We start from the raw sequence: 43,542 nt of genomic DNA, 5'->3' as shown, positions 1-43,542 counted from the left end.
GCCTTCACGCGCGAGGATCTGTGGCAGACCATGCACCAGCTGCGCGCCAACGAGCCCTTCACGGCGCTGCTGATCACCCATGACCTGCGCGAAAGCGTTTATCTGGGGGATCAGGTGGTCGTGCTGTCCGGCCGTCCCGCCACCACGCAATACGTGATGAACGTCGATATTCCCGGGCCGCGCCCGTTGGAGATGCTCTACGAGCCCGACACGGTCGAGAGGCTCGCGGTGCTGCGCCGGGAAATCCAGATCGCGCAGGGGAGGGCCGTGGCATGATCGACTGGAAAAAGATCCTCGTCCCCGTCGCCGCGGTGGTGATCCTGCTGCTCTTGTGGGAATTGCTGGTCTGGGTGATGGGCTGGCCGGATTACAAGATGGCCTCGCCCTCGGACCTCTGGCCCGCCTTCGTACGCTATCAGAACCTGTTCTGGCTCTATGGCTGGCAGACGCTCTGGCGCACGGTGGTGGGTCTGGGCGTGGCGGTGGTGTTCGGGACACTGCTGGGCATGGTCATGGGCCTGTCCAAGACCATGAACGACGCGCTTTACCCGCTGCTGGTCGGCTTCAACGCCATCCCCAAGGCGACCGTGGTGCCGGTCATCGCCCTGATGTTCGTGGGCCAGCACGATTTCAACACGATCCTGATGGCCTTCATGATCTCGTTCTTCCCGATCGCGGTCTCGGTCGCCATCGGGCTGTCGACGCTGGAGCCCGAATATCGCGACATCCTGCGCTCGTTGGGGGCCAGCCGGATGACGGTGTTCTGGAAGATCGCCCTGCCGAAAACGCTGCCCGAGTTCTTCGGCGCGCTGAAGGTGGCGGTGACGCTGGCCTTCATCGGCACCAACCTCGTGGAGATCATCACCCCGCATGGCCGCGGTCTGGGGCATCTGTTCCAGAGCGCTCAGACCAACAGCGACTTCCCGCTGATGTTCGCGGTGCTGATCGCCTTGGCCGCCTTGGGGATCATGCTCTATTACGCCATCGTCGCGCTGGAGCGGATCTTTGCCGGCTGGGCGGTGCGGCCCGGGCACTGAGAGGTTGGTCCCCGCCTTTCGGGGCGGGGACCTGTCGTTCAGCGGGCAGCGTAGAGGTCCCGCAGCCGCGTGTAGTGGCGCCAGATCGAGGGCGGCTCGACCCCCTCGGCCAGCGCCCGCAGGATATCGAGATGGCTGTGCCAGCCGGCCGAAACGCTGAGGCGCATGGCGTCGGTGATGCCGGTATGGGTCAGGGTCAGCAACACGCGGTCGTTGCGTTCCGCCAGTTCGATCCGCACCTCGCCCGCGCCCCAGCTGAAAGCGAGGAGGCGCATCGGCTCCACCGCGGTGACCTGCGATTGCATCGAATGCTCCTCGCCGAAATCGGCCGGGCGGGGGTCGTCCTTGGCGCTGAGGTCGTCGTTGCGCCAGGTCAGGGTCAGGGGCGCGCCGGGGCGCAGCTCCATCTCGCCCGCCGCCAGCCAGCGGGCGCGTTTGTCGCTGTCGGTGAGGAAGGCCCAGAGCCGGGGCAGGGGGCCGGGCAGCCAGCGCTGGATGACCAGCGTATCGCCCGCGGGATTGAGGGCGGCGAAGTCTTCGGTCGGGGTCTGGTCGTTCATGTCTTGTCTCCGGGTTTGGGCTGCGCGTCATCCTCGCGCAGGAGGCGTTCCAGCGTGTCGAGGCGGTCGGTCCAGAAGCGTTCGTAGAAGGCGAGTTCCTGCTGGGCCGCGGCCAATGGCGCGGCGTTCAGGCGGCAGGTATGGGTGCGCCATTGCACCTGCCGGTCGATGAGGCCCGCCTTTTCCAGCACCTTGATGTGCTTGGAGGCGGCGGCGAGGGTCATGGCATGGGGTGCTGCCAATTCGCCGATGGTGCGTTCACCCCCGGCAAGATCGCGCAGCATGGCGCGGCGGGTGGTGTCGCTGAGGGCGTGGAAGATCTGGTCCATGGGGGGTGATTCTCGTTCAACCATGTGGTAAAGTTACGCTCGGCCTGCATGTCAGTCAACCGATTGGTTGAGCGATGGCCGCGCCCCCGTCCCGCCCCTTGCCAGCAAGGCTTGACCGCTGATCCGGCAGCCCCTATACCGCGCCCGTCCGGGGGCGGAATCGCCCGCCGGGCCGTTTTCGTTTGGGCCCCGCCTGCGCCGGTGGAGCCAGGCCCGCACGGAAGGCACAGAACGACGCGCGCATCTCTGGCGGACGGCCCTGTCGGGCGGGATCCGGTGGACGACCAGAGCAATGAGCCGGCACAGACCTTCACGGAGCAACCGTGAGCATCATAGGAGAGATCAGATGAACCTGATCGCGGAACTCGAAGCCGAGCAGATCGCTGCGCTCGGCAAGGAAATCCCGGATTTCAAGGCCGGCGACACCGTTCGCATCGGCTATAAAGTGACCGAAGGCACCCGGTCGCGCGTGCAGGCCTTCGAAGGCGTCTGCATCGGCCGCTCGGGCGGCAAGGGCATCGGCGCCTCGTTCACCGTGCGCAAGATCTCGTTCGGCGAAGGCGTCGAGCGGATGTTCCCGCTCTATTCGACCAACATCGATTCGATCACCGTGGTCCGCCGCGGCAAGGTCCGTCGCGCCAAGCTGTACTACCTGCGCGATCGCCGCGGCAAGTCGGCCCGTATCGCCGAGAAAACCAACTACCGCCCGATGGGCAGCGACGCGTAAGGAACCGGACGATGAAAGCCTCGATCCACCCCGATTACCACCTGATCAACGTCAAGCTCGTCGACGGCACCATCGTGCAGATGATGTCGACCTGGGGCAAGGAAGGCGACACCATGGCGCTGGACATCGACCCCTCGGTGCACCCGGCCTGGACCGGCGGCACCTCGCGCCTGATGGACACCGGCGGCCGCGTGTCGAAGTTCAAGAACAAATACGCGGGCCTCGGCTTCTGAGCCGACCCTCGCCAAGACCCCGGAACGCCGCTACATCCGTAGCGGCGTTTCGCATTTCGGGGGGCCGATGATCCTGAACCTTGCCATTCTGGCCACGATTGCCGTCGCGCTGACCCTGCTGTGGCTGCCGCGCCTGCGCCGGGCCGAGGTCTGGCGGGCCATGGTGACGCCCTTGGCCTCGATCATCGGCTCGGGCTTCCTGGTGCTGGGGCCGCTCTTGAACCACGCCTATGGCGGCTGGGCGCCCGTGGCGATGGGGCTGTTGTGCCTGGTGGCCTGGGGCTTCGGCATGGCGATCCGCGACAACATCCGCGCCATCGAGACGCTGGGCGCCGCCGGTCCCGCCTGGGCCGAGGGCACGGCCTCGGCGCTGCTCGGCTTCGCCTATATGATCTCGGTCGCCTATTACCTGAACCTCTTGGGCAGTTTCGCCGTCTCGCTCACGCCCTTCGAGTCGCAGCTGGCGGCGCGGGCGGTGACGACAGCGGTCTATGCGGTGATCCTGAGTGTCGGCTGGACCCGGGGCTTCGCCGTGCTGGAGCGGATGGAATACGCGAGCGTTGCGCTCAAGCTCGCCATCATCGCCGGGCTGGTCCTGGCGCTGGCCGTCTTCACCGGCGGCAAGGCGGCCGAGGGCAGCCTGATCTTCGCCCAGGCCAGCGAGACGGGGCTGGCGGCGCTGACCCTGGGCTTCGGCATGATCGTCACCGTGCAGGGGTTCGAGACCTCGCGCTATCTGGGCCGCGAATACGGGGCCGAGGTGCGCATCCGCTCGATGCGCTGGGCGCAGATCGCCTCGACCCTGATCTATCTGATCTATATCGCGCTGGTCACCTATGCCTTCGACCCCGCCAACATCGCGCTGAGCGAAACCGCCATCGTCGACATGATGGGCGTGGTCGCGCCGGTCCTGCCCTTCGTGCTGGTCGCGGCGGCGCTGGCGGCGCAATTCTCGGCCGCGGTGGCGGATACCGGCGGCTCGGGCGGGTTGATCGAGGAGCTCAGCCGCAAGCGCATCAGCACGCGGCAGGCCTATGCGCTGACCGTGGCGGTGGGGCTGGGCCTGACCTGGGCCGCGGATGTGTTCCAGATCATCGCCTATGCCTCGCGCGCCTTCGCCGCCTATTACGCGGCGCAATCGGCCATCGCCTGCGTGCGATTCTGGCCGGAAAACAAGGCCAAGGCGGGGCTTTACGGGGGGCTGGCGCTGCTGGGCGCCGCCATCGCCCTCTTCGGTCAGTCCATCGAATAGGCGGGTTTCCGCTTTCCCCGCGCGGAGGCTCGGCATATGGTCCGCCGACGCCGCGAAGGGCGGGAAAAAGGCAGGAAGACACCGTGGCGCATATCATCGTCACCGGCAACGAGAAGGGCGGGTCGGGCAAGTCCACGACCGCCATGCATATTGCAACGGCTCTGGCGCGGATGGGCCACCGGGTGGGGGCGCTGGACCTCGATGTCCGGCAGCGGACCTTCGGCCGCTATGTCGAGAACCGCAATGCCTTCTGCGCGCGCGAGGGGATCACCCTGCCGAGCCCGGTCTATCGTGAGCTGCCCGCCATCGACCCGGCCAGCCTGCCCGCGGGCGAGAACATCAACGACCACCGCCTGTCCGAAGCGATGGCGGGCCTCGACGAGGCCAGCGATTTCATCGTCATCGACTGCCCCGGCAGCCATACCCGGCTGAGCCAGGTGGCGCATTCGCTGGCCGATACGCTGATCACGCCGATGAACGACAGTTTCGTCGATTTCGACCTGCTGGCCCGGATCGACCCGAACACCAACGCGGTGCTGGGCCCGTCGATCTATGCCGAGATGGTCTGGCAGGCGCGGCAGCTGCGCGCCAAGGCCGGGCTGAAGCCGATCGACTGGATCGTGCTCAGAAACCGTCTGGGCGCCCAGCAGATGCACAACAAGCGCAAGGTCGGCGAGGCGCTGGACGCCTTGTCCAAGCGCATCGGCTTTCGCGTGGCGCCCGGGTTTTCCGAGCGCGTGATCTTCCGCGAGCTGTTCCCGCGCGGGCTGACGCTGCTGGACCTGAAGGACACAGGCGTCGAGCAGATGAACATCTCGAACGTCGCCGCGCGGCAGGAGTTGCGCGATCTGTTGACCGCGCTGCGCCTGCCAGGCCTTCAGGTCAGCGTCTGACCCTCAGTGCTTGAAGAACCGCTTTTCCGGCAGCGTGTCCGGCAGGTGGCGGTGCAGGTCGTCCAGCCGGTCGAAGACCTTCTGTTCATCCTCGGCAAAGAGGTTCAGCGGCAGTTTCACGGCCTGGCCGAGCAGGTCGAGGGCGGCTTGCGAGAAGGTCATGGGCGGGGTCTCCGTGGGGTTTCGCTTCGTGGTTAATTGAGCCGGTGTTTCGGGCGGGATTGCGGCGACCGGAAGGTGGTTTGCGGTTTCTTCCGGGGCGGGGATGCGGCGGGGTTGCGCAGCGGGGCGCGCAAGGGGTAAAACATGAACATCTGCTTCGCTGTTCGGTCCCCGCATGCTGTCTCTCGTCTGGTTCCGGCGCGACCTGAGGGTCGATGACCACCCCGCGTTGACCCGGGCCGCGGCCGAGGGGCCGGTGCTGCCGGTCTATGTGGCCGAGCCCGATCTCTGGGCTGGGGCGGATGCGTCGGGGCGACATTGGGCGTTCCTTGAGGAATCGCTGCGGTCGCTGCGTGAGGATCTGGCGCGGGCCGGTCAGCCGCTGATCCTGCGCGCGGGCGAGGCGGTCGAGGTTCTGGCGCGCCTGCAGGCCAAGCATCGCTTCACCCGCATCGTGACTCATCCCGAGACCGGTAACGCGCTTGCGCGGGCGCGATTCGCCCGGGTGCGGGACTGGGCGCGGGGGCGGGGGCTCGACTGGCTTGAGGTGGCCGAGGATCAGGGCGCCGTCCTGCCCGCGCCGGTCCTGCCGCCGGTGGCGGAGGGGACGGGCGCGCTTCCGGGCATGCGGGCGCTGGGGTTGGCCGAGGATCCCTGCCGCTTCCGCCAGCCGGGCGGCCGGGCCGCGGCTCTGGCGCTGTTGCAGGGCTGGCTGGAGGCGCGGGGCGAGGGCTATGCGCCCACGCAGGCCACCGCACTGGGGGCCGAAAGGTCGGGGTCGCGGCTATCTCCCTATCTGGCCTTCGGGCTTCTGTCCGCGCGGGAAGTGCGGGCTGCGGTGGCGGGATCGCCCCGGGGCCGGGCGCTGGGCGTGCAATTGGGCAAGCGGGCGGCGGCGCTGGCGGCGGTGCAAGAGGAACCCGAGGGGGTCGCCGATACCGGCGCCTGGGCGAAGGGCGAGACGGGTCTGCCCTATGTCGACGCGGCGATGCGGGCGCTGGCGGCGGGCGGCTGGCTGGACGGCGCCTCGCGGGGGCTGCTGGCCTCGGTCGGGCTGCATCATCTGGGGCTCGATCCGGCCTCGGTCGGCCTGCATCTGGCGCGGCTCTCCACCGATCATGACCCGGCGATCCTGTGGCGCGAGATTGCCCGGGCGGGGGAGGGGCGGGTGCCCGATCCGGTGGCCCTGGGCCGCAGGCTGGACCCGGAGGGCGCGTTCCTCCGCCGCTGGTTGCCGGAGCTCCAGCGGGTCCCCGCCGCGCATCTGCACGCACCCTGGCTCTGGCCACCCGCGCGCCGCCTGCTGGCCGGGCGCTACCCCGAGCCGGTGGTGGACCCGGCCAACGCCACGCGCGAGGCGCGGCTGATGCGGGCGCGTCTGGCGCCGCCCCGGTCGCGGCCGGGCCTCGACCCGCTGATCGAGGGGCCGCTGCGCCCCGCACGGCGGCGGGGCGACGGCATGCAGATGGCGCTGGACCTGTAGGTCAGACGCCCAGATGCCGGGCCAGCTTGTCCAGCGTCTGCAACCCCAGCTCATAGGCGCCGAAGCCCTTGGCCTGATCGTGTTCGTCCTGCGACGAGAAGGTCATGCAGAGCGACACCTTGGTCTTGCCGCCCAGATCCTGAAACAGCGCCGAGGCATCGGCGTGTTTCGGTCCGTTCTCGCCCCAGTGCAGCGTGTAGTCGATGCGTTCCAGCGCATCGTGGCGGCTGATCTTGTGGTGGTTGGGGAAGACGGTCCCGTCCGGCCCGATCATGTCGAAGACCCATTCGCCGCCCGCCCGCAGGTCGATGCGCTGCGTCCGGCAGGAGAACCCCTCGGGGCCCCACCAAAGGGGCAGCGCCTTGGGGTCGGTCCAGGCCTCCCAGACCAGCGCGGCGGGGGCGGCGATGACCCGCTCCAGCACCATGGTGCGGTGCGCGACGGCGACGAGGTTGTCGAGCCCCGCGCCGAAGCCCTGCTGGTAGCCCTGCTCCATATCCTCGGCCAGCGAACTCAGCTGCACGGTCAGTTTCAGCGCCGAGCCCTCGCCCTGCGACAGCAGGTCGGCGGTCACCAGCGCCGCGGACAGCATCACCCCCTCGCAGCCGATCACTTCGGTATTCACGCTGCGGCGGTTGGGTTCCAGCGCCAGCCAGCGGATCGCGCAGGCGATGTCCTTCTGCCCCTCGACCTTGCAGAGCGACAATTCCTCGCCGCCGATATGGGGGTCGGCCGACAGGTATTCGACCGTCACCGCCTCGTTCGGGGCGGACCATAGGGCGCGGGCGGCGGGGCTGATCCAGGCATGCCACAGCGCCGAGGCGGGCGCCGCGACATGGCGTTCGAAGACCAGCGTGGCGAAGCGGCTGGTCATTTCGCGGCCAGCCCCTGCGCGTATTCCTCAAGCTGCGTCGCGACCGTGCCCCAGCCGTCGTAGAAGCCCATGTCGGCGTGCTGCTTGGCGCTCTCGGGGTTTCGGTGGCGGGCGATGGCGGTGTAGGTGGTCTTGCCCTCGCCCGCATCCTCGAAGGTGACGATGGCGGTCATGAAGGGCTCGGGGCTGGGTTTCCAGCCCTCGGTATAGGTGTCGGTGAAGACCAGCTTCTCGCCCGGGATCACCTCCAGATAGACGCCATTGTTGGGCATCAGATTGCCGTCGACCTCGAAGGTGGTGTTGCATTTGCCGCCGGGCCGGACATCCAGCTCGCAGGCGACGACCTTGTGCGGGCGCGGCACGAACCAATGCATCAGGTGCTCGGGCTTGGTCCAGCAGTCCCAGAGCACCGCCCGGGGCGCGTTCAGGGTGCGGGTGAGTTTGAGGTCGGTGTCAGGATTCAGCATCATCGGATCTCTCCTTCATCAGGTGCATGACGTACTCTTCCAGCCGGTCCAGACGCCCCTCCCAGAGCGCCCGCTGTTCGTCCAGCCAGCCGCGAACCGGGGCGAAGGCCTCGGGAACGATGGCACAGGTGCGCACGCGGCCGTCTTTTTTCGTGTCGATCAGCCCCGCGTCTTCCAGTTTGCGCAGATGGCCCATCAGCGAGGGCAGGGCCATGTCGAAAGGCTGCGCCAGATCGCTGACGCTGGCCGGGCCGCGCGCCAGTTGCGACAGGATGGCCCGCCGGGTGGGATCGGCAAGGGCCTGGAACAGGGCGTCGAGGCGGGGTTCGGCGCTCATCCGCGCGCGAGCGTCAGGTGGGTGGCGTGCTCGGTGGGCAGGCTTTCGGCGATCCGGTAGCCCAGTGCGGGGAGGTCGAGGTCTTGCCACAGCGATTCCCCCCCGCCCAGCAGCACCGGCGACACGGCGATATGGGCGCGGTCGATCAGGCCCCGGGTGAAGCCTTCGCGCAGCGTGGCAACCCCGCCGCCGAGGCGCACGTCCTTGCCCTGCGCCGCCGCTTTCGCCCGGGTCAGAGCGGTTTCCAGCCCCTCGGTGACGAAATGGAAGGTGGTGTCGGCGACCTGCAGATCGGGCCGGGCATGGTGGGTCAGCACGAAGACCGGGCAATGGTAGGGTGGGGTTTCACCCCACCATCCACGCCAGTCCGGGTCCGACCATTCCCCCCGCTCATGGGTGAACATATGCCGCCCCATGACCCAGGCGCCGATATTCTCGAACCCCCGGCGGGCGATGCGGTCATCCGGGCCGTCCGAGCCCCCCTCCTGCCCGAACATCGCGCGGAAGGTGCGGGTGGCGAAGGCCCAGCCGTGCAGGCCTTGCGCATTCACGCCCATCGGCGCCTCAAGCGACTGGTCGCGCCCGGCGCCATAGCCGTCGGCCGAGACGGTGAAACTTTCCACGCGGATCAGGGACATGTCAGGCGGCCGGGAAATAGGTCAGTTCCCAGACATGGCCGTCGGGGTCGGTGAAGGGGCGGTAGTACATGAAGCCGTGGTCCATCGCCTCGCCATGCGCGCCGCCACCGTTGGCCATGGCGGCCTCGACGATGCGGTCCACATCCTCGCGGCTTTCCAGCGACAGGGCGATCAGCGCCTCGCGATGAGTGGCGGTATCGGCCGGGTCGCGCTGGGCGAAGCCGCGGAACTTGTCATGGGTCAGCAGCATGGCGAAGATCGTGTCCGAGAGCACCAGGCAGGCCGCCGTCTCGTCCGTGTAGTCGAGGTTGAAATCGAAGCCGAGCGCCCGCCAGAATCCCATGGATTTCGGCAGGTCGGCCACGGGCAGGTTGACGAAGATCATGCGGGGCATCGGGCTCTCCCATGTTGGTTAGCTTATTGGCTAACTATCTGCCCTGAGTCGCGCAAGTAAAAAGTTAGGAAAGAAACTAACTAATTTTCCCGAAAACTCCTGTGGGGATTTCGCTGCTGCGGGGCAGCAATCGCGTGTTGCCTATCGGAAACCTTTGTTCGTATTGTCTACAACAGCATACAATCAGGGCCGAAGGGCCCCAGCGGACGGGAGTGCGGGCCATGGTGCGGCGCATCGACAAGGCGGGTCTTCAGGTGGATGCCCGCGTGGTGGCCTTCATCGAGGGAGAGGCCCTACCGGGCACCGGCATCGGGGCCGATGCCTTCTGGGCGGGGCTGGCGGGGCTGGTGAACGGGCTGGGCCCGAAGAACCGCGCGCTCTTGGCCAAGCGTGAAGCGATGCAGGCGCAGATCGACGCCTGGCATGTCGCGCGCAAGGGGCAGGCGTTCGACGCCGCCGCCTATCGCGATTTCCTGACCGAGATCGGTTATCTGGTGCCGGAAGGCCCGGATTTCCGCATCGAGACCTCGGGCATCGACCCCGAGATCGCCACCACCCCCGGTCCCCAGCTGGTCGTCCCGGTGATGAACGCCCGCTACGCGCTGAACGCGGCGAATGCGCGCTACGGCTCGCTGTACGATGCGCTCTACGGCACCGATGCGATGGGCGACCTGCCCGCAGGCAAGGGCTATGACCCGGCGCGCGGCGCGCGGGTCGTGGCCTGGGCCAAGGCGCATCTGGACAAGGCGGTGCCCTTGAAGGGCGCTGGCTGGGCCGAGGTGACGGGGCTTGCCGTCAGGGAGGGCGAGCTGGTCCTGACCACGGCCGGGGGCGAGACGGGTCTGGCCGATCCGGCGCAATTCCTCGGCTGGGCGGAGAACGGCGAGTGGCGCCAGATCCTGCTGACCAAGAACGGCTTGAAGCTGGAACTGCTGATCAACCCCGCGCATCAGATCGGCAAGGACGATCCCTTTGGCCTCGCCGATGTGGCGCTGGAAGCGGCGGTCAGCGCGATCATGGATTGCGAGGATTCGGTCGCGGCGGTCGATGGCGAGGACAAGGTGCTGGCCTGGGGCAACTGGCTGGGCCTGATGAAGGGCGACCTGACCGAGGAAGTCACCAAGGGTGGCAAGACCACGACCCGCAAGCTCTATGGCGATTTCACCTATCAGACGCCCTCGGGCCAGCCGCTGACGGTGAAATGCCGGGCGCTGATGCTGGTTCGCAACGTCGGCCATCTGATGACCAACCCCGCCGTGCTGGACGCCGAAGGGCGCGAGGCGGGCGAGGGGCTGCTGGATGCGATGGTCACGGTGCTCTGCGCCATGCATGACCTGAAGAAGACCGAAGGCCCGCGCAATTCGCTGCATGGTTCGGTCTATGTGGTGAAGCCGAAGATGCACGGGCCCGAGGAAGTGGCCTTCGCCGACGAGATCTTTACCGAGGTCGAGAAGGCGCTGGGCCTGCCGCGCTACACCGTCAAGCTGGGGATCATGGACGAGGAGCGCCGCACTTCGGCCAACCTCAAGGAATGCATCCGGGCGGCGAAGCATCGGGTGGCCTTCATCAACACCGGCTTCCTCGACCGGACGGGGGACGAGATCCACACCTCGATGGAAGCGGGGCCGATGGTGAAGAAGGGCGACATGAAGTCCCAGCCCTGGATCGCCAGCTATGAGGATCGCAACGTCGATATCGGCCTGGCCTGCGGGCTGAAGGGTCATGCGCAGATCGGCAAGGGGATGTGGGCGGCGCCCGATCTGATGGCCGAGATGCTGAAGCAGAAGATCGGCCATCCGAAAGCGGGCGCGACCTGTGCCTGGGTTCCCAGCCCCACCGCGGCAACGCTGCACGCCACGCATTACCATCAGGTCGATGTGATGGCCCGGCAGGACGAGATCGCCAAGGGCGGCGCCCGGGGCACGCTGGCGGACCTGCTGACCATTCCGGTCGCTCAGGGCGTCAACTGGTCCGAGGCCGAGATCACCGCCGAGATCGAGAACAACGCGCAGGGGATCCTGGGCTATGTCGTGCGCTGGGTCGATCAGGGCGTCGGTTGTTCGAAGGTGCCGGATATCCACGATGTCGGGCTGATGGAGGATCGGGCGACTTGCCGGATTTCCTCGCAGGCTTTGGCCAACTGGCTGCATCACGGGGTGATTTCCGAGGCGCAAGTCATGGCCGGGATGAAGAAGATGGCCGCCGTGGTCGACCGCCAGAACGCGGACGACCCGCTCTATGTGCCGATGGCGCCGGGGTTCGACGGGATCGCCTTCAAGGCGGCTTGTGATCTGGTGTTCAAGGGGCGTGAGCAGCCCTCCGGCTATACCGAGCCGGTGCTGCACGCCCGCAGGCTGGAGCTGAAGGCAGCCCGGGCGTGAGCCATCTGCGGGGCTTCCCCGATCTGCCGCCCGTCTGGGCCTTCGGGGTCTTCCTGCTGCAAGGATTGCTCGCCCGGCTGCTGCCGCTGGCAGGGATGGGCGGCTGGGCCTGGCCCCTGGGCTGGGTCCTGCTGGCGGCGGGGCTGGGGCTGGCCGGTTGGGCCGCGCTCTGGTTTTGGCGCAAGCGCACGGCGATCGAACCGCGGCGGGTGCCGAGGGCCCTGATCGTCGAGGGGCCCTACCGGCTGAACCGCAACCCGATCTATACCGGGATGGCGCTGGCGTTACTGGGCACCGGCTTCCTCTGGGGCACGCTCAGCGCGCTGCTGGTCGTCGCCCTCTTCCCGCCCCTGATCACGCATCGTTTTATCCGGGCCGAGGAACAGGCCCTTCTCGACACTTTCGGCGCCGAGGCAGAACGCTATAGTGCCGCCACAAGACGCTGGTAGGAGACCCCCATGCTGACCCTCGATCAAGCCCGCACCATCATCGCCACCGCCCGCGCCAAGGGGCGCGAGAAGGGGATGAAACCGCTCTCGGTCGTGGTGCTGGACGCCGGCGGGCATGTGCTGGCCTTCGAACGCGAGGATGGCGCGCCGGTCGGCCGCTTCGGCATCGCCCAGGGCAAGGCCTACGGCGCGGTGATGATCGGCGTGTCCAGCCGCAAGCTGGGCGAAATGTACGCCGATCGGCCGCATTTCATCGGCGCGCTGGGCGGGGTCTATGACGGCAAGGTGGTGCCGGTGGCGGGCGGCGTCCTGCTGCGCGACAAGGCCACGGGCGCCATTGTCGGCGCGGTGGGCATCACCGGCGACACCTCGGACAACGACGCGCTGGCGGGCATCGCCGGGGCCGAGGCCGCGGGGCTGGTGGGCGAGGGCTGAGGCGACCGCCATGTTTCCGACCATGGACCAGATCCTGCCGTCCATCGAGGCGATGGGCGCGCTGGGCTATTGGGTCGTCGGTCTGGCGGCGATGCTCGAGGCCTGGTTCGTCACCGGCGTCGTGGTGCCCGGGGCGCTGGTCGTCGACGCGGGCGGGATGCTGATCCAGCAAGGGGTTCTGGATCCGATCGACCTGGCCTGGTTCGTGGCCATCGGCTCGGTCCTTGGGACCGAGCTGGGCTACTGGACCGGGCGGCTGGCGCAGCGCGGGCTGAAGGGGCGGCTCGAAGGCTCGCGCACCTTCGCCCGCGCGGTAACGCTCTTCGAGCGTTACGGCGGGCTGGCGCTGGTCATCGGGCGGTTCCTGGGCCCGGTCTCGGGCCTCGTGCCCATCGCCGCGGCGCTGTCGGGGATGGCGCACCGGCGTTTCCTTTTGTGGTCCATCGTCGCCTCGGTGCCCTATACGCTGTTCCACCTGTCGCTGGGCTATCTGCTGGGCGGGGCGCTCAGCCAGTTCGGACCTCTGGTCACCCGGGTCGGCCTGCCGGTGCTGGCGGTGCTGCTGCTCATCCTCTTGCTGATCTGGCTGGTGGCGCGGGCGCTGAGGCTCTGGCCCTTCGTGCAGCGCGTGACCGGCATGGCCGCCGGGGCGCTGGTCGCGCTGCCCTGGGTGCAACGGCTGGCGGCGCGCTATCCGCGGCTGGCGGCCTTCATCGTCCGGCGGGTGGAGCAGGGGCGCTTCGGTGGCCTGCCTGCCACCATGCTGGCGCTGGTCTTCGTCTATCTGCTGGGCGTCTGGGTGGCCTCGGTCCTCGACTGGCTGACGGCGGCACCGATCATCGCCATTGACGAGCGCGTGGCCAATCTGATGCACGCCTTCCGCAACCCGGCGGCGCTGAGGGTTACGACCCATGTCACGGCGCTGGGCGACACGCGGGTCGTCGCCGCCATCTCGATCGCGCTGGCCCTGTGGCTGCTGGCGCGCGGTCGGCGCGATCTGGCGCTGGGGCTGGCGGTGGCGGTGATCGGCAACGCGCTGAGCGTGACGGTGCTGAAACTGATCTTCCAGCGCGACCGGCCGCCTTTCGCCTTCTTCGTCGAGACGACGAACAGCTTCCCCTCGGGCCATGCAGCGATCTCGGCCGCGTTCTGGGGCAGCGTGTTCTATGTCGCCTGGCGGATGCGCTGGCTGCGGCTGCCGGTGGTGCTGGTGCTGGCGCCGCTGATGGCGCTGCTGGTGGGGGGCAGCCGGATCTATCTGGCGCAGCATTACCTCAGCGACGTGCTGAACGGCTGGCTGGTCGGCACGCTGTGGCTGGTCGTGGGCATCGCCATGGCCGAATGGTGGGACGACACCCGGCCCCGGCCCGCGCCGATGCCACGGGGGCGCTGGATGGCGCTGCCGGTGGCGCTGCTGCTGGCGGGGGCGGCCTGGGTCACGGTCTTTTACGACAAGGCGCAGACCCTGCCCTGGACCGGCCCCGCCGATGTGACGCTGGCCGCCGCCCCTGCGGTGGTCGAGGCGCGGGGCTTTCCGGCGCAGGCGGAATCGGTGCTGGGCACGCCGCTGGAGCCGATCAACCTGATCCTCGTCGCCCGGGACGAGCAAGCGGTCAGCGCGGCGATGCAGGGCCTCGGCTGGGTTCTGGCCGAATCCCCGGGCCTGCAGGCCGTGACCCGCGCCGCCTGGAGCGCCTGGCGCAATCTGGAGGATCCGACCGCGCCGGTGGTGCCCTATTTCTGGGAGGGCGCGCCCAATGACAGCGCCTGGGAAGAGGCCACGCCCGACCATAGCGAACGCCGCCGCCATCACCTGCGGCTCTGGCGCTCGCGCTATGTCACGGAAGCGGGGCTCCGCCTCTGGGTCGGGGCGGCCAGTTTCGACGACGGGATCGACCGCACGCTTCTGCACCACATCGCCCCCGATCCGGATGCCGAGCGGGACCGGCTGGCCGCGGCGCTGGTGGCGGCGGGCGCGGTCGAGCTGGGGCGCGTCGCCACCGGATCGGCGCTGTCCGGCACGTCGATTGCGGGCGATCCGTGGTCAAGCGATGGGCAGGCCGTGATCCTGCGCCTGCCCTGACCGCCCGCCCCCTTTTCTTCGCCCGCCGCCGGGACTAGGTTTGGCGAGGGAAGCGATCCGCAGGAACAGATGATGTCGCGCAAGCGTCCGGTTGTCGGTGTTATCGGTAATGCCGCTCTACTGAACGAAACCTATCATGTGCATGCCGGGGCCTCGATGATCTCGGCGGCGGTGGCCGACGTCTCGGGCGCCATGCCGCTGCTGATCCCGGCCGATCCGCGCTTTGTCTCGGTCGAGGAATTGATGGCGGTCTGCGACGGCTTCCTGCTGACCGGCGGGCGGCCCAACGTGCACGCCGAGGAATACGGCGAGGAGCATACCGAAGCCCACGGCGCCCATGACCGCAACCGCGACGCCATCACCCTGCCGCTGGTGCGCGCCTGTGTGGAGCGCGGGCAGCCGTTCCTGGGCGTCTGTCGCGGATTCCAGGAGGTCAACGTGGCCATGGGCGGTTCGCTGTATCCGGAGATCCGCGACCTGCCGGGGCGGATGAACCACCGCATGCCCCCCGATGGCACGCTGGAGGAGAAATTCGCCCTGCGCCACATGGTGACCTTCACCGAGGGCGGGCCGTTCCACCGGTTGATGGGCGCGCAGCAGGTGATGACCAACACGCTGCACGGGCAGGGCATCAAGACCCCGGGCAAGCGCATCGTCATCGACGGCCACGCGCCCGACGGCACGCCCGAGGCGATCTATGTCCAGGATGCGCCGGGCTTCACGCTGGCCGTGCAATGGCACCCCGAATACAACGCCGCCAACGATCCCGTCTCGCGCCCGCTGTTCGCAGCCTTTGGCGAGGCGGTGCGCGACTGGGCGTCGGTGAACGCCTGATTGAACCCTTTGCGGCGCGTGTCCGACTGACCTCTGAAAGGCCCGCTGGGGGCCGTAGCGGAGGCTGACATGGACAAGCTGCTCGTTCTTCTCGCTGGCATCATCGGCGCCTTCATCGCCATCGTTCCCGCCACCTCGCCCGCGCTGGGTCTCTGATCCGATGCTGCGCTCGTTCTGCCGCGCGCTGGCGCTTGTCCTTTGCCTGACCGCGCCCGCATGGGCCGAGGTCGTCACCCTGCAATCCCTGGCCACCGGCCAGCCGGTCGGCCGCGACAGCGCCGGCCTGCTGCGGCTCGGCGCCGGAGCCGCGGTGCCGATGGAGATGATCCGCCTTGACGGGCGGCGCGTGGCGTTCCGCGATCCGGCGAGCGGGCTGTTCCTGCGCGCGGGGATCGGGGCTGCCACCGAAATGGGCCTCGTCTCGCCGCATATCCGCGGCTGGGAGACGTTCGAACTGGTCGAGCAGGGCGGCAGCGTGAGCCTGCGCTCGGTCCAGAGCGGGCAGTTCGTCGGCGCCGATGGCCGCGGTCAGCGCCTGAACGCCACCTGGGGCAGCGCCGGGCGGGCCCAGCAATTCCAGCTGATCCCGACGAGCGCGGCGCCGCGTCCCCTGCCGCCGCGCCCCCCGGCGGCAATCTTCGTCGGCCAGTGGCGGGTGCAGGACCTCTTTGTCAACGGTCAGTCGCTGCCGCTGTCAATGTCCACCCGGGCCGCGGTCCAGATCGGCATCGACCGGCAGGGCGGGGCCGAGGGCAACACCGGCTGCAACGCTTTCACCGGCCGGGTCACGGCCGAGGGTGGCGGGCATCGGATCGGCGGGATCATGATGACGCGGCGCGGCTGCGGCGGCGAGGCTGGGCAGGTCGAGCGTCTGTTGCTGGAGGCTTTCAACGCCACCCGCCAGATGGAGATCCTGGGCGGCAGGCTGATCCTGCGCGGCGAGGGTGGCCGGTTGCTGGCCCGTTTCGCGCCGCATTGAGGCAAAGGGGCCCGCTCCGCGCGGGTCCTCTTCCGGTCAGATGGCCGAGGAATGCCCGGTCTTGGCCATGGCATAGGCGTCGAATTGCGCGGCGATCATCCGGGTAAGCGGCCGCCCGTCGGCCGGGATCGACAGCCCCCGCGCATCGTGGCGGACGAAGGCGCCGAATTTCTCGGCCACCGGCGCGAAGAGCGCGTTCATCGCCGCCCGCGTCACGCCGAAATCCCGCACCAGCTCATCGGTCTGCACGGCGAAATCGCACATCAGCGCCTCGATGATCCGGGCGCGCAGCCGGTCCTCGCCCTGGAATTCGTGCCCCCGCGCGGTGGCGAAGGCCCCCTCGCGCACCGCCTTGGTCCAGCCCGAGGTTGCCGCGTTCATCTGCGCATAGCCCTGCGGGAACATCGAGATGGAGGAGGCCCCCAGCCCGATCAGCGCGCTCGCCGTGTCGTCGGTATAGCCCTGGAAGTTGCGCCTCAGCCTGCCATTGCGCGCCGCCACCGCCAGCCCATCCTCGGGCCGGGCGAAATGGTCGATGCCGATGTCGACATAGCCGTCCCAGTTGAAGAGCTTCTGCGCGGTCTCGAAGAGGGCGAGCCGCTCCTCGGGGCGGGGCAGGGTGTCGGACGGGATCATCTGCTGGCGCCGGGCCATCCACGGCACATGGGCATAGCCGTAAAGCGCCACCCGGTCGGGCGACAGCGACAGCAGTTTCTGCACCGAATCGCTGAGCCGGGCGCTGGTCTGATGCGGCAGGCCATAGAGGATGTCGGCGTTGAGGCTGGTCACGCCCCGGGCGCGGATCATCTCGACCGCGCGGCGGGTGACCTCATAGCTCTGGTCGCGGCCGATGACTTTCTGGATCTCGGGATCGAAATCCTGCACCCCGATGGAGGCGCGGTTCATCCCCGCCGCGGCCAAAGCATCGAGGCGGGCCTCGTCAATCTCGTTCGGGTCGATCTCGACCGAGAATTCGGCACCGTCGCCCAGCGGCACGACGTTCTGGATCACCCGCGCCAGTTCGGTCATCTGCGGCGCCGGGATCATCGTCGGCGTGCCGCCGCCCCAATGCAGCCGCGACAGCGTGACGCCCTCGGGCAGGATGCGCTGCAAAAGAACCAGTTCGGTTTTCAGCGTCTCGACATAGGCGATCACCGGATCGTCGTGCGAGGTGCCCTGCGTCCGGCAGGCGCAGAACCAGCACAGGCGCCGACAGAAAGGCACGTGCAGATAGAGCGAGACCGGGCTGCCCGGCGGGATCGCCTTGACCCAGCGGGCGAAATGATCGCCACCGATCGCGGCCGAGAATTGCGGCGCAGTCGGATAGCTCGTATAGCGCGGCACGCGCGCGTCAAAGAGACCCAGTCGGGCGAGTTGCGATTCCGTATCCATTCGCCTAGTTTGGCGATACTCAGCCCGCGAGCCTTGACCTAAATCAACCCGATGCAGAAAACCTCAACCGCCCCCGTGAAGTTCACCCATGTGCAATGTGGGGATTGTCCGATCCGGCATCGGGCGGTTTGTGCACGCTGCGAAACCGATGAATTGGTCCGGCTGGAAGAAACCAAGTATTACCGCAGTTTCGAGGCCGGGCAGACCATCGTCTGGTCGGGCGACCGGATGGATTTCGTGGGCTCGGTAGTGACCGGGATCGCCACGCTGACCCAGACCATGGAAGATGGCCGCCGTCAGATGGTGGGCCTGCTGCTGCCCTCGGATTTCGTCGGCCGTCCGGGGCGCGAGACTGCCGCCTATGACGTGGTGGCGACCACCGATCTGGTGATGTGCTGCTTCCGCAAGAAGCCCTTCGAGGAGCTGATGGTCCAGACGCCGCATGTCGGCCAGCGCCTTCTGGAGATGACGCTGGACGAACTGGACGCGGCGCGGGAATGGATGCTGCTGCTGGGCCGCAAGACGGCGCGGGAAAAGATCGCGAGCCTCATTGCCATCATCGCCCGGCGCGATGCCTCCCTGAAGATGCAGAAGAGCGAGGGGCGGGTGATCGTTGACCTGCCGCTGACGCGCGAGGCGATGTCGGAGTATTTGGGGCTTACTTTGGAAACAGTGAGCCGCCAGATCAGCGCCCTGCGCAAGGACGGCATCATCGAGATCGAAGGCAAGCGCCACATCACCATTCCCGACTTCGACCGTCTGATCGAAGAGGCAGGTGACGACAGCGACGGTGGTTTCCTGGTCTGATCCCGTCCGGTCGCCGCAAGAATGCCCCGGGGCGGCCCCAATCTTGCCCCGGTTCGCGCGGAGATTGTTTCCTGAACGGAGACACGATCGGGACGCGGCAGATGTTCGATTGGGACAAGCATTACGACGATGTTGTGGCCTCGGCTCCCATTGCGGTGGCGCCGGTAGCGCGGCAGCCCGAGCCGGGCTCCCGGTTGACGCGCTGGGCGGGTGGGGTGAAGGCCCTGGCCGGGCGCTGGGCGATGGCGGGCGCGGTGGCGCTGTGCCTCGGCGCCGCGGGTTTCGGCGCGCTGATGGTCCCGCCCGAGGCACCGGGCCGCTGGTATTCGGCGGCACTGGGCTGGTCGGCGGCGCGGCTGGGCTTCGACGATCCGACGATGCCGGCCGAATTGCTGGCCTATGATCAGGCGCAATACGACAATTTCCGCCGCGGGATCACCCGGTTCAGCGATGCCGAATTGCTGGATTTCCTGCGCGTCACCCAGCGGGAGCTGAACGGGCGCAACGTGATGGCGGCCTATACCCAGGACGCGCTCTTCCTCACCCAGCGCGAGATCGACCGGCGCGGCCTGACCCGGCCGGTGTCGTCGCTGGGGGATGCGATGCGCCGCTCGTGATAGCGATAACGCGCTGATCTGCCACAATCTTTCCCCTTTGACCCCGCAGCTTTGACACGCTTGCGGGGTTTCCTGTTGGGAGGATCCGGTGTCCGGCCCCAGGCCCCACCGATCAGTAGGAGGAGAGTATCATGCGTCAGACCAGCACCCATCAGGCCGAAGCAACCCGCCAGCAGCCCGCCCATCCCTGGAGCGGCGGCTATCTTTACGGTTCGGACCGCGCGGGCAGCCACGGGCCCGGCAGCTTTTCCGGCGGGGCGGCGGGCGGCGTCGTCCGCTGATCAAGGGGGCGGCAGGCTGGCCACGACGGCCAGCGCCTGAGCCAGAAGCGACCGACGCGGCCCGGTCCCGGCCGCCGCATCGAGCGCGACGAAGCCCTTCATCACCCGCGCCCCCATGATCGCCGGTTCCACGCCCGGCAGCGCCAGCGCCGTGGCGACCCCCTCGGGGCCGACCCGGAACAGCGCCTGCCCCCGGGCCGAGACGCCTGCCAGCAGGTGCCCGTCCTTCAGCAGCATGTGCGCGCCGAACATCCGCCGCTCGGTGATCCCTGCCTCGGCAGCCAGGTCGTCCCTCAGCGCGGCCATCAGGGCCGGATCCGCAGCCCGGCTCACTTGGGCGGCAGGGCGGCGACATGGCGCCGCGCCATGGCCACCAGCGCCGCGCGGATATCGTCATCGCCCAGCTCGTCATAGCCGATCTCGACAAAGCCGGTCATCGGGCGGCCGGTGAAATCCATGGGCCGGGTGCCGGGGACTTCCAGCGCCGCCTCGACCTGCGCGGCGCCGACTCGGAACATGCCGCCGCGCCGGTGCACGCCGCAGACCATGTTGCCCGACAGCATGAAACACAGCCCGCCGAACATCTTCCTCTCGCTGTAATCCGGCGCCTCGGACAGGGATTCGCGCAGCAGTTGGGCCATGCCCTCGTCGTAAGCCATTGCCGCTCGATCCCCCTTTTTCGCTCAATCCAGGATTGTGCCGAACCTTTGCCCCAATCAGGCCATCTTCAGCGCAGATCAAGCTTAACAGATATTCGTTCATCGGAGCCTATCATGAAATTCCCCTTCCTCTCACGTTGGATGACGGAAGATACCGGCGCCGTGACGGTGGACTGGACCGTGCTGGCGGCGGCGGTGGTCGGGCTGGGCCTTGCCAGCGCGGCGGCGATCCGTTCGGGCAGCAACGCGCTGGGGGCGGAGATCAACGCCTCCTTGGTCGGTGCTTCGGTGGTGATGCTGGGCGGGGGCGGCGCGACCGAGCGCCAGCGTCTGGCGGCCACGGACGAGATCTGGGCGGCCTGGATGGAAGAGCTGGCGGGCTATGACGAAAACCAGCTGCAGCAGATCTACACCACCTGGTCCGACATGGCGACGCAGCAGCTGGACATGGGGGATACCACCGCGGTGGGGATGACCCTCGATGCCGTCTCGGCCATCGCGACCGAAATCGAATCGCGCGGCGACACGATCCCGACCGGGACGCCCAGCAGTGCCGAACTCGACGGGCGCTATGCCGCGATGATCTGACGCTTCCGGGCAGGTGGGGCCTGGTTTGGGTGGGAAAGGAAGAAGGGGCCGCGGGTTACGCGGCCCCTTCGACATTCCGGCGCAGGCTCAGAGCGCGATGCGGTAGAGCGCGAAGCCGTTCTCGCCCGGACCCGCAGCCTCCATCAGTACGCCGCGCGCGCGGACTTCGCCCAGATATTGCTCGGCCGCCGGTCCCGTCTCGAACAGGACCGTGGTGCCCGGCGAGGGCGCGAAGCCCCAATTGCCATCCGCGGCGGGCGAGATCGTGCCGTTCTGCACGATGTAGCGCACGATGATGTCGCGGTTGGTGTCCGGCGCGCGGAAGATGATGGTCGAGCCATCGGCACCCGGGAAATGCCCGCCGCCACCGGCGCGGTAATTGTTGGTGGCGACGATGAATTCCGCGGCCTCGTCGATCGGTGCGCCGTTGAACTGCAGATCGACGATGCGGTGGGCATCGGGGGCGACCACGTTGCCGTCATTGTCATAGCGCGACGGCTGGGTCAGGTCGATCTGATAGGTCACGCCGTCGATCACGTCGAAATTGTAGGACGGGAAATCGGGGTTCAGCAGCACCTGATCGGCCTGGCCGGCGGTGATCTGGTTGAACATGCCCGCCGAGCGCTCCAGCCATTCGCGGACCTGCGCGCCGGTGATCCGCACCGCCATCAGCGTGTTCGGATAGAGATAGAGGTCGGCCACGTTCTTGATCGCCACCGGACCGGCGGGGACATCGGTGTAATACTCGGCGCCGCCCCGGCCACCGGCCTTGAAGGGCGCCGCGGCCGAGAGGACCGGCAGCCCCTCGTGTTCGGTGCCGCGCAGGATGTCGGTGACGTACCATTTCTGCGCGTCGGACACGATCTGGACCGAGGGGTCATCGGCCACCAGCGCGAAATAGGAATAGAGCGGGACTTCGGTCTGACCGACCTCGGCCCGGACGTATTCGAGGGTCGAGGCATGGGCGACGGCGGTCGCCTCGACCACCGGCGCGTAATCGCCGACCAGTGCGGTGATCGAGCGGTCTTCGTTGCGTTGCGAGATCGGACGGACCGAGCTTTCGGCATTGGCCACCGTCCAGCCGTTGCCGTCGCGGGCCAGCATCAGGTCGATGATCCCCAGATGCGAACCCCAGAACCCGGCCATGACCGCGGGCTTGCCCATCAGCGTGCCGGCGGTGGCGTCGATCCCCTCGCCCTCGTGGTTCGAGCCCGGGAAGACCAGGTGCTGGTGGCCGGTGACCACCGCGTCGATGCCGTCCACGCCCGCGAGGTAGAGCGAGGCGTTCTCCATCATCGGCTCGTAGTCCGAGGCCGAGATGCCGGAATGCGACAGCGCGATGATGATGTCGGCGCCTTCTTCCTTCATCTTCGGCACCCAGGCCTCGGCCGCCTCGACGATGCCGCGGACGTTGTAGGCGCCTTCCAGATGCGCGCGGTCCCATTGCAGGATCTGCGGCGGCAGGAAGCCGATGATGCCGACCCGGATCGGCATTTCGGTGCCGTCGCCGTCGCGGACCATGCGGTCGAGGATGACATAGGGCGGCAGGTGCAGGCTGTCCTCGGTCGGCGTGGCGCCCAGCGAGGCGCCGAAATTGGCGCTGACGACGGGGAAGTTGGCGCCCGCGTTCACCCGGTCCATGAACTCGACACCGTAGTTGAATTCGTGGTTGCCCAGCGTGCCGCAATCATAGCCCAGCGTGTTCATGGCGGCGATGATTGGGTGGATATCGCCCTCGTTCATGCCATGTTCATAGGCCATCCAGTCGCCCATCGGGTTGCCCTGGAAGTAATCGCCGTTGTCGACCAGCAGGGTATTCGTCGCCTCGGCGCGGATTTCCTCGATGATCGAGGCGGTGCGCGACAGGCCCAGCGTGTCGTTGGGGCGGTCGCCGTAATAATCATAGGCCTGCGCGTGGCAATGCAGGTCGGTCGTGGTCAGGATGCGCAGATGCGCCTGACCGGACTGGGCGCGGGCAGAGAACGGGTGCAGCAGCACCAGGCCGGTGGCGGCGGTCGAGGACGCGAGGAAGGCGCGGCGCGTCAGGCGGCGGGTCATGGAAAGATCTCCCTGGGTGAGTCGCTCTGGTGGCGAATGGGTCATGGTGAACCCGGGGCGGGAAGGCGGCAAGGAATTTGACCAGGGGGTCCAATTGTGACCGGCTGCTTCCCGCCCCGGTGCCGCGCGATTCATCGTCGCCGGAGGTGACAGGCGCATGACAAGGCGCCGCGCGGGGCGGATGAGGGACAAAGACAGGAGGCAGGCATGCCGACATTGATCGCCTTGGCCGGATTGCCGGGGGTCGGAAAGACCAGCATCGCCCGGGCGCTGGCCCTCAGGACCGGCGCGGGCTTCCTGCGCATCGACGCCATCGAGGCGGCGATGCTGCGCAGCCGCCCCGGCGCCGAGATCGGCGGCGAAAGCTATGCCATCGCTTGCGCACTGGCGGTGACCAATCTGGCGGCGGGCAGCGATGTGATCTGCGATTGCGTGAACCCCTGGGCGCTGACCCGGGCGCTGTTCCGCGCCGCCGCCGACGAGGCGGGCGCGCGGTTCCTGGGGGTCGAGGTGCTCTGCGCAGACCGGGCCCTGCATCGCCAGCGGCTGGAGGCACGGCACGACGACCTGCCGGGGTTCGTGGCGGCCGATTGGGCGGCGGTCGAGGCGCGGGATTACCACCCCTGGCCGGAGGCGGATCTGAGGCTCGACACCGCCGCCCTGTCGGCCGAGGAGGCGGCGGTGCGGATCGCCGCCCGGCTCGCGCCCGGCCTCAGCGGCTGAGACGGGCGATGAGCGCGCGGGCCTCGGGCGGGGGCCTGCGCTCGACCCGCTGGTAATCGCGGCCGTCGTCGCCGCGTCTGAGCAGGTCCAGACCGACCATGTCCCGCCGGATCAGGGCGCGGTCGCCGAAGGCGTGGAGCGCGTCAAGCAGCCGGTTGATCTGTGGCTCGTCCAGCCGCGGCCCCGCAGGCAGCCGTGCCCAGAGCGCCCAGAGGCAGAGGATCTGCAACTGGCGCCGGGCGGGCCAGCGGGTCAGCACACCGTCTGCGTCAAAACAGCCCAGAGCCCGCTCGACCTGCCGGAAATCGACGGCTTCGAGGGCGGGCAGGGGGCTGTCCAGCCGGGCGCGGGCGGCCTCGGCCGCGCGCAGGTGCTGGTGATTGCGGAAGCCCGCGGCACGGGCCAGCATGTTCAGGAGTTCCAGATGCGAGGGCGGGGCCTCGCGCCCGGTCAGCTGCTTGGACAGCGAGCGGGCGAAGCCGGAAACGTCCGGCGTGGTCAGGGGGATCAGGTCGCGCGACATGGAGTCCTCGGGGCTGCGCCGCGGGCGGGGTCGGGGTCGCTGACTTACGACATGCGGCGCCGAGGGGCCTGTCGTGGAAGGGTGTGAGGCAGGTTTAGCTTCCCATGCGGGACAGCGACGCCTTGGGAACTGCCGACCGGGTCCGAGGATAGACCGGCCCTTCAGGCGCGGCAAGCGGTAGGATGGGCAATATTGCCCATCCTACGGGGCATCCTACAGGGAGCCCGGCCGTCAATGGGCGAGGAACACCGCCCGCTTGGCATTCTCCAGCACGTTGCGGGTGGCGCCGCCCAGGATCGCCTCGCGCAGCCGCGAATGGCCATAGGCGCCCATCACCAGCACCGAGGCGTCGATATCCTCCATGTGCCGCATCAGCACGTCCGAGACGCGCGGCAGGGTCTTGGCCAGGACCGAGACCTCGGCCCGCACCCCGTGACGCGCCAGCATCTGCGTCAGCATGCCGCCCGGGTCCGAGCGTTCGGGGCTGTGCACCGGCGGGTCGACCACCACCACCTGCACCGAATCGGCCGCCTGCAGCAGCGGCAGCGCCCGGCGCACGGCCGAGAGGGCCTCGTTCGACTGGTTCCAGGCGATCATCACCGAGCGGCCGAAATCCTTGACCAGCTTGCCCTGCGGCAGCACCAGCACCGGCGCCTGCCCCTCGAAGAGCGCGGCCTCGATTACCGCCTCCTGCGTGGCGCCCGCGCCCTCGGCATAGGGGCCGGTCTGCACCACCAGATCGCAGAACCGCGCCCTGAGCCCGACCAGCGAGGGCAGGCCGCCGAATTGCGCCACGGCCGAATCGACGCCCCAGCGCAGCACATTCCCGTCCAGCATCCGCCGCGCCTGGCCCTCCAGCGCCTCGGCGTCCTGCTGGGCGCGTTCCAGCGTCTCCTGCAGCATGATCGGCGAGGCGCCCATGTAGAATCCGCCCGCCGGGGTCATGTCGACGCCCATCAGCGTGGCCGTGAGATGCGCATCGTTCTTCGCGGCGATTTCCATTGCCGCCGGCAGCGTGGCCGAGAGTTCGGACTCGCTTGCGACAAAGGTAAGAATTGACTTGTAGGCCATAGAGCGATCTCCTTAGGCGTGTGTGTCACGGGACATATGCCTGACACCGCGATAGTGAGCCGAGGACGTAGTCATTACCTTGATATGCGTCAATTTACCCCGGGGGCCAGGACTTGACCTGAATCAAGGTTTCGCAGCCCTAGGCGCTGGATAAGGACGGTGGCGAAACAGGCCCCGAGTCCCCCCGGACCCTCGGGGGAAACGCCAACGAAAAAACGAAGGGACGCAAACAAATGTGGGATTACGTCAAGCTGATCTTGCTTGCCGCCGTCGCGGTTCTCGCCGCGTACGCCGCAAGTCAAGCGCGTGACCTCGCCTACCTGGTCCACATGATGATTTTCATGGGGGCCGCGGCGATCGCCTTCCTCTGGCAGATTCGCCATATGGGGGAAGCGGTTCACAATCAAAACGAATATTTCGATGGCGTGGTGCGCTACGGCGTGATCGCCACCGCTTTCTGGGGTGTCGTCGGCTTTCTGGTCGGCGTCGTCATTGCCTTTCAGCTGGCGTTTCCGACGCTGAACTTCGAGTTCCTGCAAGGCTATGGCAACTTCGGCCGTCTGCGCCCGCTGCACACCTCGGCGGTGATCTTCGCCTTCGGCGGCAACGCGCTGATCGCCTCGGCCTTCTACGTCGTGCAGCGCACGACGGCGGCGCGGCTCTTTGGCGGCGGCCTCGGCTGGTTCGTCTTCTGGGGCTATCAGGTGTTCATCCTGCTGGCCGCGACCGGCTATGTGCTGGGCTCGACCCAGAGCCAGGAATACGCCGAACCCGAATGGCTGGCCGACCTGTGGCTGACCATCGTCTGGGTCGTCTTCCTGCTGATCTACATGGGCACGCTGATCAAGCGCCGGGAGCCCCATATCTATGTGGCGAACTGGTTCTACCTGTCCTTCATCGTCACCATCGCCATGCTGCACGTCGTCAACAACCTCGCCGTGCCGGTGTCGCTGTTCGGGTCGACCTCGATCCCGGTCTGGGCGGGCGTGCAATCGGCCATGGTGCAATGGTGGTACGGCCATAACGCCGTGGGCTTCTTCCTGACCGCGGGCTTCCTGGGGATGATGTATTACTTCATCCCGAAACAGGCCGAGCGCCCGGTCTACAGCTACAAGCTGTCGATCATCCACTTCTGGGCGCTGATCTTCCTGTACATCTGGGCCGGTCCCCACCACCTGCATTACACCGCGCTGCCCGACTGGGCGCAGACGCTGGGCATGACCTTCTCGATCATGCTGTGGATGCCCAGCTGGGGCGGGATGATCAACGGTCTGATGACGCTCTCGGGCGCCTGGGACAAGCTGCGCACCGACCCGGTGATCCGGATGATGGTCGTCGCCGTGGGCTTTTACGGCATGGCCACCTTCGAGGGGCCGATGATGTCGATCCGCGCCGTCAACTCGCTCTCGCACTACACGGACTGGACCATCGGTCACGTCCACTCGGGCGCGCTGGGCTGGAACGGGATGATCACCTTCGGGATGCTCTATTACCTGGTTCCGCGGCTGTGGAAGCGTGAGCGCCTCTATTCGCTGTCGCTGGTCAGCTGGCACTTCTGGCTCGCCACGATCGGCATCGTGCTCTACGCCGCCTCGATGTGGGTGACGGGGATCATGGAAGGTCTGATGTGGCGTCAGGTCGACGCGCAGGGCTTCCTGGTGAACTCGTTCGCCGACACCGTTGCCGCCAAGTTCCCGATGTACGTGGTGCGCGGCGTGGGTGGTCTGATGTTCCTCGTCGGTGCTCTGATCATGTGCTACAACCTGTGGATGACCGTGCGGAAGGTGGGCGAAGCGAAGCCTGCCGCCTCCGCCGCGGTCGCCGCTGAATAAGCGGAGGGTGTGACGATGGGTATTCTCGATCACCACAAGAAAATCGAAACGCATGCCACCCTGCTGCTGGTCCTCAGCTTCCTGGTGGTGACCATTGGCGGCCTCGTGCAGATCGTGCCCCTGTTCTATCTGGAGAACACGATCGAGGAAGTGGAGGGCATGCGCCCCTACTCGCCGCTGGAGCTGACCGGGCGCGAGATCTACATCCGCGAGGGCTGCTACGTCTGCCACAGCCAGATGGTCCGCCCGATGCGCGACGAGATCGAACGCTACGGCCATTACTCGCTGGCGGCGGAGTCGATGTACGACCACCCGTTCCAGTGGGGCTCGAAGCGCACGGGGCCTGACCTCGCGCGTCTGGGCGGCCGCTATTCGGACGAATGGCACGTGGCCCACCTGGTGAACCCGCGTGACGTGGTGCCGGAATCGGTGATGCCGCCCTACGCCTTCCTGCTGGATCGGCCGATCACGCCCGAACACGTGCAGGATCTGATGCGGGCCTACCGTCTGGTCGGCGTGCCCTATACCGACGAGATGATCGAAACCGCGCCGGAAGACTTCCGCGCCCAGGTCGATCCTTTCGGCGATAGCGGGGCGCTGCTGGAGCGGTATCACTCGGCCCAGGTCCGCAACTTCGACGGCCAGGAACAGCTGACCGAAATGGACGCGCTGATCGCCTATATGCAGATGATCGGCACGCTCGTGGACTTCAGCACCTTCACCGCCGAAACCAGCCGCTGAGGGAGGGAAAAGCATGGAAACCTATTCCCTTCTCCGCAGCTTCGCGGACAGCTGGTATCTGTTGTTCATGACGCTCTTCTTCGTCGGTATCATCGCCTGGGCCTGGCGCCCGGGCAGCCGCCGGGCGCAGGACGAGGCAGCCACCAGCATCTTTCGCAACGACGACAGACCGGCAGCGGGCGGGGCCTATGACGACGCCCCCCGCAGCCTGAGCCAGGGGGCACGCTGATGGCCACGCCGAACAAGAAGAACCATGATCGCCCGACCACCGGGCATTCCTGGGACGGGATTGAGGAATTCGACAACCCGATGCCGCGCTGGTGGTTGTGGACCTTCTACGCCACGATCATCTGGGCGGTGGTCTACTGGATCCTGTTCCCGGCCTGGCCGCTGGTCCGGGGCGCCACCGCGGGCGTGCTGGGCTATTCCTCGCGCGCCGATGTCGCGGCCGAGATCGCCGCGGCCGATCAGGCCAACCAGGTCTGGTACGACCAGCTGATGAGCACCGATCTGAACGCCATCACCGCCAACCCGGAGCTGGAGCGCTTCGCGGTCAACGCCGGGGCCGCGGTGTTCCGCGCCCAGTGTTCGCAATGCCACGGCGCCGGTGCCAACGGCCTGCGTCCGGGGTCGGGCTTCCCGAACCTGCTGGACGACGAATGGATGTGGGGCGGCACCATGGAGGACATCGTGCAGACGGTGACCTACGGGATCCGCAACACCGATTTCCCCGATGCCCGCTATTCGGAAATGCCCTCGTTCGGGCGTGACGGGTTGCTGACCCCGGAAGAGATCGACCAGGTCGTGAACCATGTCCTCGCCATCTCGGGCCAGGCGCATGACAACGCGCTGGCCGCGGCGGGGCAGCAGGTGTTCCTCGACAATTGCGCCTCGTGCCACATGGACGACGGTTCGGGCGATACCCTGGTCGGTGCGCCTGCGCTGAACAACGCGATCTGGCTCTATGGCGGCACCGAGGCCGACATCCGGGCAACGGTCAACAACGCCCATTTCGGCATCATGCCGGGCTTCACCGACCGCCTGCCCGAAGCGCAGATCCGCGCTGTCGCGGCCTACGTCCACCAATTGGGCGGTGGCCAGTAACATCTTGATAACCCGGGCCCTTCATGGGCCCGGTGGCTGCACCGGACCGGTCCTGTTCGCGCGTTTCCCGGGGCCGGTGCAGCCTTTTCCATGGTCAAGGCGCGCCCGGTCGTCCCGCCGGTGCGCGCCTTTGCCACATTTAACCCGTCTCAAGAATTCGGGTTTTTGATGCAGGTCAAGGTTACCTCAGCGACGCCGTGCGATTGACCTTCGCAAGCAAGCAAAGGAAGCGATTCCGTGAGTTCCTCAGAAAATTTCGAGCCGCAACTCTACGCCAAGCGTGAGCCGGTGTTCCCCCGCCGCGTGAAGGGGAGCTTCCGCACCCTGAAATGGTGGCTGATGGCGCTGATGCTGGGTATCTACTACATCACCCCCTGGATCCGCTGGGACCGCGGGCCGGATCTGTCGGATCAGGCGGTTCTGGTCGATCTGGCGAACCGCCGCTTCTTCTTCTTCATGGTCGAGATCTGGCCGCACGAATTCTATTTCGTCGCGGGCCTCCTGATCATGGCCGGCATCGGCCTGTTCCTGTTCACCTCGGCGCTGGGCCGGGTCTGGTGCGGTTATGCCTGTCCGCAGACCGTCTGGACCGACCTCTACATCCTGGTCGAGCGCTGGGTCGAGGGCGACCGCAACGCCCGCCTGCGCCTCTACCGTCAGCCCTGGGGCTTCGAGAAGATCCGCAAATACGGCACCAAATGGCTGCTGTGGCTGCTGATCGGCCTCGCCACCGGCGGCGCCTGGGTCTTCTATTTCACCGATGCGCCGACGCTGCTGCGCGATCTGGTGACCTTCAACGCGCATCCCGTGGCCTATGGCACCATCGCCTTCCTGACCGCGACCACCTTCCTGTTTGGCGGCTTCTTCCGCGAGCAGGTCTGCATCTACGGCTGCCCCTGGCCGCGGATCCAGGCGGCGATGATGGACGAGGACACGATCACCATCTCCTACCGCGAATGGCGGGGCGAGCCGCGCGGCAAGCAGCGCAAGGGCGAGGCCGAGGACGCGCATGGCGATTGCATCGACTGCATGGCCTGCGTCAACGTCTGCCCGATGGGGATCGACATCCGCGATGGTCAGCAGCTGGCCTGCATCACCTGCGGCCTGTGCATCGACGCCTGCAATGACGTGATGGACCGGATCGGCAAGCCGCGCGAGCTGATCGGCTATATGGCGCTGACCGACGAGACCCGCGAACGCGCCGGGAACCCGCCGAAATCCATCTGGAAACACGTCTTCCGCCCGCGGACCATCGTCTACACGACGCTCTGGGCCGGGATCGGGCTGGGCCTGCTGGTGGCGCTGTTCCTGCGCACCGATATCGACATGTCGATCTCGCCCATCCGCAACCCGACCTATGTCACGCTGTCCAACGGCTCGATCCGCAACACCTATGACATCCGGCTGCGGAACATGAACGAGAACGCGCGGCAGTTCTATGTGACGGTTGCCGACAACCCCTCGATCACCTTGACGATGGAGGGGGTGCAGGGCCAACTGGTCACCGTGGGGCCGGACGAGCAGCTGATCCAGCGCGTCTATCTCACGGCCTCGGCCGGGACGCCTGCGGCGGCGGCCGCGACGACCCCGGTGCGCCTGTGGGTCTCGGTCAGCGGCGAGACCGACCGCATCTATGGCGAAACCGTCTTCAACGGGAGTGGACAGCGATGAGCGAAACCCAGGGACGCCCCCTTACCGGCCGCATGGTCCTGACGATCACGGTGTCGGCCTTCAGTGTCATCATCGCCGTCAATCTGGTGATGGCCTGGTTCGCGATCGACACGTTCCCGGGGCTGGAGGTGCGCAACTCCTATGTCGCCAGCCAGGGCTTCAACGACCGGCTGCGTGAACAGCGGGCGCTGGGCTGGACGACCGAGGCGGACATGACCGGCGGGCGGCTGACGGTGCGGATCCTCGACGCCGACGGCCGCCCGGCCCCGGTCGCCGATATCTCGGCGATCCTCGGCCGGCCGACCACCGAGCGCGAGGATACCGTGCCCGAGTTCCGCTTCGAGGGCGGGGCCTTCGTCGCCGATGTCGACGCCGATGACGGCAATTGGGACCTGAGGATCGACGCGCATGCCGCCGACGGGTCCGAATTCGCCTATCGCGTCGGCCTGATCCATCACCGCTGAGACTGCCGCCATGACCGACACCCTGACCAACGCCTCGTCAGAGCCCGAATACCCGTCGCTCGCGGCCTGCCCGGCCTGCATCGCCACGCCCGCGGCCGTGGATCGTGCCCGGGCGGCGGCGGTGGAAAAGGCGGCGCGGATCATGCTGTCGGTGCCGGATGCTCATTGCGCGCTCTGCATCCAGACGGTGGAGAGCGATCTTGAAAAGATGCCGGGCGTGAAAAGCGCCCGGCTGAACCTGACGCTGCGCCGCGTCTCGGTCGAGGCCGAGTCGGGCGTCAGCGCCGATACCATCGCCAAGCGGCTGGAAAAGATCGGCTATCCCGCCTACGAGCTGGACCCCGGGCAGCTGTCGATGACCGAGACCGACAAGCAGGGCCGCGACCTGCTGATGCGGCTGGGCGTCGCCGGGTTCAGCATGATGAACATCATGCTGCTGTCGGTCGCCGTCTGGTCCGGCGCCACCGATGCGACGCGCGACCTGTTCCACATGATTTCGGCGATGATCGCCGTGCCGACCGTCGCCTTCTCGGGCCAGCCCTTCTTCCGCAAGGCCTGGGCGGGGGTGCGCAACGGGCGGCTGGACATGGATTTCCCGATCTCGCTGGCCATCGTGCTGGCGACCGGCATGTCGCTTTACGAGACGTTCAACGGCGGTCATCACGCCTATTTCGACGCCGCCGTGATGCTGACCTTCTTCCTGCTGGCCGGGCGGTATCTCGATTTCCGCACCCGGGCCGTGGCGCGCTCGGCCGCGCAGGAGCTGGCGGCGCTGGAAGTGCCCCGCGCCATCCGCCTGACGGGCGAGGCCGAGGAGCAGGTGCCGGTGGCCGATCTGCGCCCGGGCGAGCTGGTGCTGGTGCGGCCGGGCGGCCGGATTCCCGTCGATGGGATCGTGGTGGCTGGCCAGTCGGAACTGGACCGCTCCCTGCTGACGGGTGAGACGCTGCCGGTCTTCGCCGGGCCCGATCTGGTGGTGACGGCGGGGGCGGTGAACCTGACCGGGCCGCTGACGATCCGCGTCACGGCGGCGGGCAAGGACAGCTCCCTGCACCGGATGGCCGATCTGGTCGCCGTGGCCGAGAATGCGCGCAACAAATACACGACGCTGGCTGAGAAGGCGGCGCGGATGTATTCGCCCTCGGTCCACCTGCTGTCCTTCGCGGCCTTCGCGGTCTGGATGTGGATCACCGGTGGCGATGTGCGCTTCGCGCTGAACATTTCGGCCGCGACGCTGATCATCACCTGCCCCTGTGCTCTGGGTCTGGCGGTTCCGGCCGTGGTCACCGCGGCCTCGGGTCGGCTGTTCCGCGCGGGGCTGCTGATCAAGGACGGCTCGGCGCTGGAACGCCTGGCCGAGGTCGATACCGTGGTCTTCGACAAGACCGGCACGCTGACCCGCGGCACGCCCGAGCCGGTGACGCTGGACGGCCTCTCGACCGAGGTGCTGGCCATCGCGGCGGCGCTGGGCGGGGCCTCGTCGCACCCGCTGGCGCAATCGCTGGCGCAGGCGGCGCGGGCCGAGGGCGCGATCCCGGCGGTGCTGACCGAGGTGGCCGAGGTTCCGGGCTATGGGGTGCAGGCGCTCTGGCAGGGACAAAGGGTCCGGCTGGGCCGCGCGCATTGGGTCGGCGCCGAGGCGCTGGACGTCACCGCCGCCTATCTGGGGATCGAAGGGCAGGCGCCGCATTCCGTGGCCTTCGCCGACCGGCTGCGCGATGGCGCCGAGGAAGCCGTCGCCGCCTTCAAGGCGCAGGGCAAGCGGGTGATCCTGATTTCCGGCGACGTGCCGGGGGCGGTCGGTGATCTGGCGGCGCGACTGGGGATCGACGACTGGCGGGCCGAGGCGCTGCCCGAGGACAAATCCGCCGCCATCAACGCCTTGCAGGCGCAGGGGCACAGGGTGCTGATGGTCGGCGATGGGCTCAACGACACCGTGGCGCTGACCGCTGCGCATGTCTCGATCTCGCCCGCCTCGGCACTCGATGCGGCGCGGGTGGCCTCCGATATCGTGCTGCTGGGCGCCTCGCTGGCGCCGTTGCCCGAGGCGCAGCGCGTCTCGGTCCGGGCGGTGAAACGGATCCGCGAGAATTTCGCCATCTCGTTCGGCTACAACATCATCGCCGTGCCGATCGCGCTGGTGGGGCTGGCCTCGCCGCTGATCGCGGCGCTGGCGATGTCGGTCTCCTCGATCACCGTGGCGCTGAACGCGCTGCGGCTGAAATAATCCTTAATACCGGGGGTCCCGATGGACATTCTTGCCGTATTGATACCCGTGTCGCTGTTTCTGGGGCTGGCGGGTCTGGTGGGCTTCTGGTGGACGCTCAGGCGCGGCCAGTACGACGACCCCGAGGGCGACAGCCAGCGCATCCTGCGCGGCGATTATGACGACCATCCGAAGCCTTAACGGGGCCGCGCGGCCTTGACCTTTGGCGGTGGCGAGCCCTTATTACCCCCGACAGACCGCCAAACAATGAGGTAACCCAATGGCCTTCACCCTTCCCGATCTTCCCTATGCCCACGACGCTCTTGCCGATCTGGGCATGTCGAAGGAAACGCTGGAATACCACCACGACCTGCACCACAAGGCCTATGTCGACAACGGCAACAAGCTGATCGCCGGGACCGAGTGGGAAGGCAAGTCGCTGGAAGAGATCATCAAGGGCACCTATCAGAAAGGCGCCGTGGCTCAGAACGGCATCTTCAACAACGCCTCGCAGCACTGGAACCACAACCAGTTCTGGGAAATGATGGGCCCCTCGGGCAAGAAAATGCCGTCGGAACTGGAAGCCGCGATCAAGGACAGCTTCGGTTCGGTCGACAAGTTCAAGGAAGATTTCGCCGCCGCGGGCGCCGGGCAGTTCGGCTCGGGCTGGTGCTGGCTGGTGAAGGACACCGACGGCGGCCTCAAGGTCACCAAGACCGAGAACGGCGTGAACCCGCTCTGCTTCGGCCAAACCGCGCTGCTGGGCTGCGACGTGTGGGAACACTCGTATTACATCGACTTCCGCAACAAGCGTCCGGCCTATCTGTCGAACTTCCTCGACAAGCTGGTGAACTGGGAAAACGTGGCCTCGCGCCTCTGAGCCTGCCGCGCCTTCGCCCCGTTCCGGGGCTTTCGGACACCCCGCGCCCGCCCGGCGCGGGGTGTTTGCGTTTGCGCGGGCAGCCGCCGGGTCGAGGGCGGCGGGGGAACCCCGGCAGGGGCGGGGACGTTTTCCTTTCAACCAAGAACGCATGAACAGGAGGCTTGTCATGGCAGAACGACAGCGCTCGCGCGACGGATCGCGCGACACCGACGCCATTCTCGAGGATGATGTCGGCACCGGGCCCACCGGCCAGCAGGGCAGCGCCGGGGGCAATCTGCAGCGCAAGGTCGGCACGCGCGACGAGAAGAAGCGCGTGGACGAGACCTCGGACGGGATCACCCGCGCTTTGGCCGGGGATCGCAACGAGAGCGGCGACAAGGAGAAGATGTGATGGGCGGATTGAGCCAAGGAACCTGGGTTCTGGTCGCGGACGGGCAGAAGGCCCTGTTCCTGCGCAATGACATGGATGCGCAGGACCCGCATCTGGTGGTGATCCGGATCGAGGAACAGGAAAATCCCGCCGACCGCGACCAGGCCACGGACCGGCCGGGGCGGATGTATGACGGCGGGCCCGGGCAGCGGTCGGCGCTGGCCGAGACGGATTTCCACCAGCTGGCCAAGGAGCGGTTCGCCGACGATCTGGCCGAGATCCTCTACAAGCAGGCGCATCGCGGCCGGTTCGACCGGCTGGTGATTGCGGCGCCGCCCTCGGTGCTGGGCGATCTGCGGGGCAAGCTGCACAAGGAGGTGGCGAGCCGGGTGGTGGCGGAGCTGGACAAGACGCTGACCAACCATCCGCTCGACAAGATCGAGGCGCTGCTCAAGGACGAGCTGGAAAAGGCCTGAGACCGTTCCCGTTGAGGGGGCACGCGGCGGCGGGGGCATCGAGCCCCCGCCGCCGCGGCGCGCAGTGCCGCGCGCGGCTGCGCCCGGGGGCTGGTCTCAGTCCGGCATCAGGAGGTCGGCCCAGAGGATGGCGTGGGTCGCATCCGGGCTGGGCCAGAGGAGGCCCGATTGCAGCACGGTGAGACGGCGGTCAGGCAGCAGGTAATCGACCCGCAATGCGCCCGGGCCGTCCGGCCAATGGGCGGTGGCGGTCGTGGGGGTGTCGGTGCCGGGAAGTTGCGCTTGGGGTGCGGGATCCTGCAGCAGTCGGTGGCCCAGCAGCGCGGCGATCTCGGCGCGGTCGCCCGCGCCTGCTTCGGGGTCAAGGTTGGCGTTCCCAATCAGCACGAAGGGCGTCTGAGGCGGCGCGGTGTCGAGGCGCCAGCGCCAGAAGGCAGTCTCGGCGGCGTTGCGCAGGGCGTTTCGGTCATGCGGGCCGCCGAAGAGCGGCGGTCCGGCGTGCCAGGCCAGCACGGTGAGTGGGCCTTGCGGCGTCCTGAGCGTGACCTGCCAATGGCCGGTGCTGGAGAGGCGTTGCTGCGCGAGGATCTCGGCCGAGGGGAAGGGCTGGCCGTTGTGCATCGGAAGCTGCGTGCTGGGCAGGGCCTGCCAGAGGAAATCGCTGAAATCATGGTCTTCGCGGATCGGCCAGCGCGACAGCAGCGCCATGCCCCCCGCCCCGGCGAAACGGCCCCAGCCCTGGGCATCGTCCGCCTCGCCCCGCCGCCCGTTGCCATCGAGGTCGAGCCCGGTGGCGAGGCCATTGTTGGGGCGGGGCGCATAGGCGTGGGGCAGGGCGAGCCCGCCCCCGGCGAGAAGCGCGGCGAAGGCGCTCAGCGCCAGCCCGTCGCGATCATGGTCGATGTCGAGGAGCAGCACCGCATCCGGGGCGAGCGCGAGGAGCGCATCGCGGGCGGCCAGCACATCCTCGGCGCTGCGGCGGATGTCGCGCAGCAGGAGGCCCGGGCCGTCCCGGCCGAGCCCGGTGTGCCAGAGTGCCAGCCGAAGCGGCTCAGCCCCGGAGGGCAGGGCGGTGACGAGGAGGAGTAGGCAGAGGAGGAGGCTGGTGAGTGGGGCGGGGCGCGAAGAGAGGCGCCTCCCTGGCGGAACCGGGCGGGGCAGTTGAGCAGGGGGGAACAGGGCGGCGCGCTTAGTTCGCAGGCAGGCGTGCACTGGTGGTGAGGCCGAGGCATACCGTCGCGGGTACGCCAGCCGGGACATTGCGGCCAGCGGGCCCTCGGATAAGCCCCGCAGCAGGCGGCTACGAAACGCGTTCAGGCGGTGGCGAAGGCGTTGCCCTCGGAATCGGCGAAGCGGCGGCGGCTGGCGCGGATCATCCGCGCCACGCGGGCCATGGCCACCCCGCGCATCACCAGACTGGCCGGGACATAGGCCCACAGCACGATCCCCCAGACGAAGCCCATCGGCGAGAGCAGCGTCAGCGGCTTCACCAGAACCTCGGACACGATCACCGCGCCCGGCAGCAAGAATGGCAGGATAAGCCCTAACGCAATGTTAATGCGGGCGTGCCGTTGCAGGCGCAGGACCACGTCATTACCGGCCGTGGGGTCGAAGGTCGGCAGGTTGATCCAGACGTTGAACGGGCCGTTGCCCATCGGCCAGGCGTTGAGGCGGATGGCGGTGACGAAGCCTGCAACGGTGGTCGCGGCCAGCACCAGCGCCAGCGCGGCGCCGTCGCGGACCAGGGCCAGATGTTCGGCCGGGACGCTGGCGGGCAGGGCATTGACCAGCAGACGCACCGGGCTGAGCCCGAAATCGAGGATCTGGCCGCAAAGCGCCCCCGCCGCGGTGGCGAAGCCGCCAAGGAGGCCAGGTTCGACCAGGTTGCGCTGCAGCAGGGCCAGCAGCACCGTCATCAGGGCGATCAACGCGAAACGGGTGCGGTTGAAGGGCGCAGCGAAGCGGAATTCGATCAGGCCGGGATATTCCGAGGCATATTCGGCAAAGACGATGCCGCCGGCGAACAGGGCCAGCAGGATCATGCTTTGTGCGGTGTCAGGGGCGGTCGAGGGCACGACCAGCGCCGGGAACAGGGCCAGGACAACGACGAGCAGGGCGCGTGCGGCGGCGCCCGGGACGTGCGACTTCGATTTCGCGTCACCCATGCTCGATCCCCTGGCCGGCCGGTGGAAGCCGGTGGAGTGTTTACGGCGACCAGCGACTGCCAGTGCCTGCCTCAATTTTGCCACAATTGTGCCCATTTTCCCGCGACCCCGCAAGAGACCTGCCAAGGGTGGCGCATCAAGATGGGGATTCCGAGGCAGAAATGCCGCAGCTTTGCATCAAACTAGAGGCAAAAAAGGGGCGCCCCCTGAGGGACGCCCTAACATTCTGCAATCACTGGGAAATCAGAGCCAGGGAAACTGGGTCTTCTGCCGGTCTTCATAGGCGTCGATTGACGACACTTTTTCCAAACTCAGGCCAATGTCATCGAGGCCGTTCAGCAGGCAATGCTTCTTGAACGGGTCGATGTCGAAGGCGAAGCTCTTGCCGTCTGAGGCGGTCACTGTCTGGTTTTCCAGATCCACCGTGATCCGCGCATTGGCGCCGTTGGCCGCGTCGTCCATCAGGTAATTGACGGCCTCGGGCGGCAGCACGACCGGCAGGATGCCGTTCTTGAAGCAGTTGTTGTAGAAGATGTCGGCGAAGCTGGTCGAGATGACGCAGCGAATGCCGAAATCGAGAAGCGCCCAGGGGGCGTGTTCGCGAGAGGAACCGCAGCCGAAATTGTCGCCGGCGACGATGATCTCGGCCTGGCGGTACTGCGGCTTGTTCAGGACGAAATCGGCGATCTCGTTGCCCTGGCGGTCGTAGCGCATCTCGTCGAACAGGTTCTTGCCGAGACCCGAGCGCTGGATCGTCTTCAGAAACAGTTTCGGGATGATCATGTCGGTGTCGATATTGACCAGCGGCATGGGGGCCGCGATGCCGGTCAGGGTGTTGAATTTGTCCATTTCAATCTCCGAAAGGGTCAGGACCGGCGGGCGATGAGGCCCAGCGCGATCAGGCCGATACCATCGGCCAGCAGCTGGATGCCCAGCAGCAGGCCCAGAAGCGAGGTGGCGGCAGCGCCGATATCCGTGACGACCAGAAAGCCGATCAGGACCGAGGCCGCGCCGCTGAGGAGCAGGAACCAGAAGAGCGGCGTCTCGCGCAGGCGCCAGGCCATGCCCAGCCGCACCGCGCCGGTGAGGAGGAAGACGATCCCCACCAGCAGCGTGAGCGAGACGACCCCGGCCAGCGGATCGGCGATCAGCGAGATCCCGGCCAGCAGGCCGAGGAGCCCGACGAATCCGGTCCAGATCCGGTGAGGGACCCCGGCCCCGGTGATGGCGACCCAGCTTTGCAGGACGCCTGCGACGATCAGCACCATGCCCACCAGCGTGGTCACCGCCAGCGAGGCGGCGAAGGGGTTGGCCAGCGCCAGCACCCCGCCGAGGACCAGCAGGACGCCGATGATCAGCAGCACCGAGGCCGGGCGCATCACACCGTCTCCGTGGTCAGCTCACGCACATCGGTCAGATGCCCGGTCACCGCCGCCGCCGCCGCCATGGCGGGCGACATCAGGTGCGTGCGGCCCTTGTAGCCCTGACGGCCCTCGAAGTTGCGGTTCGAGGTCGAGGCGCAGCGCTCTTCGGGCGCCAGCTGGTCGGGGTTCATGGCCAGGCACATCGAGCAGCCGGCCATGCGCCATTCCGCACCGGCGTCGATGAAGATCTGGGCCAGCCCCTCTTCCTCGGCCTGGGCGCGCACGAGGCCCGAGCCCGGCACGACCATGCAGCGCACGCCGTCGGCGATCTTGCGGCCCTTGAGCACCGCGGCGGCGGCGCGCAGATCCTCGATCCGGCCGTTGGTGCAGGATCCGATGAAGACCGCGTCGATCTTGATGTCGGTCAGGTTCATGCCCGGGGTCAGGCCCATGTAGTCGAGCGAGCGCTGGGCCGCGCCGACCTTGCCGCCGGTGAAATCCTCGGCCGCGGGAACCTTGGCCGAGATCGGCAGCACGTCCTCGGGCGAGGTGCCCCAGGTGACGACCGGTTCGATATCCTCGCCGCGGATGGTGACGACCTTGTCGAAATGCGCGCCCTCATCGGTGTAGAGCGTCTTCCACCAGGCCATCGCGGCCTCCCAGGCGGCGCCTTTCGGCGCGTGGGGGCGGCCCTTCACATACTCAAAGGTGGTCTCGTCCGGGGCGATCAGACCGGCGCGGGCGCCGCCTTCGATCGCCATGTTGCAGACGGTCATGCGGCCTTCCATGCTGAGCGAGCGGATCGCCTCGCCGCAATACTCGATGACATGGCCGGTGCCGCCGGCGGTGCCGGTCTTGCCGATGACGGCCAGCGTGATGTCCTTGGCGGTCACGCCGGGCTTCAGCTTGCCGGTGATCTCGACCTTCATGTTCTTCGACTTGGCCTGGATCAGCGTCTGCGTGGCCAGCACATGCTCGACCTCCGAAGTGCCGATGCCATGCGCCAGCGCGCCGAAGGCGCCATGCGTGGCGGTATGGCTGTCGCCGCAGACCACGGTCATGCCGGGCAGCGTCCAGCCCTGCTCGGGGCCGACGATGTGGACGATGCCCTGGCGGATGTCCGAGACCGGATAATAGACGATGCCGAAATCCTTGGCGTTCTTGTCGAGCGCCTCGACCTGGATGCGGGATTCCTCGTTCTCGATCCCGTTCACGCGGTCGGCGGTGGTGGGGACGTTGTGGTCCGGCACGGCGATGGTGCGGCCGGGGGCGCGGACCGGGCGGTTGGCCATGCGCAGGCCTTCGAAGGCCTGCGGGCTGGTCACTTCATGGACCAGATGGCGGTCGATATAGAGCAGGCAGGTGCCGTCGTCGGAACGGTCGACGACATGCGCGTCCCAGATCTTGTCATAGAGGGTTTTCGGAGCGGTCATGGCTCATCTCTCACGGATTTGGCTTGGATAGGCGGGGTGCGTGTCGGCACGCACCGGACGGCTGACGGAAGGGTCAGCCGCGAAGTCGCGCGAGGACAGACCGGTTTTCCCGGGCGAAACGCTGCGGCAGGCGCGCGTGATCGGTCATGTCGAAGAAGCGGATCATGCGCGGTTCATACGCCCGAATCCGGGTTCAGGCAACAGGATTGGGCAGGCGCGGGATCAGGGGCGCCGGTCTGGCAGGATGGGCGATATCGCCCATCCTACGGGCAGCGGTGGCCGCCGGTCCTCGTCTCAGTCCAGCGTCATGGTCACGCGCAGGGTGACGACATTGGCGTCGCCGCCCAGCTCGTAGGTCTGCGGCGCAGCCAAGCCGCTGACCATGCCGGACGCATTCGTGTCGAAGAAGCGCATGTGGCGATAGTTCAGGCCCAGCGAGAAGCGCTCGTTCAGCCGGTAATCGACGCCAACCCCCAGCACCGCGCCCGGCGCGACGGTATCGAGGTCCAAGGTGCAGGGCGACGGGCAGAAGGGCGTGCTGTGCGGCGTCCCGAGGCGCGCGGCGACGGCACCGGCCTCGCCATAGACCATCCAGCGCCCGGACGCCCGGCCGATGCGGCCGGTCAGGCTGATGACAGGCCCCATCTCGGTGGCAAAGGTGTCCAGCGGGAACAGCGGCGAGGCCATGCTCTGGTCATGGCTCAGATGCGTGAGACCAAAGGCCCAGCCATAGAGCAGCGCGTCGCTGCCGTAGAGCTGGCCGACCTCGACATTCGCGGCAAGGCCCGAGTCGCTGCCGGCGCCCCGGTAACCCGGCGGGGCGAAGATCGGCGCACCCGACGGCATGGTCCAATCGACGGTCGAACTGCCCTGGCCGAGACCGATGCTGACGAAGCCGCCGGTCCAGTCCTGAGCGCTCGCGCTGCCGGCACCCGCCAGGGCGGCGCCGACGGCCAGTAAGGTGCTGGTAACGAAGCTATTGGCGATGCTCATTTTTCTAGTCCTCCCGGAAATGTGATCAAGTCTTGCCGCCCTAACGCGATCCGGCGGCCAGGTCCATGAAAAATGAAAGCGGCGCCCTGCGTCATCGCTCCACCCCGCCGGAAATCCCGGGACATGCTCGACTTTCGCGTCGTCTTGCCTAGACTCGGTCCATGGACGGTGAACTCGCCACATGGCTCGTCGACCTGCGCGACAGTGTTGCCGCGTTCCTCGCGGCGCTGAGCGCCTTCGGCCAGACCATGCTGCTGCCCTCGCGCCTGCAGCAGATCGGGGTCGCCCTGGGCCTCGCGGCGCTGGCTTGGCTGTTGGGGCGGGTTCTGGGGCCGGGTCTCGAAGCCTGGATGCGCGGGCTGCAGGGGCGGCCGAAATGGCAGTTGCGCCTGCTGATCGTCCTGCGCCGGGCCCTGCCGCTGCTGCTGTTCGTGCTGCTGATCTGGCTGGCGGTCGGGGTCTTCGCCGGGATCTACACCTTCCCCTCGCGCCGCTATGTGCTTGTGCTGGTCGCGGCCATCGCCACCGCCTGGCTGGGCATCAGCCTGGCCGCGCAGCTGATCCGCAACCGGCTGGTCCGGTCGCTGGCCGTCTGGGGCCTGTCGATCTGGGCCACGCTCTATTACCTGGGGCTCTTGGACGAGACGAGCGAGGCCCTCGACGGCATCGCCGTGCGATTCGGCAATTTCGAGCTTTCGGCGCTGGCGGTGATCAAGGCGGTGGTCCTGACCGCCGCGCTTTTCACCGCGGCGCGGGCCGTGACCATCGGCTCCTCGCGCCGGATCCGCGGCATGGCCGACATCTCGCCCTCGATGCAGGAGCTGCTGGTCAAGCTTCTGCGCATCGGCCTTTACGGTGCGGCTTTCTTCATCGGGCTGAAGGCGGTGGGGTTCGATCTGACCGGGCTTGCGGTCCTCTCTGGGGCGATCGGGGTCGGGCTCGGGTTCGGCCTGCAGAAGGTGGTCTCGAACCTCGTCTCGGGCGTGATCATCCTGCTCGACAAATCGGTGAAGCCCGGGGACGTCATTTCGATCGGCGACACCTTTGGCTGGATCGAGGAACTGGGCGCGCGCTATGTCTCGGTCGTGACCCGCGACGGCAAGGAATACCTGATCCCGAACGAGGATCTGATCACCGGCCAGGTGGTCAACTGGTCGCATACCAACGAATTTGTCCGCCTCGACATCTTCTTCGGCACGTCTTACGCCGACGATCCGCATGCGGTGCGCCGCATCGCCATCGAGGCCGCGCTGACCTGTTCGCGGGTCCTGCAACACCGGGCGCCGGTCTGCCACATCACCGGTTTCGGCGAGTCCTCCGTCGATTACATCCTGCGCTTCTGGATCACCGATCCGACCGGCGGGCTGACCAATATCCGCGGCAATGTCTATCTGGCGCTGTGGGATGCGTTCAACGAACACGGCATCTCGATCCCCTTCCCGCAGCGCGAGGTCAGGCTCCTGAACGAGGTCTCCGCCGGGTCCGCGCCCGCCGCCCCGGAACCACCGCCCGGGGCGCCGCCGGGGGCCTCGGCAAAGTGATGCCTGAGATCGTGCGGCGCGCGTCCGGCCTCCATTGAGATTTCACCTTGCGCGCGTTACATTGAGGGGTAATCGCCCCTGCAGGAGGACAGTTCTCTGTCTTACATCGACCCGGCCGCCGTCGCGGCCCCCGCCGCCAACCCTTCGGCCCCCGACTTCTCGGCCGCCGACGTTCTGGCATTGGTCCTGCAATCTCTTGACGACGACAAGGCCGAGGAGATCGTGACGATCGACCTGCGCGGCCGGTCGTCCGTGGCCGATTACATGGTGATCTGCTCGGGCCGTTCGTCCCGCCAGGTCGCCGCCATCGCCGAGAAGCTGCTGGAGCGGCTGAAGGCTGCCTACCGCATCACCGCCCGCTCCGAGGGCAAGGAAACCGGCGACTGGGTGCTGCTCGATACCGGCGACGTGGTGGTGCATATCTTCCGCCCCGAAGTGCGCGAGTTCTACCAGCTCGAACGCATGTGGCAGGTGCCTGCCGGCAAGGCCTGATGCGGCTGCATATCGTCGCGGTGGGACGGCTGCGCGCCGGCCCCGAGCGGGTGCTGATCGACGATTACGTGAAACGCCTCGACCGCACCGGCCGCCCGCTGGGGCTGGGCCCCTGTGCGGAACACGAGGTCGAGGACCGCAAAGGCGGCGGGATGGAGGCGGAAGCCGCCCTCCTGGCGCGCGCCTGTCCGGCGGGGGCAGTGCGGGTGGTGCTGGATGAGCGGGGAGCGGTGATGCCCTCGCCGGATTTCGCCCAGCGGCTCGCGAAATGGCGGGACGAAGGCCGGCAGGACGTCGCCTTCTTCATCGGCGGCGCCGATGGGCTGGCGCCGTCCCTGCGGGCCGAGGCGGATGCCGCTCTGAGCTTCGGGGCGATGGTCTGGCCGCATGCGCTGGTCCGGGTGATGCTGGCCGAGCAGCTCTACCGCGCGGCGACGATCCTGGCGGGATCGCCCTATCATCGGGAATAGCGGGCGTTCCGCCCGCGGCGAGGGGGGGGGGGGGGGGGGGGGGGGGGGGGGGGGGGGGGGGGGGGGGGGGG

Annotated in this window: 52 protein-coding genes and 1 pseudogene; 33 read left to right on the top strand and 20 right to left on the bottom strand. The window is 67.7% G+C overall.

Annotated elements, in window-relative coordinates; translation table 11 throughout:
• Together VDQ18_RS09755 and VDQ18_RS09750 are read left to right on the top strand one after the other, a co-directional pair.
• Nucleotides 1-276 (top strand): annotated as a pseudogene (locus tag VDQ18_RS09755) (ABC transporter ATP-binding protein); the annotation flags it as partial.
• Nucleotides 273-1,037 (top strand): ABC transporter permease, encoded by a 765-nt coding sequence (locus tag VDQ18_RS09750; protein ID WP_323020748.1) that lies wholly within the window; start codon nucleotides 273-275, stop codon nucleotides 1,035-1,037. The pseudogene VDQ18_RS09755 and the gene VDQ18_RS09750, both read left to right, overlap by 4 nt.
• Nucleotides 1,038-1,075: 38 nt before the next feature.
• Here VDQ18_RS09750 and VDQ18_RS09745 read toward each other — a convergent pair whose 3' ends face one another.
• Nucleotides 1,076-1,597 (bottom strand): SRPBCC family protein, encoded by a 522-nt coding sequence (locus VDQ18_RS09745; RefSeq protein WP_323020747.1) that lies wholly within the window; start codon nucleotides 1,595-1,597, stop codon nucleotides 1,076-1,078.
• On the bottom strand, nucleotides 1,594-1,926 hold the full coding sequence (locus VDQ18_RS09740; protein WP_323020746.1) for a metalloregulator ArsR/SmtB family transcription factor: 333 nt from the start codon (nucleotides 1,924-1,926) through the stop codon (nucleotides 1,594-1,596). Before VDQ18_RS09740 ends, VDQ18_RS09745 begins: the two co-directional genes overlap by 4 nt.
• Nucleotides 1,927-2,272: 346 nt before the next feature.
• Between VDQ18_RS09740 and rplS the strand changes: the two genes are divergently transcribed.
• From rplS to VDQ18_RS09720, 4 genes are all read left to right on the top strand, one after another.
• Nucleotides 2,273-2,653 carry a 50S ribosomal protein L19 gene (rplS, locus tag VDQ18_RS09735; protein ID WP_107753385.1) on the top strand — a complete coding sequence of 127 codons (381 nt, stop codon included), beginning with the start codon at nucleotides 2,273-2,275 and terminating at the stop codon, nucleotides 2,651-2,653.
• An 11-nt stretch (nucleotides 2,654-2,664) separates the two neighbouring features.
• Entirely contained in the window at nucleotides 2,665-2,886 is a 222-nt protein-coding gene (gene rpmE, locus VDQ18_RS09730; protein ID WP_107753384.1) for a 50S ribosomal protein L31, read from the top strand.
• 67 nt (nucleotides 2,887-2,953) lie between these two features.
• Nucleotides 2,954-4,138: a hypothetical protein gene (locus VDQ18_RS09725; RefSeq protein WP_323020745.1), complete on the top strand. Its 1,185-nt coding sequence runs from the start codon at nucleotides 2,954-2,956 to the stop codon at nucleotides 4,136-4,138.
• Nucleotides 4,139-4,221: 83 nt separating this feature from the next.
• A complete protein-coding gene (locus tag VDQ18_RS09720) occupies nucleotides 4,222-5,031 on the top strand; it encodes a division plane positioning ATPase MipZ (RefSeq protein WP_107753380.1) in 810 nt (269 codons plus the stop codon).
• Nucleotides 5,032-5,034: 3 nt separating this feature from the next.
• Here the strand turns inward: VDQ18_RS09720 and VDQ18_RS09715 are convergent, their stop codons facing one another.
• Entirely contained in the window at nucleotides 5,035-5,193 is a 159-nt protein-coding gene (locus tag VDQ18_RS09715; RefSeq protein WP_323020744.1) for a hypothetical protein, read from the bottom strand.
• A gap of 175 nt (nucleotides 5,194-5,368) precedes the next feature.
• Between VDQ18_RS09715 and VDQ18_RS09710 the strand changes: the two genes are divergently transcribed.
• On the top strand, nucleotides 5,369-6,676 hold the full coding sequence (locus tag VDQ18_RS09710; protein ID WP_323020743.1) for an FAD-binding domain-containing protein: 1,308 nt from the start codon (nucleotides 5,369-5,371) through the stop codon (nucleotides 6,674-6,676).
• Nucleotide 6,677: 1 nt separating this feature from the next.
• Here VDQ18_RS09710 and VDQ18_RS09705 read toward each other — a convergent pair whose 3' ends face one another.
• From VDQ18_RS09705 to VDQ18_RS09685, 5 genes are read right to left on the bottom strand one after another with little or no spacing between them, the layout of a single operon-like run.
• The gene (locus tag VDQ18_RS09705; protein ID WP_323020742.1) at nucleotides 6,678-7,550 is read right to left on the bottom strand and encodes an SRPBCC domain-containing protein; all 873 of its coding nucleotides are present in this window, start codon (nucleotides 7,548-7,550) and stop codon (nucleotides 6,678-6,680) included.
• Nucleotides 7,547-8,020, bottom strand: a complete 474-nt coding sequence (locus VDQ18_RS09700; RefSeq protein ID WP_323020741.1) for an SRPBCC family protein — start codon at nucleotides 8,018-8,020, stop codon at nucleotides 7,547-7,549. The genes VDQ18_RS09705 and VDQ18_RS09700 overlap by 4 nt, the downstream gene beginning before the upstream one ends.
• Nucleotides 8,004-8,354 (bottom strand): metalloregulator ArsR/SmtB family transcription factor, encoded by a 351-nt coding sequence (locus VDQ18_RS09695; protein ID WP_323020740.1) that lies wholly within the window; start codon nucleotides 8,352-8,354, stop codon nucleotides 8,004-8,006. The genes VDQ18_RS09700 and VDQ18_RS09695 overlap by 17 nt, the downstream gene beginning before the upstream one ends.
• Nucleotides 8,351-8,992: a dihydrofolate reductase family protein gene (locus tag VDQ18_RS09690; RefSeq protein WP_323020739.1), complete on the bottom strand. Its 642-nt coding sequence runs from the start codon at nucleotides 8,990-8,992 to the stop codon at nucleotides 8,351-8,353. The genes VDQ18_RS09695 and VDQ18_RS09690 overlap by 4 nt, the downstream gene beginning before the upstream one ends.
• A 1-nt stretch (nucleotide 8,993) precedes the next feature.
• Nucleotides 8,994-9,386, bottom strand: coding sequence for a VOC family protein (locus VDQ18_RS09685; RefSeq protein ID WP_323020738.1), 393 nt, complete (start codon nucleotides 9,384-9,386; stop codon nucleotides 8,994-8,996).
• Between the two features lie 221 nt (nucleotides 9,387-9,607).
• Between VDQ18_RS09685 and VDQ18_RS09680 the strand changes: the two genes are divergently transcribed.
• The 6 genes from VDQ18_RS09680 to VDQ18_RS09655 all read left to right on the top strand — a co-directional run bounded on the left by VDQ18_RS09680 (nucleotide 9,608) and on the right by VDQ18_RS09655 (nucleotide 16,547).
• Nucleotides 9,608-11,767 (top strand): malate synthase G, encoded by a 2,160-nt coding sequence (locus VDQ18_RS09680; RefSeq protein WP_323020737.1) that lies wholly within the window; start codon nucleotides 9,608-9,610, stop codon nucleotides 11,765-11,767.
• Nucleotides 11,764-12,216, top strand: a complete 453-nt coding sequence (locus tag VDQ18_RS09675) for an isoprenylcysteine carboxylmethyltransferase family protein (RefSeq protein WP_323020736.1) — start codon at nucleotides 11,764-11,766, stop codon at nucleotides 12,214-12,216. The genes VDQ18_RS09680 and VDQ18_RS09675 overlap by 4 nt, the downstream gene beginning before the upstream one ends.
• Nucleotides 12,217-12,225: 9 nt before the next feature.
• Complete coding sequence (locus VDQ18_RS09670; RefSeq protein WP_323020735.1) at nucleotides 12,226-12,651, top strand: heme-binding protein; 426 nt, start codon at nucleotides 12,226-12,228, stop codon at nucleotides 12,649-12,651.
• 10 nt (nucleotides 12,652-12,661) lie between these two features.
• On the top strand, nucleotides 12,662-14,734 hold the full coding sequence (locus tag VDQ18_RS09665) for a bifunctional DedA family/phosphatase PAP2 family protein (protein ID WP_323020734.1): 2,073 nt from the start codon (nucleotides 12,662-12,664) through the stop codon (nucleotides 14,732-14,734).
• A gap of 72 nt (nucleotides 14,735-14,806) precedes the next feature.
• Nucleotides 14,807-15,568 (top strand): gamma-glutamyl-gamma-aminobutyrate hydrolase family protein, encoded by a 762-nt coding sequence (locus VDQ18_RS09660; RefSeq protein ID WP_416235100.1) that lies wholly within the window; start codon nucleotides 14,807-14,809, stop codon nucleotides 15,566-15,568.
• Between the two features lie 160 nt (nucleotides 15,569-15,728).
• Complete coding sequence (locus VDQ18_RS09655; protein ID WP_323020732.1) at nucleotides 15,729-16,547, top strand: META domain-containing protein; 819 nt, start codon at nucleotides 15,729-15,731, stop codon at nucleotides 16,545-16,547.
• Nucleotides 16,548-16,583: 36 nt separating this feature from the next.
• Here VDQ18_RS09655 and hemN read toward each other — a convergent pair whose 3' ends face one another.
• Entirely contained in the window at nucleotides 16,584-17,939 is a 1,356-nt protein-coding gene (hemN, locus tag VDQ18_RS09650; RefSeq protein ID WP_323020731.1) for an oxygen-independent coproporphyrinogen III oxidase, read from the bottom strand.
• A 51-nt stretch (nucleotides 17,940-17,990) separates the two neighbouring features.
• On the opposite strand from hemN, the gene fnrL reads away from it, so the two are divergent.
• The 3 genes from fnrL to VDQ18_RS09635 all read left to right on the top strand — a co-directional run bounded on the left by fnrL (nucleotide 17,991) and on the right by VDQ18_RS09635 (nucleotide 19,644).
• Complete coding sequence (fnrL, locus tag VDQ18_RS09645; protein ID WP_323020730.1) at nucleotides 17,991-18,746, top strand: transcriptional regulator FnrL; 756 nt, start codon at nucleotides 17,991-17,993, stop codon at nucleotides 18,744-18,746.
• 101 nt (nucleotides 18,747-18,847) lie between these two features.
• Nucleotides 18,848-19,363: a hypothetical protein gene (locus tag VDQ18_RS09640; protein ID WP_323020729.1), complete on the top strand. Its 516-nt coding sequence runs from the start codon at nucleotides 18,848-18,850 to the stop codon at nucleotides 19,361-19,363.
• A 131-nt stretch (nucleotides 19,364-19,494) separates the two neighbouring features.
• Nucleotides 19,495-19,644, top strand: coding sequence for a hypothetical protein (locus VDQ18_RS09635; protein WP_157958058.1), 150 nt, complete (start codon nucleotides 19,495-19,497; stop codon nucleotides 19,642-19,644).
• On the opposite strand, the gene VDQ18_RS09630 is transcribed toward VDQ18_RS09635, so the two are convergent.
• Nucleotides 19,645-19,950 carry a TfoX/Sxy family protein gene (locus VDQ18_RS09630; protein ID WP_323020728.1) on the bottom strand — a complete coding sequence of 102 codons (306 nt, stop codon included), beginning with the start codon at nucleotides 19,948-19,950 and terminating at the stop codon, nucleotides 19,645-19,647.
• A gap of 23 nt (nucleotides 19,951-19,973) precedes the next feature.
• Nucleotides 19,974-20,303 carry a TfoX/Sxy family protein gene (locus VDQ18_RS09625; protein WP_323020727.1) on the bottom strand — a complete coding sequence of 110 codons (330 nt, stop codon included), beginning with the start codon at nucleotides 20,301-20,303 and terminating at the stop codon, nucleotides 19,974-19,976.
• A 114-nt stretch (nucleotides 20,304-20,417) separates the two neighbouring features.
• On the opposite strand from VDQ18_RS09625, the gene VDQ18_RS09620 reads away from it, so the two are divergent.
• Nucleotides 20,418-20,891, top strand: a complete 474-nt coding sequence (locus VDQ18_RS09620) for a hypothetical protein (protein ID WP_323020726.1) — start codon at nucleotides 20,418-20,420, stop codon at nucleotides 20,889-20,891.
• Between the two features lie 87 nt (nucleotides 20,892-20,978).
• Here VDQ18_RS09620 and VDQ18_RS09615 read toward each other — a convergent pair whose 3' ends face one another.
• Complete coding sequence (locus tag VDQ18_RS09615) at nucleotides 20,979-22,949, bottom strand: bifunctional 2',3'-cyclic-nucleotide 2'-phosphodiesterase/3'-nucleotidase (RefSeq protein ID WP_323020725.1); 1,971 nt, start codon at nucleotides 22,947-22,949, stop codon at nucleotides 20,979-20,981.
• Nucleotides 22,950-23,156: 207 nt separating this feature from the next.
• On the opposite strand from VDQ18_RS09615, the gene VDQ18_RS09610 reads away from it, so the two are divergent.
• On the top strand, nucleotides 23,157-23,672 hold the full coding sequence (locus tag VDQ18_RS09610; RefSeq protein WP_323020724.1) for an AAA family ATPase: 516 nt from the start codon (nucleotides 23,157-23,159) through the stop codon (nucleotides 23,670-23,672).
• Here VDQ18_RS09610 and VDQ18_RS09605 read toward each other — a convergent pair.
• Both VDQ18_RS09605 and VDQ18_RS09600 read right to left on the bottom strand, forming a co-directional pair.
• Nucleotides 23,662-24,195 (bottom strand): DUF2087 domain-containing protein, encoded by a 534-nt coding sequence (locus VDQ18_RS09605; protein ID WP_323020723.1) that lies wholly within the window; start codon nucleotides 24,193-24,195, stop codon nucleotides 23,662-23,664. The two genes, VDQ18_RS09610 and VDQ18_RS09605, sit on opposite strands and share 11 nt — an antisense overlap.
• Nucleotides 24,196-24,426: 231 nt before the next feature.
• Nucleotides 24,427-25,266 (bottom strand): universal stress protein, encoded by an 840-nt coding sequence (locus VDQ18_RS09600; protein WP_323020722.1) that lies wholly within the window; start codon nucleotides 25,264-25,266, stop codon nucleotides 24,427-24,429.
• 233 nt (nucleotides 25,267-25,499) lie between these two features.
• On the opposite strand from VDQ18_RS09600, the gene ccoN reads away from it, so the two are divergent.
• The 11 genes from ccoN to VDQ18_RS09545 all read left to right on the top strand — a co-directional run bounded on the left by ccoN (nucleotide 25,500) and on the right by VDQ18_RS09545 (nucleotide 35,013).
• Nucleotides 25,500-27,098 (top strand): cytochrome-c oxidase, cbb3-type subunit I, encoded by a 1,599-nt coding sequence (gene ccoN, locus VDQ18_RS09595; protein ID WP_107753336.1) that lies wholly within the window; start codon nucleotides 25,500-25,502, stop codon nucleotides 27,096-27,098.
• A gap of 15 nt (nucleotides 27,099-27,113) precedes the next feature.
• Entirely contained in the window at nucleotides 27,114-27,839 is a 726-nt protein-coding gene (gene ccoO / locus VDQ18_RS09590; RefSeq protein ID WP_107753334.1) for a cytochrome-c oxidase, cbb3-type subunit II, read from the top strand.
• Between the two features lie 13 nt (nucleotides 27,840-27,852).
• Nucleotides 27,853-28,068 carry a cbb3-type cytochrome c oxidase subunit 3 gene (locus VDQ18_RS09585; protein WP_323020721.1) on the top strand — a complete coding sequence of 72 codons (216 nt, stop codon included), beginning with the start codon at nucleotides 27,853-27,855 and terminating at the stop codon, nucleotides 28,066-28,068.
• On the top strand, nucleotides 28,068-28,943 hold the full coding sequence (ccoP, locus tag VDQ18_RS09580) for a cytochrome-c oxidase, cbb3-type subunit III (RefSeq protein ID WP_323020720.1): 876 nt from the start codon (nucleotides 28,068-28,070) through the stop codon (nucleotides 28,941-28,943). Before VDQ18_RS09585 ends, ccoP begins: the two co-directional genes overlap by 1 nt.
• Nucleotides 28,944-29,180: 237 nt before the next feature.
• The gene (ccoG, locus tag VDQ18_RS09575) at nucleotides 29,181-30,614 is read left to right on the top strand and encodes a cytochrome c oxidase accessory protein CcoG (protein WP_323020719.1); all 1,434 of its coding nucleotides are present in this window, start codon (nucleotides 29,181-29,183) and stop codon (nucleotides 30,612-30,614) included.
• Nucleotides 30,611-31,078, top strand: a complete 468-nt coding sequence (locus VDQ18_RS09570) for a FixH family protein (RefSeq protein WP_323020718.1) — start codon at nucleotides 30,611-30,613, stop codon at nucleotides 31,076-31,078. The genes ccoG and VDQ18_RS09570 overlap by 4 nt, the downstream gene beginning before the upstream one ends.
• A 10-nt stretch (nucleotides 31,079-31,088) precedes the next feature.
• Nucleotides 31,089-33,305 (top strand): heavy metal translocating P-type ATPase, encoded by a 2,217-nt coding sequence (locus VDQ18_RS09565; RefSeq protein ID WP_323020717.1) that lies wholly within the window; start codon nucleotides 31,089-31,091, stop codon nucleotides 33,303-33,305.
• A gap of 21 nt (nucleotides 33,306-33,326) precedes the next feature.
• Entirely contained in the window at nucleotides 33,327-33,485 is a 159-nt protein-coding gene (gene ccoS, locus VDQ18_RS09560; protein WP_323020716.1) for a cbb3-type cytochrome oxidase assembly protein CcoS, read from the top strand.
• Nucleotides 33,486-33,564: 79 nt separating this feature from the next.
• Entirely contained in the window at nucleotides 33,565-34,164 is a 600-nt protein-coding gene (locus VDQ18_RS09555; RefSeq protein WP_323020715.1) for a superoxide dismutase, read from the top strand.
• Between the two features lie 169 nt (nucleotides 34,165-34,333).
• Complete coding sequence (locus VDQ18_RS09550; protein ID WP_323020714.1) at nucleotides 34,334-34,558, top strand: hypothetical protein; 225 nt, start codon at nucleotides 34,334-34,336, stop codon at nucleotides 34,556-34,558.
• Nucleotides 34,558-35,013 carry a host attachment family protein gene (locus VDQ18_RS09545; RefSeq protein WP_323020713.1) on the top strand — a complete coding sequence of 152 codons (456 nt, stop codon included), beginning with the start codon at nucleotides 34,558-34,560 and terminating at the stop codon, nucleotides 35,011-35,013. The genes VDQ18_RS09550 and VDQ18_RS09545 overlap by 1 nt, the downstream gene beginning before the upstream one ends.
• 96 nt (nucleotides 35,014-35,109) lie before the next feature.
• On the opposite strand, the gene VDQ18_RS09540 is transcribed toward VDQ18_RS09545, so the two are convergent.
• Entirely contained in the window at nucleotides 35,110-35,931 is an 822-nt protein-coding gene (locus VDQ18_RS09540; protein WP_323020712.1) for an endonuclease/exonuclease/phosphatase family protein, read from the bottom strand.
• On the opposite strand from VDQ18_RS09540, the gene VDQ18_RS09535 reads away from it, so the two are divergent.
• Nucleotides 35,908-36,102, top strand: a complete 195-nt coding sequence (locus VDQ18_RS09535; RefSeq protein WP_323020711.1) for a hypothetical protein — start codon at nucleotides 35,908-35,910, stop codon at nucleotides 36,100-36,102. The two genes, VDQ18_RS09540 and VDQ18_RS09535, sit on opposite strands and share 24 nt — an antisense overlap.
• Before the next feature lie 224 nt (nucleotides 36,103-36,326).
• Here VDQ18_RS09535 and VDQ18_RS09530 read toward each other — a convergent pair whose 3' ends face one another.
• The 5 genes from VDQ18_RS09530 to VDQ18_RS09510 form a co-directional block, all read right to left on the bottom strand.
• Complete coding sequence (locus VDQ18_RS09530; protein WP_323020710.1) at nucleotides 36,327-37,178, bottom strand: hypothetical protein; 852 nt, start codon at nucleotides 37,176-37,178, stop codon at nucleotides 36,327-36,329.
• Between the two features lie 243 nt (nucleotides 37,179-37,421).
• On the bottom strand, nucleotides 37,422-38,027 hold the full coding sequence (gene leuD, locus VDQ18_RS09525) for a 3-isopropylmalate dehydratase small subunit (protein ID WP_323020709.1): 606 nt from the start codon (nucleotides 38,025-38,027) through the stop codon (nucleotides 37,422-37,424).
• A gap of 17 nt (nucleotides 38,028-38,044) precedes the next feature.
• Nucleotides 38,045-38,557, bottom strand: a complete 513-nt coding sequence (locus tag VDQ18_RS09520; protein WP_323020708.1) for an HdeD family acid-resistance protein — start codon at nucleotides 38,555-38,557, stop codon at nucleotides 38,045-38,047.
• Nucleotides 38,557-39,975: a 3-isopropylmalate dehydratase large subunit gene (gene leuC, locus VDQ18_RS09515; protein ID WP_323020707.1), complete on the bottom strand. Its 1,419-nt coding sequence runs from the start codon at nucleotides 39,973-39,975 to the stop codon at nucleotides 38,557-38,559. Before leuC ends, VDQ18_RS09520 begins: the two co-directional genes overlap by 1 nt.
• A gap of 294 nt (nucleotides 39,976-40,269) precedes the next feature.
• A complete protein-coding gene (locus tag VDQ18_RS09510; RefSeq protein ID WP_323020706.1) occupies nucleotides 40,270-40,968 on the bottom strand; it encodes an outer membrane protein in 699 nt (232 codons plus the stop codon).
• Between the two features lie 161 nt (nucleotides 40,969-41,129).
• On the opposite strand from VDQ18_RS09510, the gene VDQ18_RS09505 reads away from it, so the two are divergent.
• The 3 genes from VDQ18_RS09505 to rlmH all read left to right on the top strand — a co-directional run bounded on the left by VDQ18_RS09505 (nucleotide 41,130) and on the right by rlmH (nucleotide 43,471).
• Nucleotides 41,130-42,509 (top strand): mechanosensitive ion channel family protein, encoded by a 1,380-nt coding sequence (locus VDQ18_RS09505; RefSeq protein WP_323020705.1) that lies wholly within the window; start codon nucleotides 41,130-41,132, stop codon nucleotides 42,507-42,509.
• A gap of 174 nt (nucleotides 42,510-42,683) precedes the next feature.
• Entirely contained in the window at nucleotides 42,684-43,001 is a 318-nt protein-coding gene (rsfS, locus tag VDQ18_RS09500) for a ribosome silencing factor (protein ID WP_323020749.1), read from the top strand.
• Nucleotides 43,001-43,471, top strand: a complete 471-nt coding sequence (gene rlmH, locus VDQ18_RS09495; protein WP_323020704.1) for a 23S rRNA (pseudouridine(1915)-N(3))-methyltransferase RlmH — start codon at nucleotides 43,001-43,003, stop codon at nucleotides 43,469-43,471. The genes rsfS and rlmH overlap by 1 nt, the downstream gene beginning before the upstream one ends.
• The last annotated feature ends 71 nt before the right edge of the window (nucleotides 43,472-43,542 follow it).

Source organism: Pararhodobacter sp., from assembly GCF_034676075.1.
GTDB lineage: Bacteria > Pseudomonadota > Alphaproteobacteria > Rhodobacterales > Rhodobacteraceae > Pararhodobacter.
The sequence above is the reverse complement of the archived record's forward strand: the minus strand, read 5'-3'. Positions and strand labels throughout refer to the sequence as shown.

Coding starts and splice junctions, on each gene's coding strand:
- VDQ18_RS09750 (WP_323020748.1), top strand. CDS start 273: ATGATCGACTGGAAAAAGATCCTCGTCCCCGTCGCCGCGGTGGTGATC.
- VDQ18_RS09745 (WP_323020747.1), bottom strand. CDS start 1,597: ATGAACGACCAGACCCCGACCGAAGACTTCGCCGCCCTCAATCCCGCG.
- VDQ18_RS09740 (WP_323020746.1), bottom strand. CDS start 1,926: ATGGACCAGATCTTCCACGCCCTCAGCGACACCACCCGCCGCGCCATG.
- rplS (WP_107753385.1), top strand. CDS start 2,273: ATGAACCTGATCGCGGAACTCGAAGCCGAGCAGATCGCTGCGCTCGGC.
- rpmE (WP_107753384.1), top strand. CDS start 2,665: ATGAAAGCCTCGATCCACCCCGATTACCACCTGATCAACGTCAAGCTC.
- VDQ18_RS09725 (WP_323020745.1), top strand. CDS start 2,954: ATGATCCTGAACCTTGCCATTCTGGCCACGATTGCCGTCGCGCTGACC.
- VDQ18_RS09715 (WP_323020744.1), bottom strand. CDS start 5,193: ATGACCTTCTCGCAAGCCGCCCTCGACCTGCTCGGCCAGGCCGTGAAA.
- VDQ18_RS09710 (WP_323020743.1), top strand. CDS start 5,369: ATGCTGTCTCTCGTCTGGTTCCGGCGCGACCTGAGGGTCGATGACCAC.
- VDQ18_RS09705 (WP_323020742.1), bottom strand. CDS start 7,550: ATGACCAGCCGCTTCGCCACGCTGGTCTTCGAACGCCATGTCGCGGCG.
- VDQ18_RS09700 (WP_323020741.1), bottom strand. CDS start 8,020: ATGATGCTGAATCCTGACACCGACCTCAAACTCACCCGCACCCTGAAC.
- VDQ18_RS09695 (WP_323020740.1), bottom strand. CDS start 8,354: ATGAGCGCCGAACCCCGCCTCGACGCCCTGTTCCAGGCCCTTGCCGAT.
- VDQ18_RS09690 (WP_323020739.1), bottom strand. CDS start 8,992: ATGTCCCTGATCCGCGTGGAAAGTTTCACCGTCTCGGCCGACGGCTAT.
- VDQ18_RS09685 (WP_323020738.1), bottom strand. CDS start 9,386: ATGCCCCGCATGATCTTCGTCAACCTGCCCGTGGCCGACCTGCCGAAA.
- VDQ18_RS09680 (WP_323020737.1), top strand. CDS start 9,608: ATGGTGCGGCGCATCGACAAGGCGGGTCTTCAGGTGGATGCCCGCGTG.
- VDQ18_RS09670 (WP_323020735.1), top strand. CDS start 12,226: ATGCTGACCCTCGATCAAGCCCGCACCATCATCGCCACCGCCCGCGCC.
- VDQ18_RS09665 (WP_323020734.1), top strand. CDS start 12,662: ATGTTTCCGACCATGGACCAGATCCTGCCGTCCATCGAGGCGATGGGC.
- VDQ18_RS09660 (WP_416235100.1), top strand. CDS start 14,807: ATGTCGCGCAAGCGTCCGGTTGTCGGTGTTATCGGTAATGCCGCTCTA.
- VDQ18_RS09655 (WP_323020732.1), top strand. CDS start 15,729: ATGCTGCGCTCGTTCTGCCGCGCGCTGGCGCTTGTCCTTTGCCTGACC.
- hemN (WP_323020731.1), bottom strand. CDS start 17,939: ATGGATACGGAATCGCAACTCGCCCGACTGGGTCTCTTTGACGCGCGC.
- fnrL (WP_323020730.1), top strand. CDS start 17,991: ATGCAGAAAACCTCAACCGCCCCCGTGAAGTTCACCCATGTGCAATGT.
- VDQ18_RS09640 (WP_323020729.1), top strand. CDS start 18,848: ATGTTCGATTGGGACAAGCATTACGACGATGTTGTGGCCTCGGCTCCC.
- VDQ18_RS09635 (WP_157958058.1), top strand. CDS start 19,495: ATGCGTCAGACCAGCACCCATCAGGCCGAAGCAACCCGCCAGCAGCCC.
- VDQ18_RS09630 (WP_323020728.1), bottom strand. CDS start 19,950: ATGGCCGCGCTGAGGGACGACCTGGCTGCCGAGGCAGGGATCACCGAG.
- VDQ18_RS09625 (WP_323020727.1), bottom strand. CDS start 20,303: ATGGCTTACGACGAGGGCATGGCCCAACTGCTGCGCGAATCCCTGTCC.
- VDQ18_RS09620 (WP_323020726.1), top strand. CDS start 20,418: ATGAAATTCCCCTTCCTCTCACGTTGGATGACGGAAGATACCGGCGCC.
- VDQ18_RS09615 (WP_323020725.1), bottom strand. CDS start 22,949: ATGACCCGCCGCCTGACGCGCCGCGCCTTCCTCGCGTCCTCGACCGCC.
- VDQ18_RS09610 (WP_323020724.1), top strand. CDS start 23,157: ATGCCGACATTGATCGCCTTGGCCGGATTGCCGGGGGTCGGAAAGACC.
- VDQ18_RS09605 (WP_323020723.1), bottom strand. CDS start 24,195: ATGTCGCGCGACCTGATCCCCCTGACCACGCCGGACGTTTCCGGCTTC.
- VDQ18_RS09600 (WP_323020722.1), bottom strand. CDS start 25,266: ATGGCCTACAAGTCAATTCTTACCTTTGTCGCAAGCGAGTCCGAACTC.
- ccoN (WP_107753336.1), top strand. CDS start 25,500: ATGTGGGATTACGTCAAGCTGATCTTGCTTGCCGCCGTCGCGGTTCTC.
- ccoO (WP_107753334.1), top strand. CDS start 27,114: ATGGGTATTCTCGATCACCACAAGAAAATCGAAACGCATGCCACCCTG.
- VDQ18_RS09585 (WP_323020721.1), top strand. CDS start 27,853: ATGGAAACCTATTCCCTTCTCCGCAGCTTCGCGGACAGCTGGTATCTG.
- ccoP (WP_323020720.1), top strand. CDS start 28,068: ATGGCCACGCCGAACAAGAAGAACCATGATCGCCCGACCACCGGGCAT.
- VDQ18_RS09570 (WP_323020718.1), top strand. CDS start 30,611: ATGAGCGAAACCCAGGGACGCCCCCTTACCGGCCGCATGGTCCTGACG.
- VDQ18_RS09565 (WP_323020717.1), top strand. CDS start 31,089: ATGACCGACACCCTGACCAACGCCTCGTCAGAGCCCGAATACCCGTCG.
- ccoS (WP_323020716.1), top strand. CDS start 33,327: ATGGACATTCTTGCCGTATTGATACCCGTGTCGCTGTTTCTGGGGCTG.
- VDQ18_RS09555 (WP_323020715.1), top strand. CDS start 33,565: ATGGCCTTCACCCTTCCCGATCTTCCCTATGCCCACGACGCTCTTGCC.
- VDQ18_RS09550 (WP_323020714.1), top strand. CDS start 34,334: ATGGCAGAACGACAGCGCTCGCGCGACGGATCGCGCGACACCGACGCC.
- VDQ18_RS09545 (WP_323020713.1), top strand. CDS start 34,558: ATGGGCGGATTGAGCCAAGGAACCTGGGTTCTGGTCGCGGACGGGCAG.
- VDQ18_RS09535 (WP_323020711.1), top strand. CDS start 35,908: ATGGTCGATGTCGAGGAGCAGCACCGCATCCGGGGCGAGCGCGAGGAG.
- VDQ18_RS09530 (WP_323020710.1), bottom strand. CDS start 37,178: ATGGGTGACGCGAAATCGAAGTCGCACGTCCCGGGCGCCGCCGCACGC.
- leuD (WP_323020709.1), bottom strand. CDS start 38,027: ATGGACAAATTCAACACCCTGACCGGCATCGCGGCCCCCATGCCGCTG.
- VDQ18_RS09520 (WP_323020708.1), bottom strand. CDS start 38,557: ATGCGCCCGGCCTCGGTGCTGCTGATCATCGGCGTCCTGCTGGTCCTC.
- leuC (WP_323020707.1), bottom strand. CDS start 39,975: ATGACCGCTCCGAAAACCCTCTATGACAAGATCTGGGACGCGCATGTC.
- VDQ18_RS09510 (WP_323020706.1), bottom strand. CDS start 40,968: ATGAGCATCGCCAATAGCTTCGTTACCAGCACCTTACTGGCCGTCGGC.
- VDQ18_RS09505 (WP_323020705.1), top strand. CDS start 41,130: ATGGACGGTGAACTCGCCACATGGCTCGTCGACCTGCGCGACAGTGTT.
- rlmH (WP_323020704.1), top strand. CDS start 43,001: ATGCGGCTGCATATCGTCGCGGTGGGACGGCTGCGCGCCGGCCCCGAG.